Genomic DNA, 49,833 nt, shown 5'->3' on the forward strand with positions numbered 1-49,833 from the left:
CCTTGCATTGATAAATTTTTCGTGTATAATAGACAAATCATTTGAACTGTGTTGCACTTTTTGCAAAGAATGTGAAAAGTTTACTTCAACAATGAACCTTGTTCAACTCAAAGGAAGTACTAAGCAACGCCACAGCCAAAGCATCGTTTTTGGCACTATTGAACAAACACCCCTGCTACCTTGCTTTTGACATACGGTTGGCAGGGATAAGATTATTTTGCTTTTTATAATTCGAAAGTAAATTTTAACGGTTTAACTTTCATTCATTGATGAAAGTTTAAAAGCACTTAATTAGGAGCTTGTTGGCATGGCTAACCAGAGAATCCGTATCCGACTAAAATCGTTCGACCATCGTCTGATTGACCAGTCGGCACAAGAGATTGTCGATACTGCAAAGCGTACAGGTGCACAAGTTTGCGGTCCTGTACCGTTGCCGACTCGTATTGAGCGGTTCAACGTATTGACATCACCACACGTCAACAAAGACGCTCGTGACCAGTACGAAATTCGCACCCATAAGCGTATGATTGACATCGTGCAACCAACAGATAAGACTGTTGATGCATTGATGAAGCTGGATCTAGCAGCTGGTGTTGATGTTCAGATCGCTTTGGGCTAATGAACATAAGTCTGGTTTGAACTATTAAACTATTAATATAAAGAGGTCTAAAATGGCGATTGGTTTAGTCGGTAAAAAATGCGGCATGACCCGAGTCTTCACTGAAGCAGGCGTTTCTATTCCTGTCACAGTGGTTGAGGTTGATGCCAACCGCATCTCGCAAATCAAAACAGTAGACACCGATGGCTATAACGCAATCCAAATCACCACAGGTGAGCGTCGTGACAGCCGTGTGACTGCTGCTCAAAAAGGACACTTCGCAAAAGCTGGCGTTGCTGCTGGTCGTGGTGTTTGGGAATTCCGTGCAGAAGAAAGCGATTTAGAAGGTCGTGAAATCGGCGGTAATATCCTAGCTGATATCTTTGAAGTTGGTCAGTTGGTCGATGTGACTGGTCAAAGCAAGGGTAAAGGTTTCCAAGGTGGTGTGAAGCGTCATAACTTCCGCACTCAAGATGCAACCCACGGTAACTCTGTTTCTCACCGTGTTTTGGGTTCTACAGGTCAAAACCAAACCCCAGGTCGTGTATTTAAAGGCAAAAAAATGCCAGGTCAAATGGGTAATAAACGAGTTACTGTTCAAGGCTTGGAAATCGTTTCTGTTGACGCCGAAAAAGGTGTACTGGTCATCAAAGGTGCTGTTCCAGGTGCTAATGGTGGCGATGTTATCGTACGCCCATCAGTCAAAGCCTAGTAAAGGGGATTAACGTGAATTTAAAAACTGTTACAGGTGCAGCGGTTGAACTATCAGAGATCACTTTTGGTCGTGAGTTTAACGAAGCCTTGGTACACCAAGTCGTAACTGCTTACCTAGCTGGTGCTCGTCAAGGTACTCGTGCTCAAAAAACTCGTGGTGAAGTTTCTGGTGGTGGTAAAAAACCATGGCGTCAAAAAGGTACTGGTCGTGCTCGTGCAGGCTCTATCCGTAGCCCTATTTGGGTTGGTGGTGGTCGTGCATTTGCTGCCAAACCACAAGATTGGTCTCAAAAAGTAAACCGCAAAATGTATCGTGGTGCAATGCAGTGCATTTTGGCGGAATTGGTTCGTCAAGAGCGTTTGGTTTTGGTTGATGACATCGCTGTATCAGCACCAAAAACCAAAGAGCTTATCGCTAAGCTGGCTGAACTGAATGCCCCACGCGCATTGATCGTAACTCATGAAGTTGACGAAAACTTGTACTTGGCTGCACGCAATATCCCATATGTGAATGTATTGGGTACTCGTGAAGTTGATCCAGTAAGCTTGGTTTCTTTTGACAAAGTGATTATGACTGTTGAAGCAGCCAAACAATTTGAGGAGACACTTGCATGAGCAACGCAAGACTATATCAGGTACTAAAAGCACCTGTATTTTCAGAAAAATCTCAGCGTCTGGGCGACACTCTTGGTGTGCAAGTTTTCAAAGTTGATAGCACTGCAACCAAGCGCGAAATCAAACAAGCTGTTGAGCTGATGTTTGAAGGTGTTGAAGTTGTCAAAGTAAACACACTTAATACCAAAGGCAAAACCAAGCGTTTTGGCCGTGTTGTTGGTAAGCGTTCTGACGTGAAAAAAGCGTATGTAACCTTAAAAGCTGGTTCAGACGTACAAATCGGTGCTGGTGAAGAAGCCACTGGCGAAACAGCGACTAACGAATAAGGAATAAAAAATGCCTATCGTAAAAGCAAAACCAACCTCACCAGGTCGCCGCTTTGTTGAAAAAGTTGTGCATCCACACCTTTATAAAGGTCGTCCTTATGCACCACTTGTTGAATCAAAAGCTAAAACTGGTGGCCGTAACAATAATGGCCGTATCACCACCCGCCATATCGGTGGTGGTCATAAGCAGCATTATCGCTTAATTGATTTTAAACGCAATAAAGATGGTATTCCAGCTGTTGTTGAGCGTATTGAATATGATCCTAACCGTACAGCACATATTGCTCTTTTGAAGTATGCAGATGGTGAGCGTCGTTACATTATTGCACCTAAGAAATTAAGTGTTGGCGATCAGGTTCAATCTGGAGAAGGTTCTCCTATCCGTCCAGGCAACTGCTTACCATTGAAAAATATCCCTGTCGGTACAGTAATTCATAATATTGAACTTAAAATTGGCAAAGGCGCTCAAATTGCTCGCTCTGCTGGTGCAGCGGTTCAGTTATTGGGTCGTGATGGTGCTTATGTCATCGTGCGTTTGCGTTCAGGTGAGACTCGCCGTATTCATGCTAATTGCCGTGCGGTTATTGGTGAAGTATCTAACACTGAAAATAACCTAAAATCACTAGGTAAAGCAGGTGCAGCACGCTGGCGTGGTGTTCGTCCTACCGTTCGTGGTACAGCAATGAACCCAATTGACCACCCACACGGTGGTGGTGAGGGTCGCAACTTCGGTAAACACCCAACCAGCCCATGGGGTCAGAAAGCTAAGGGTCTTAAGACTCGTTCTAACAAGCGTACTGACAGTATGATTATCCGTCGCCGTCGTGCCAAGAAATAAAGGAAAAGTTTCATGCCTCGTTCATTGAAAAAAGGTCCATTTATCGATGCGCATTTGTTTGCTAAGGTTGAAAATGCTCTAGAAAGCAACAGCCGCAAACCGATCAAAACTTGGTCACGTCGCTCGATGATTCTACCTCAAATGGTAGGTCTAACCATCTCAGTTCATAATGGTCGCACTCATGTGCCAGTTATTGTAAGTGAACAGATGGTTGGTCATAAACTCGGTGAATTCGCCCCGACCCGTTCTTATCGTGGTCATGGCGTTGATAAGAAATCTAAAAGATAAGGTGCTACCATGGAAGTAACTGCAAAATTACGTGGTGCCGCCATTTCGGCACAGAAAGTAAGATTGGTTGCGGACGAAGTTCGTGGTAAGCCAATTGAGCGCGCTTTGGACATTCTAACATTTAGCAACAAAAAAGGTGCTAAACTGGTTAAAAAATGCCTAGATTCAGCCATTGCTAATGCTGAACACAATAATGGCTTGGACATTGATAAGTTGCGTGTCACTACCATTTATGTTGATGAAGGTATTACCTTAAAGCGTATCATGCCCCGTGCCAAGGGTCGTGCTGATCGTATCAGTAAACGCACTTGTCACATCACTGTTAAAGTAGGGGAATAATCATGGGTCAAAAAGTACATCCAATTGGTATTCGTTTGGGCGTTATCAAAAAGCACAACGCTAACTGGTATGCCAATCCTAAGCAATATTCAGAGTATTTGCTGAATGACTTCCAAGTTCGTAATTTTTTGCGTAAAAAATTGGAAGGTGCAATGGTTAGCCATATTTACATTGAGCGTCCAACTGGTGCTGCAAAAATCACGATTCATAGTGCACGCCCTGGTATTATCATTGGTAAAAAAGGTGAAGATATCGAAAGCCTACAAAAAGAGCTAACCAAACTGATGGGTGTTCCAGCTCAGGTTAATATCCAAGAAATTTCTCAACCTGATTTGGATGCTCGTTTGGTTGCCGAAGGTATTGCCAGCCAGCTTGAACGCCGTGTTATGTTTCGCCGTGCGATGAAGCGTGCTGTTCAAAATAGTATGCGTTCAGGTGCTCAAGGTATTAAAGTTGAGCTTTCTGGTCGTTTAGGTGGCGCTGAGATTGCTCGTACCGAATGGTATCGTGAAGGTCGTGTGCCGCTACACACATTGCGTGCTGATATTGATTATGCATCAGTGCGTGCAGAAACTACTTACGGTACTATCGGTGTTAAAGTTTGGATTTTCCGTAGTGAAGTTTTAGACGGTATGAATAGTGCCTACAACCCAGTTGTTGAAGATAAAACACGCGCACCAAAACGCCGTGGTCGTTCTAATCGCCGCAACACAGACAGAGGTTAAGCTATGTTACAACCAAAACGTACCAAGTTTCGCAAAATGCACAAAGGGCGTAACACAGGTCTTGCCCAGCGTGGTAATACAGTTGCTTTTGGTGAAATTGGTCTAAAATCTATCGGTCGTGGTCGTATGACTGCGCGTCAAATTGAGGCTGCGCGTCGTACAATCACTCGTCGCATTAAGCGTGGCGGTAAAATTTGGATTCGTGTATTCCCAGATAAACCAATTACCGAAAAACCATTAGAAGTTCGTATGGGTAAAGGTAAAGGGCCTGTTGAGTATTGGGTAGCGGAAATCAAACCAGGTAAAATGCTTTATGAAATCCAAGGTGTTAGTGAAGACCTTGCTCGTGAAGCACTGACTTTGGCAGCCGCCAAGCTACCATTTAAGACTACCATTGTTAAACGGACGATAATGTAATGAAAACCAACGAATTACGCGAAAAATCAGTAGATGAGTTGGCTCAATTGCTTGATGAAAAGCAACTTGATGCGTTCCGTCTGCGTATGGCTAAGGCCACAGGTCAGCTTGCCAATACTCATGAAATCAAAAACAATCGTCGTACGATTGCTAAGATTTTGACTTTGATTAATGAAAAACAAAGAGGTGAGGCATGAGCGATAACACCCAAACCCAAGAAGTTGGCGTTGTAACTGGTAAAGTTATCAGCAATAAGATGGATAAATCTATCGTTGTGTTGGTCGAACGCCAAATCCGTCACCCAATGTATGGTAAACAAGTTCGTCGTTCTACCAAAATTAAGGCACATGATGAAAATAATATTTGCCAAGAAGGTGATATCGTACGCATCAAAGAAACTCGTCCATTCTCCAAGACTAAGACTTGGGCTTTGGTGGATGTAGTTGAAACTGCTGTAAAAATTTAAGACATTTGCATTAAAAGTCATTTGAGAGTATAATATATATCTTTTAGATATGTATCCACTTTTAGTGGCAAATGACTTTTATTGCTTTATTATTATTGGAGTAATGCGATGATTCAGACTGAAACAATGCTGGAAGTTGCAGATAACAGTGGTGCAAGACGCGTTCAGTGCATTAAAGTACTGGGTGGCTCACATCGTCGTTATGCATCTGTTGGCGACATCATCAAAGTAACAGTGAAAGAAGCAATTCCGCGTGGCCGTGTTAAAAAAGGCGATGTGATGAATGCAGTGGTTGTGCGTACCAAAAAAGGCGTTCGCCGCCCAGACGGTTCAGTGCTTCGTTTTGACGACAATGCAGCAGTATTGTTGAATAATAACAAAGCACCGATTGCAACGCGTATTTTTGGACCTGTTACTCGTGAACTGCGCAGTGAACAATTCATGAAAATTGTTTCATTGGCACCAGAAGTACTGTAATTGTTTAGAGGCTTATTATGGCAAAGTTACGTAAAGGCGACACCGTGGTTGTGATTGCTGGCAAAGATAAAGGCAAGCAAGGCACAATTTTGGCGGTGAAAGCAGACCGTGTAAAAGTTGAAGGCATTAACATTGTAACCAAACACCAAAAACCTAACCAAATGCTAGGCAAGGAAGGTGGTATCGTTAAGCAAGAAGCTTTTTTACATATTTCAAATGTTGCGATTTATAACGCAAACACCCAAAAAGCAGATCGTATTGCTTATCAAGTGAATGAAGATGGCAAAAAAGAGCGTATCTATCGTTCAACTGGTGAAGTAGTGGCGACTGCATAAAAAACTAAGGGTATATAGTAATGGCAAGATTAAAATCGTTATATAATGACAAGCTAAAACAGCAAATCAAAGAAGAGCTGGGTTTAGAAAATGTCATGCAAGTACCAAAAATCACCAAAATCACTTTAAATATGGGTGTTGGTGGTGCAGCACAAGATAAAAAATTACTTGAAGGTGCTTTGGCAGATATGACCGCAATCGCTGGTCAAAAACCTGTTGTAACCAAAGCACGCAAATCAGTTGCAGGCTTTAAAATCCGTGAAGAGTGGCCAATCGGCTGTAAAGTCACCTTGCGTGGCGAGCAAATGTATGAATTCTTAGATCGCTTGGTTGCCATCGCAATCCCGCGTATCCGTGACTTCCGTGGTTTTTCTGCCAAAGCATTTGATGGTCGTGGTAACTATTCATTGGGCATCAAAGAGCAGATCGTTTTCCCTGAAGTAGACTTTGATAAAATCGATCGTATCCGTGGATTGGACGTGACCATCACGACAACCGCAGCAAATGATGATCAAGGTCGTGCATTGCTAAAAGCATTTGGCTTCCCATTCAGATAAGGTAAAACGTTATGGCTAAAAAAAGCATGATTAATCGCGAATTAAAACGCGAAAAAACTGTTGCTAAGTATGCTGAAAAGCGTGCTCAGCTAAAAGCTATCATTAGCGATACCAATGCTAGCGAAGAAGAGCGCTTAGATGCAATGTTGGCATTGCAAGCGTTACCACGTAACGCATCTCCGGTGCGTTTGCGTAACCGTTGTGGCGTAACTGGTCGTCCCCATGGTTATTTCCGTAAATTTGGTCTTTCACGCAATATGTTGCGTTTACATGTAATGCAAGGCGATGTGCCTGGCGTTCGTAAAGCTAGCTGGTAATAAGGAGTTACGCTATGAGTATGCAAGATCCAGTTGCCGACATGCTAACTCGCATTCGCAACGCACAAGCAAGAAATAAACCATCTGTACAGATGCCTGCTTCTAAACTACGCAAATCCATTGCTGATTTATTGGTAGCTGAAGGCTATTTGACTTCTGCTGAAGTCAGTGAAGCTGAAAATGGTAAAAAGGTATTAGATATTGAATTAAAATACTACCAAGGCAAAGGCGTTATTGAGCAATTGAAGCGTTATAGTCGCCCAGGTTTACGCCAATATCGTGGTAAAGATGAACTTCCAAGCGTTCAAAAAGGTCTTGGCGTTGCCATTATCTCAACCAGTCGTGGCATTATGAGTGATCGTGCGGCACGCGAAGCTGGTATTGGTGGTGAAATCATCGCATTGGTTGCATAATTAATTACATGTAATTACTGATAAAAATCTAGAATATTTAGTTTACAGCTAAGTATAGATATGTTAAACTAGCAGGCTTTAATGCCTGTTAGTTTTTTATGGCTATCATTTATCTGATGGTAGTTTAGTTTTCATTTAAAGGAAATTCCTATGTCTCGTGTGGCTAAAGCCCCAGTAACGCTACCAGAAGGTACCAACGTTACTTTGAACGATCGGCAGGTTGAAGTCAAAGGTAAGAATGGCACTTTATCTTTGAGCCTGCATGAATTGGTCGAGCTAAAACAAGAAGATGGTATTGTTGTACTATCTCCAGTTGTAGACACTAAAGAAGCGTGGATGCACACTGGTACAGTGCGTGCTCTATTGAACAATATGGTTAAAGGCGTTAGTGAAGGTTTTGAGCGTCGTCTGCAACTGATTGGTGTTGGTTATCGTGCACAAGTTGCAGGTAATAAAGTAAACCTAAGTTTAGGTTTTTCTCATCCGATCGAATACACGCTACCTGAAGGTGTTACGGCTGAAAGCCCAAGCCAAACTGAAATTTTGCTTAAATCAAGCGATAAGCAAAAGCTTGGTCAAGCAGCTGCTAAAATTCGTAGCTTCCGCCCACCAGAGCCTTATAAAGGTAAGGGTGTTCGTTATAGCGATGAAGTTGTTCTTCGTAAAGAAGCTAAGAAAAAATAAGGTGAGCCATAATGTTCGATAAAAAATCAGCTCGTCTTCGTCGAGCGAAAAAAACTCGTGCACATATCCGTCATTTGGGTGTTGACCGTTTGACAGTAACCCGCACGCCTCGTCATATTTACGCACAAATCATCTCACCAACGGGTGGTGTGGTTGTTGCTCAAGCATCTACTTTAGATGCAACTTTGCGTTCAGGTGCAACAGGTAATGTGGAAGCAGCTAAAGCTGTTGGTGCTCTTATTGCAGAGCGTGCAAAAGCTGCTGGTATCACTAAAGTTGCATTTGATCGTAGTGGTTTTAAATATCATGGCCGTGTTAAAGCACTAGCTGACGCTGCTCGTGAAAACGGATTGGAGTTCTAATCATGGCAAAAGTTGAACAAACTGACGGTTTGGTAGAAAAATTAGTTGCCGTTGACCGTGTAGCAAAAGTTGTAAAAGGTGGTCGAATTTTTTCTTTCACCGCATTAACTGTTGTTGGTGATGGTAACGGTCGTGTTGGTTTTGGTCGTGGTAAGGCTCGTGAAGTGCCTGCAGCCATCCAAAAAGCCCTAGAAGCTGCTAAGCGTAATATGATTACGGTGGATTTAGCTGGTCATACACTACAGCACCCAATCAATGCTCGTCACGGTGCATCAAAAGTTTATATGCAACCAGCCTCTGAAGGTACTGGTGTTATTGCTGGTGGTGCAATGCGTGCTGTACTCGAAGTTGCAGGTGTACAGAATGTATTGGCAAAATGCTATGGTTCTACCAATGCAGCCAATGTTGTACAAGCAACTTTCAAAGGTTTGCGTGACATGACATCGCCAGAGCAAGTTGCCGCAAAGCGTGGCAAATCTGTCGAAGAAATTTTGGGCTAAGAAATAGGTGAGTTACGATGAAAAAAATGAAAGTTACTCAAGTAAAGTCGAGTGCCCATCGTTTGGCAAGTCATAAAGCTTGTTTGAAAGGTTTGGGACTACGTCGCATTGGTCATACTGTTGAAGTTGAGGATACTCCATCAACTCGTGGTATGGTAAATCGTGTACATTACATGGTTAAAGTGGAGGAAGCGTAATGGGTCTTAAACTGAATGAACTATCACCAGCATTGGGTGCTAAGAAAAAAGCATTCCGTCGTGGTCGTGGTATTGGCTCAGGCTTAGGTAAAACTGGTGGTCGTGGTGTTAAGGGTCAAACTTCGCGTTCTGGCTCAAGCATTCCTGCGGGTTTTGAAGGCGGTCAAATGCCTATCTATCGTCGTTTACCAAAATTTGGTTTTACTTCGAAGATGGCTATGACAACTGCTGAAGTTCGTCTATCTGAGCTTAATAAGATTGATGGCGATACTGTGAGCTTAGATACCCTTAAAGCTGCGAATATTATTCGTGGTGATATGAAGCGTGCACGCATTATTTTATCTGGTGAGGTGGGCCGTGCATTGACTTTTAAAGGTGTAAAAGTTACAAAAGGTGCAAAACAAGCAATCGAAGCTGCCGGTGGTAGTGTCGAGGAGTAATCTATGTCAAGGCAGTCAGTATCTCGTTCTAGCATTCCCTTAAATCCTTTTACTTTCGTAAGAAAGTATGATGAATTATGGACGCGTATGCTTTTTTTATTTGGGGCGCTGATTGTTTATCGACTTGGTTCTCATATTCCAGTTCCAGGCATGAACCCTGTTAGCTTAGCTAATTTTTTCCAGAGTAATAGCAATACCTTTTTGGGTATGTTTAATGTGTTTTCTGGAGGGTCATTAGAGCGTATGTCTATTATGGCACTAGGCATTATGCCTTATATTTCTGCTTCGATTGTTGTGCAGATGATGTCTGCCATCATACCTTCTCTTGAAGCGTTAAAAAAAGAAGGTGAATCTGGACGCAGAACGCTGAATAAATATACGCGCCAAGGAACTTTAGCACTTGCATTTGTTCAGGCAGTTGGTATGTCTACTGGTTTGATTGCTGGTGGCTTGACATTGACAACTGGTTTGAGTTTTTATATTCCGGCAGTGACTTCTTTAGTCGCAGGATCGATGTTTTTAATGTGGCTTGGTGAGCAAATTACTGAGCGAGGTGTGGGCAATGGTATTTCTATGCTTATTTTAGCGAGTATCATAGCCAGTGCGCCAGGCATGATTTCACAGGCTTTCAGTCAAAATTTAAATTTGATTGTTATGCTTTTATTTGTCGTATTGGGTATTACAGTGATAGCGGCCATTGTTTTTATTGAGCGTGCACAGCGCCGTGTACCTGTGAACTATGCTCAAAAACAGCAATTAGGTCGTAAAATTTATGCACAGCAGCAGTCACATTTACCCTTAAAAATCAATATGGCTGGTGTAATTCCAGCAATTTTTGCAAGCTCGCTATTGCTACTTCCAGCCAGCTTAGGTCAATGGACTACAGTTAGTGAAAATCCAACGCTGACCCAAGAGATTATTCAAAATATCACTTTAGTACTTCAGCCTGGACAACCTTTATACTTATTGTTATTTGGTGTGATGATTATATTTTTCTGTTATTTTTATACGGCATTAATGTTTAATCCTAAAGAGGTTGCAGAAAATTTGAAGCGAAGTGGTGCTTATATTCCAGGAATACGACCAGGTCAGCAAACTAAGCGATATTTAGATTTTGTTTTAAATCGCCTAACTTTTATCGGTGCAATGTATATGACAATCATCTGTTTGATGCCGATGATTATACAGTCTGTATTTAATGTACCAATTCCACTAGGTGGGGCATCTTTATTGATTATGGTTGTTGTTTTGATGGACTTTATCGCTCAATTACAAGCACATTTAATGACACATCAATACCATGATCAGACGATTATTAAATCGTCATAATGATACGCTTCTTTAGAAGCATATTAAAATTAAAAATCTGTGGCAGTTGTGACTTCATGTATCGCAAAGATAAAGTACTTGTTATTTACAATGCAGAGCTATGCCACAAACAATGTCAAGGTTAATTTACAAATTAATACTTGATTTATTATAGCGGATAATGTATTATCCGCTTCTTGCTATGCTATCATTTATGAGATAGCAGTTAAACTTAGCAAATACAACTGTATTTGTGCTAATGGAGAGAAATCAATGGCTCGTATTGCCGGTGTAAATATTCCGGACAACAAACATGCTGTGATTTCGCTAACTTACATTTTTGGTATTGGTCGTACAACTGCTAAGCAAATCCTTGCTGCTGTTGGTATCGAAGAAACCACTAAAATTGGTTCGTTAGATGATTCACAACTGGATGCTGTTCGTGCAGAAGTTGCAAACTACACAGTAGAAGGTGATCTTCGTCGTGAAGTTTCAATGAATATCAAACGTTTGGTCGATCTTGGTTGCTATCGCGGTCTTCGTCATCGTCGTGGTCTACCAGTTAATGGTCAGCGTACTAAAACAAATGCGCGTACCCGTAAAGGTCCACGCAAAGCAATTAAAAAGTAACTAACTTAGGAAGCTAAAAGATGGCAAAAGACACTCGTAGCCGCAAAAAAGTGGCTCGTCGTTCGGTATCTGAAGGTATCGCCCATATTCATGCGTCTTTTAATAACACCATTGTAACGATTACTGATCGTCAAGGTAATGCATTGGCTTGGGCCACTTCTGGTGGACAAGGCTTCCGCGGTTCACGCAAATCTACACCATTTGCAGCTCAGGTTGCAGCTGAGGTTGCTGGTAAAACAGCACAAGAAACCTATGGTGTTAAGAATGTTGATGTCTTGGTAAAAGGTCCAGGACCAGGTCGTGAGTCTGCGGTTCGTGCACTGGGTGCATTGGGTTATAAAATTAATAGCATAAGCGATGTAACACCAATTCCACACAACGGTTGCCGCCCACCCAAGAAGCGCCGCGTTTAAGGAGATAGACTTATGGCTCGTTATATTGGTCCAAAATTAAAATTGTCTCGCCGTGAAGGTACTGACCTGCAATTAAAATCAGGTGTAAAGCCTTACGATGTTAAGACAAAAAAAGCAGGTCGTGTACCTGGTCAGCATGGTAATAGCCAAAATAAAACCTCTGAATACGCATCACAACTTCGTGAAAAACAAAAAGTTAAACGCATGTATGGTGTATTAGAGCGTCAGTTTTCTAACTATTATAAAGAAGCAGCACGTGAGCGTGGTGCAACTGGTGAAAACTTGTTGGTTACCCTTGAACGCCGCCTTGATAATGTTGTTTATCGCATGGGCTTTGGTGCAACGCGTGCAGAAGCGCGTCAATTGGTTAGCCATCGTGCTATCATGCTAAAAAAAGCTGGTCGTGATGAGTTTGTACGCGTTAACATTCCTTCAATTCAAGTTCAAGATGGTGATGTGATCGCAGTGCATGAAAAATCAAAAGAGCAACTTCGTATTAAAAACGCAGTTGAGCTTGCGACACAGCGTGGCATCCCAGCATGGTTAGAAGTTGATCACAGTAAACTACAAGGTACTTTCAAATCTGCGCCAGAGCGTAGTGAATTACCAGCTGAAATCAATGAAAACTTGATTGTTGAGCTATATTCTAAATAATCCGAATTAAATCGAGGTGACACTATGACAAATGCAACTGAGTTTCTAACACCGAGTGCGATTAATGTCGATACGGTCAATGAAACGACTGCAAAGGTCACGCTCGAGCCGTTAGAGCGCGGTTTTGGGCATACGCTAGGTAATGCTCTACGCCGTATTCTACTTTCTTCGTTATCAGGTGCTGCAGTAGTAGAAGCTGAGATTGAAGGTGTTGATCATGAATATTCAACACTAGAAGGGTTGCAAGAAGATGTACTCGATCTTCTTTTAAATCTGAAGTCTTTAGCGATTATTCTGCATGACCAGAATGAAGCATATTTGACTTTGGATAAACAGGGTGCAGGAGTTGTAACTGCTGCTGATCTTGAGCTACCACACAATGTTGAAATCGCCAATCCTGATTTGGTACTTGGTACATTGAGTGAGCGTGGTCATCTGAAGATGCGCCTACATGTAGTGACAGGTCGTGGCTATGAGCCTGCCAATCAGCGTCGTGAAGATGCCAATTCTAAAATTATTGGTCGCCTAAAGCTTGATGCAAGCTTTAGCCCAATTATCAGAGTGGCTTATGATGTTGAAAATGCTCGTGTTGAACAGCGTACCGATCTTGATAAACTGATTATCGAGCTTGAGACCAACGGCACGATTGACCCAGAAGAAGCTATTCGCAAAGCTGCAACGATTCTACAACAGCAAATTGCTATTTTTGTGGATCTTGAAGCTGAAGAAGCGCCTGAGCCTATCAAAGAAAAAGAAGAGATTGATCCTGTGCTGTTACGCCCAGTAGATGATCTTGAGTTAACGGTTCGTTCGGCAAATTGCTTGAAAGCTGAAAATATTTATTACATCGGTGATTTGGTACAGCGTTCAGAAACTGAACTATTGAAGACACCAAATCTTGGTAAGAAATCATTGACTGAGATTAAAGATGTGCTTGCATCTAAAAATCTTGAACTTGGTATGCGTTTAGATAACTGGCCGCCAAGTGATTTGCGTGTCGATGATCGTTTTTCTTATCGTAGCCGCTAATTTAAAGGATACTTGACCATGCGACATCGTAAAAGCGGAGTCAAGCTGGGTCGCACCAGCAGCCATCGTAAGGCTATGTTCCAAAACATGACTAATTCATTGTTTGAGCATGAGCTAATTAAAACCACTTTGCCAAAAGCAAAAGAGCTTCGCCGTGTGGCAGAGCCTTTGATTACTTTGGCAAAAGAAGATAGCGTTGCAAACCGCCGTCTTGCTTTCAGCCGTATGCGTAATAAGGATATGGTTGGTAAATTATTCAGTGAGCTTGGCCCTCGTTACCAAACTCGTCCAGGTGGATATTTGCGTATCATCAAGTGCGGTTTTCGTGATGGCGATAATGCACCAATGGCTTATGTTGAATTGGTAGATCGTCCATAATGGATTTTACTGCTTCATTAAAAACCCTGATTATTTATCAGGGTTTTATTTTTAATGCAATATTGTTCTTAATTTCTATCATAATATCAGCTTGCATCTATTAACGAGACAACTGGTGATGGTTGGTCTTGTAATTCACCTGCGTCCAAAAATCCGTCGACCAAATTTTCCATCATAGCTTCAAGCTCATAGGTGCTATCGTATGTTACTTTTTCTCCATTAAGATAAATTGGCATGCTAATAAATGGTGCATTTAGTGCTTCAATTAAGCTCAGTACGATTGGTGTGTGGGCAAGGCTGGCACAAATATTTTTGTCGCTAGAATTTACAAATTTCTTTGGAGCTGATTTGGTTGGGTTTAATAAAAAATGAGTGTTTTTATTGAGAGTATTTTTTAAATTTCGATGGGCAAAATCGCTGATTTTGGCAAAGGTTGATATTTCACTGATATGGCGACATATTAAACAAAATTTAGGCTCGTATTGACCAAAGCGTAATGCTTGGGCAAGTGATTGTTTGGCATCAAGACTGACGGCTAAGCGATATCCGCTTGGGTCTGGATAAATAATTAATTGGTCATTTTTGAGTAAATTGGCAGCTTGTATTAACACACGCTTTTGGGGATTGTCAGGATGAATATAAAATTTTTGCATTTGTTTACCTCATCTTAATTGTTGTGTAGTAGTTTGAATGGCTGAGTGTTAAGATAACCCATAATAAAAGTTGCGCGTCTGTGGGCAGGGTGCTTGGGTTTGATAGATAAAATTTAGCTTGGTTAAAGACATCTTGGGCAAAGGTGCTGTTTGAGATATCAAAATTTGCATTTAGGTTGTCTTGTGAGACATAAAAATATCGACCGCAAGCTAAAGTTAATAAAGCTTCAATGGCTTGTGGCTTGATTTCAACTTGCTCAAATAACCGCTGAGTTTGTTCATTTCTACCATCGGATTCATACCAGTAACCAAAGTCATTGAGCTTGCGACGAGCTTGTCCTGCGATGCACCAGTGGCTAATTTCATGTAATGCACTTTGAAAAAAACCATGTGCAAATTCAATGCGTGCAGGTGCATTATGCTCACTGGGAAAATATTCAGGTTCGCTTTCACCACGCACCAGCACGGTCGGAATTTGGTCAAAATACATATGATTAAATAGCAAATCAAATAAGTGAATTAACCAGTCAGTCAGTATTTGCTCATCTTGTGCCTCATCTTTTGTATTATTTTGGATGAGCTGCCAGCGATGATAAAAATTTTGCCATGGCGGCGGTGAAATTTTCTCCAAGATGATTTGAAGTTTAGCAATGGGTCTTTGATGAAATTGCTGCCATAGTGTCTGAATGTATTTGGCATGCTGGATGGTGCTTGCCTGTTGGCATTTATTCACATCTGGTGAAAGATGATTGAAGTTTATCATAATTGAAGCTTTTAAAGTAAATTGGCTTTGGCTGATTGATTTTGAGATATTATAATGTATTTTGGCAAATTGCCATACTAAGATGCTGAAATTAAAAATTCCTTTTAACCACGATGAACTTATGCCATAATAATGGGCAAATTGCACACATAGCTTTATAATATGATGACAAAAACTGTAAATCACCACCCCAAACAACAAAGCTTGCCCGCCAATATTATGCTTGATAAATGGGCAGATATTGGATTTAAATGGCAGGGCAATTTATCAAGTACCGAGCTTAAACGCTTGAGTGAGCAAACGGTCGCTGATAGTGTGCTAGACTTAACATTTGTACTAACTAAACAAGAAGGCATTGTTTGGCTAAACTATCAAGTATCAGGAGAGGTTTTTGTGACTTGTCAAAGATGCTTGGAGTCTTTAGGTATCGATGTTTCAGGAGAATATCGCTTGGCAGTTTTGTCATCGGATGGTGATATTGGGCGTATTAATGATGCTGAATATATTTTGGTTGATGAGCTTGCAACAAAAACAGCAAAGCTGCCCATTAAGGACTTGCTAGAAGATGAGCTGTTATTAACTTTGCCTTTATCGCCAAAGCATCAAGACTGTGATATGCCAGTTCAAATGCTTAATGAAGAAAAATATGAGGAAGAGCAAGAAAATCCTTTTGCTTCATTAGCTCAGCTTAAAGGAAAATTATCTTAAAAATTGCCCAAATGACTTTAAAAGTTATCACAAAAGTAGCTTTTTATTAAAAAACTTGTAAATTTATGCGATTAGGCTTTGAAATTTACAAGTTTTTTGCGTATAATACAGCGTTTATTGTGCATAGGTCTATGATGGACAGCGATTGATGCTAAATCGCATTGACACAAATTGACAAAGACGCACGAACCGTTTTTCTTTAGGGCAAATTTGCCTGACTGATTATTAGGAGCTATCATGGCAGTTCAACAAAACCGCAAGAGCCGCTCACGCCGTGACATGCGTCGTTCACACGACCATATCGCTATCGCTGAGCTAAGCATCGATTCAACCACTGGCGAAAAACACCTTCGCCATCATGCGACCAAAGATGGTTTTTATCGTGGTCGTCAGCTATTTAAAGTAAGTCAAGATAGCTAAGTGCTATTTTTATAGTCATAAAACCAAGCCAATATGAACGGGCTTGGTTTTTTTGTTATTGTCATGATATTATTGACAAAATGCCATTTAAAACAAAGCACATTCATACTATCTAAAATTTTTTGTGATTTGAGATAGTTTTGGGTAAACAAATGTTTATTTTTATGGTAGAATTGGCAAACTTTCTTGTACCAAATTAAATGGGTGCTTAAGAATTGGCAATATGGTTTATACGGTATTTTTATCGTCAATGTACAAACAGGTGAATTATGACAGAAGCCAACAGCGGTATGACAAAGCGTTTGGCGGTAGTTTTCCCCGGTCAAGGGTCTCAATCTGTCGGTATGATGGATGAGCTTGATAAAGCATTCAAAAGTGTGCGTACGACATTTGATGAAGCAAGTGAAGCTTTGGGCTTTGATTTATGGTCAGTCACACAGGATGAAAACTGTTTGAATAAGACTCAATATACGCAGCCTGCTTTATTAACTTCAAGTATCGCAATTTGGCAAATTATTGAGCCAATCTTATCAGCCCAATCCATTAAGCCGATGTATCTTGCTGGACATTCGCTAGGGGAATATAGTGCTTTGGTCGCAGCAGGTGTACTAAACCTTAAAGATGCAGTGAAGTTGGTGCATGAGCGTGGTAAATTTATGACAGAAGCTGTACAGAGTATTGATACTCAGATGGCAGCGATTTTAGGCTTGGATGATGAACAGGTGGTAAGCTTATGTGAAGAAGTTAGCACAACCACAGGCACAGTTGATGCTGCTAATTTTAACAGCCCAGGGCAGGTGGTCGTCGCAGGCACAGCGGTGGGCGTGTCAGGTGTTTTGTCAGCAGTAGAGGCACTTGGTAAAAAAGCTGTTCCGCTCAAGGTTTCTGTGCCTTCTCACTGTGCTTTGATGAATCCTGCCAGTGATGCTTTGGCAAAACTTTTGGGTGAGACGGATTTTGGTGAAGCAAGTATTCCTGTCATACAAAACCGCCATGCTAAAATTCATACACAGACAACACAAATTAAGACAGCTTTGATTGAACAGTTATCGATGCCTGTATTGTGGTCAAAAACCATGGAAAAATTATCAGAGCGTGGTATTAATTTGATACTTGAATGCGGTCCAGGTAATGTTTTGTCAAATTTGGCCAAGCGTCAAGCAACACCGATAACCGCTTTACCAACAGATAAATTGGCACGCCTAGAAAAATTGGAGAATTTGGTATGAGTCGAAAAATTGTATTAGTCACAGGTGCAAGTCGTGGTATTGGCAAGGCAATTGCTAAGCGTTTTACCGATGAAGGGCATTTTGTTATCGGAACAGCCACCAGCAAAAAAGGCGCAGAGGCGATTGGCGATTATCTGAGTGAATCAGGTGGTATTGGTCGCATCTTAGATGTTTGCAACCATGAAGATATTGATAAGCTATTTGAAGAAATTGACAGTGTTTATGGTGGAATCAATGTGTTGGTCAACAATGCAGGCATTACCAAAGATGGCTTACTCATGCGTATGAAAGATGAAGATTGGGCAAGTGTGATTGATACCAACTTAACCGCTGTTTATCGTATGAGTCGCCGTGCGGTTCGTGGTATGATGAAAGCACGCCAAGGTCGGATTATTAATATTACCTCGGTCGTCGGACAGATGGGGAATGCAGGTCAAGCAAACTATGCTGCCACCAAAGCAGGCGTGGAGGGTTTTAGTCGTGCATTAGCTCGAGAGATTGGTTCGCGTGGCGTAACAGTCAACTGTGTTGCACCAGGATTTGTTGAAACAGACATGACCGAAGCACTAGATGAGCGTTTGGTTAACTCTATGTTAGATGCTGTTCCAATCGGTCGTATGGCTCAGCCTGAAGAAATTGCGGCAGCTGTATCATTTTTAGCCAGTGATGATGCCAGCTATATTACAGGTGCAGTATTGGCAGTTAATGGTGGCATGTACATGTAAATGTGATGATTTTGACAAGGATTGATTCATTGACAAAAGTCTTAATTTGCCACTATCATAATAAAAAGTGAACATATGTATTCATAAATACTTGCACTTTTTCAATAAATACATTATGATATTTATTAAGTTTTATCCAAACCTACGGTAGCATGGTGCTACAGGGTTAATCATTATAAAGGAAATTACCATGAGTGATATCGAAGCTAAAGTAAAAGACGCAGTCGCAGAACAGCTTGGTTTAAGTGTTGACGAAATCAAAAACGAGGCATCTTTTATGGATGACTTGGGTGCTGATTCTTTGGATTTGGTTGAGTTAGTTATGGCATTTGAAAGCAGCTTTGGCATCACCATTCCTGATGAAGATTCAGCGGAACTGACGACGGTTCAAAAAGCCATCGACTATGTTTCTGACAAAGTCGCTTAAATCAACTGGCTTGGTCTGACAGCTTATCTCCTAAGGTCATCTCGTTTTGAGGTGACTTTTTTATGGCAGAAAATATTTGGTAGGCTAATTCTACACATTGTAACGCTTTTACTGTCAAATTTCACTATGCATTATCTTGGCTTTGGCTTAGGATAACTTTAGCACAAATTGTGCTATCTGATTAAATCAAAAATTCATAATTAAGGAGAATGTAATGGGTGTTTTTAGCTTTGCAAAAGATATTGGTGACAAATTATTTCATCGTAATAAAAAACAAGACGCAGCCCAACCAACCGCTGCTCCAGCTGCAACACCTGCAGAAGAGCCAACCGCTCAAGAGATTGCCAATTTACTTCTTGCTCGTATTCAAGCTCAAAATGTCAATATCAGTGGCTTAAAAGTCAATTATAATGGCGATACAGACACAGTCACATTATCGGGTGTTGCCAAAACGCAAGCCGACCGTGAAAGAGCACGCCTTGCGGTGGGTAATGTCCAGTATGTTGAGACGGTGGTTGACAATATTGAGGTGGAATCTGCTGAACCTGAATCACGATTTTATACCGTTAAATCAGGTGATAGCTTATCAAAAATTGCCAAGGAAATGTACGGCAATGCGAATGATTATATGAAAATCTTTGATGCTAACAAGCCCATGCTGTCAGATCCTAATAAGATTTATCCAGGTCAAGTATTGCGTATCCCACAATAATTGATCGTCTGCGTGCTATCATTCAAAGATTTTTAAATAAAGTAATATCTTGATATCATATCGCATCATCATAAAAATCCCAAGTACTAAATCAGTGCTTGGGTTTTTTAGTCATTGGATAACCAATTAATATATATTTTATGCACTAATGAGCATAGACTGAGTTGCGACAATGATTGTCGATAGCGGTTTGAATGTGGTGAATTTTTTGTTGGATCAGATCGGGTGTGAGCTTAGTTTGTTGACCGTTTTCACCAATTTCGTATATGACACCCCCTGATTTCAAGGTGTTAAGGTTGGTTTTAAGATAATGGCAGGCTTGTGTATTTTGATGATTTTTTGGGACGCTAAAATAATGTACTTTGATGGCTGTGGATGGCTTGCCAATGGGTGCTATTTGGCTAAAAACTGGCTCTCCAAATACCCCCACACTTTGAAAAATCATGGTACTGTGAGCATCATTGACGCAGATTCCTAGCCATAAAGCAACTTGGCACACGGTATTTTTAGTTGTTTTTATTAATTGACCAGTCATGACGCACCAACAAATCATCAACTGGCTGTATTGTATCATTCGGTTGGTGCTAAAGACAGTCATTTTATCGAATTTTAGGGCGAGTAAAGTGGAGGGATTGGTAAACATGGCAAAGATATAACTGATTTATTTGATAAATTTTTAAAAAGTACTAAAAACAGGTTGGCAAGATGAAAGTTTTCAGGTAAGATAAGTGGCATTATTTTGATGACGCTCATCGGTCGGTAATTTTGATTGGCGTCATCTGAAGTCGGCGTAGCTATTTATCAGGTGCTGCGTTTGTGCATTTGGTGCCATTAGATTACCGTCTGATGACGCACGACTGTACATTGCAATAGGACTTACCAGTCTGCAAGACGCAAGAAATTTCCCTTTGTTGTTTTGGATTTTTCCAAGTCACTTTGTTGTAAGTTCATCTGCGTATGGCAGCCGATTGCCTGATATGAATCAATCCACGCTCTTCGTCTGAATATTGTCACGATGACAAAAGGATGTAACTTATGACGCAACAAACTACCCAATCCCCAAATATGACGGGGCATACTCAAACCAAAGATGCTGCTGCGCACTTTCGTGAACTCCAAGATATCATCGCACGCGGTGAAATAGCCATGATGTCAGGCGCTGAGATGCTTGTTCAAGCATTGATTGATGAAGGTGTCGAGTATATTTTTGGCTATCCAGGCGGTGCGGTATTACATATTTATGATGCTTTATTTAAGCAAGATAAAATTGAACATATTTTGGTGCGTCATGAACAAGCCGCAGGGCATATGGCCGATGCATACAGTCGTACAACAGGCAGGACGGGCGTTGTTTTGGCGACTTCAGGTCCAGGTGCAACCAACACTGTAACAGCCATTGCAACTGCTTATATGGATTCAATCCCAATGGTTGTGTTGGCAGGTCAGGTACCATCTAGTTTGATTGGTGATGATGCGTTTCAAGAGTGTGATATGGTCGGCGTTTCACGCCCCATCGTTAAGCACAGTTTTCAAGTTCGCCATGCCGAAGACATTCCCACAATCATCAAAAAAGCATTTTATATTGCAGGCTCGGGTCGTCCTGGTCCTGTCGTGGTTGATATTCCAAAAGATATGACCAACCCAAGTGATAAATTTGCTTATATCATGCCAAAGACAGTCAATATCAGATCATATCAGCCTACTAATAAAGGTCATGGCGGACAAATCAAAAAAGCCATCGAAACGCTACTATCAGCCAAACGCCCTGTACTGTATTCAGGCGGTGGGGTGGTGCTTGGTAATGCCAGTAAAGAGCTGCGTCAATTAGCCGATACGCTCAAACTACCTGTTACTAATACCCTAATGGGACTGGGTGCTTATCCAGGCTCAGGCGAACAATTTGTTGGAATGCTTGGTATGCATGGCACATATGAAGCGAACATGACCATGCATCATGCTGATGTGATTTTGGCAGTGGGTGTGCGTTTTGATGACCGTGTGACCAATAATGTCAAAAAATTCTGCCCAAATGCAACGATCATTCATATTGATATCGATCCAGCCAGTATCTCAAAGACGATTATGGCACACATTCCGATTGTTGGCGATGTTAAGCTGGTACTAAATGAAATGCTTGCCTTGCTAGCAGAGATTGATAAGTGTATCGATGAACATGCGCTCAATGATTGGTGGCAACAAATCAATGAATGGCGTAAACGCCATGGTCTTCGCTATGATGCAGATGATATGACTGCCAAAACACATGCCATCAAGCCCCAGCATGTGGTTGAGACGCTTTATAAGCTGACGAATGGTGAAGCAATCATTACCTCCGATGTTGGTCAGCATCAGATGTTTGCTGCATTGTATTATAAGTATGATGAGCCACGCCAATGGTTAAACTCAGGTGGCTTAGGTACAATGGGCGTTGGTTTACCTTATGCTATGGCAGCAAAATTAGCTCACCCAAAAAAGACAGTTGTTTGTATCACTGGCGAAGGCTCAATCCAAATGAACATCCAAGAGCTGTCAACTTGTCTACAGTATAATCTACCAGTTAAAATTTTAAATTTAAATAATGCTCAGCTTGGCATGGTTAAGCAGTGGCAGGATATGCTTTATGAAGGTCGCCATGCTCAATCTTATATGCAATCTTTACCTGATTTTGTTAAATTGGCAGAAAGTTATGGGCATAAAGGTGTAAAAATTACCAATCCTGCTACCATGCAAGAAGAGCTAAAACAAGCCCTAGAAATGGATGGTTTGGTATTTATTGATGTCTATGTGGATAAAGGTGAACATGTTTATCCGATGCAAGTCGCTGGCCAATCAATGCGTGATATGTGGTTATCAAAAGGGGAGCGTACCTAATGCCAAATCAAGTACATAAACATCTGATTTCTGTATTAATGGAAAACGAAGCAGGTTCGCTGTCTCGTGTTGTCGGTTTATTTTCTCAGCGTGGCTATAATATTGATACGCTCAATGTAGCAGCCACGGATGACCCAACGATCTCACGGCTGACTTTGACAACCATTACAACACATGACAAAATCGAACAAATCACCAAGCAGCTGCATAAACTGATCGAGGTGGTTAAAGTCCAAAATCTGTCCGAGCTGTCAGGCGGTCATCATGTTGAACGAGAGTTGATGCTCATTAAGGTGCGTGCAACGGGTTCAAACCGTGAAGAAATCAAGCGTAATGCCGATATATTTCGTGCCCAAATAGTCGATGTCAGCACAAACTTGTATACAATTTTAATTACTGGTGATGCTGGCAAATTGGATGGTTTTATCGATGTGATTGGTCGTGACCGTATCCTAGAAGTGGTACGCTCAGGTGTGATTGGTATCGCTCGTGGTGAGAAAACTTTGGCGATTTAATCCTATCAACCATGTTTTAGGCAGTTTATTAGTTTACAAAAAATGTATTTTATAAAATGAATTGACTGCCATGAACAATACAGTGATTAATTAGCGATCATTAATTAACCATAAACGAATTATTTTAACCCTGCCAATTTTGGCAAATTTTTAAGGAAACTTTATGAGCCTAAATATTTATTATGACAAAGATTGTGATTTATCAATCATCCAAAGCAAAAAAGTCGCCATCATTGGCTACGGTTCTCAAGGTCATGCACACGCATTAAACCTAAAAGATAGCGGTGTGGATGTGACTGTTGGTTTGCGTCAAGGTTCTGCTTCATGGAAAAAGGCTGAAAATTCTGGTCTTAAAGTGGCTGAAACCAGCGAAGCGGTTGCAGGTGCTGATGTGGTGATGATTTTGACGCCAGATGAGTTTCAGCGTGAACTTTATAAAGAGGTGATTGAGCCAAATATCAAACAAGGTGCAACTTTGGCTTTTGCACATGGCTTTGCTATTCATTACAACCAAGTTGAGCCACGCGCTGACTTAGATGTCATCATGGTTGCACCAAAAGCACCAGGTCATACGGTTCGTTCTGAATTTACCAAAGGCGGCGGCATTCCTGATTTGATCGCCATTTGGCGTGATGCATCAGGTGGGGCAAAGCAGCTTGCACTATCTTATGCAGCAGGTGTGGGCGGTGGTCGCTCTGGCATCATCGAAACCACTTTTAAAGATGAAACCGAAACAGATCTATTTGGTGAGCAAGCGGTACTTTGTGGCGGTGCAGTTGAGCTTGTCAAAATGGGCTTTGAGACTTTGGTTGAGGCAGGCTATGCACCTGAGATGGCATATTTTGAGTGCTTGCATGAGCTAAAACTCATCGTTGATTTGATGTATGAAGGTGGCATCGCTGACATGAACTACTCAATCAGTAACAACGCTGAATATGGTGAATATGTGACTGGTCCTGAGGTCATCAATGAGCAATCTCGTGCCGCCATGCGTCATGCGTTAAAGCGTATCCAAGATGGTGAATATGCTAAGATGTTTATCGCTGAAGGTCAAACCAATTATCCATCTATGACCGCTCGCCGTCGTAATAATGCTGCACATCCTATCGAAACAACAGGCGAAAAATTGCGTGCAATGATGCCTTGGATTGGTGGCAATAAGATTATTGATAAACAAAAGAACTGATTAATTTGAATCAATGTCTAAAACAGCTGCCAAATTGGTGGCTGTTTTTTTGAAATTATTCAATGAAACCGTTATAATGAATGCTATTTTGATATTGATAAGTCTTTTATGCCTGATTTTTCTTTAGAAGTTGTATTTATTGCACTAAGTTTGATGATCGCCATCTTTGTGATGATTGAATCAACATTGCTTGAGCGTAACGGTGGCAAGCTGCTGCTTAAAAATAGTATATTTATGTTCATCAGTCTATCAACCTCGGCATGGATGGTGGCAGCGTGTTTGGCTTGGTATTTTTTGGATCTTGTCGGTTTGGGCTTGGTGGTAGCGATGGTGTATCCGCTGTATGGGCTTTTGGGTTTGGCATATTCGGCAATGTTGATGCGTGGCATTGAGGTTGATGATCCTGCCGAAGTGGCATTACCCAAAAAATACTTAAGCTTTTGCAAATCCTTTGGTTTGGTCTATAGCATCTTATGTTTGACTGCCTTACTTGAAAGCATGGGCTTAATTCAAATTTAATTTGATTAAATGATGGATTGAGCTTGGATTGCCGTGATTTTTGATGGCGATTACTTTATTAGTCATCAATGATGAAAAATAATTCCCTTTTTTAATAAAATTTGTTATAATAGTTTTCATGGTATTTATGTACCCAAAGCTGGCTGATACTGGCCACTTTCCCAACTGCAGATAGACGCAGTGGTATCAAGCATTCTTTAGGCAAGACCAGTAAGTTTCTTATTTGGAAGATTGAATGAAGATGGGGCAACCCGCCTGTTATCCCGATCGTTTTTGTATGTTTTATTGCATGAATAGCATAAGTTGCGTTTTTACGCTTTTCATTCATCCAAATTAGGAAAATTGTTATGTCACAAAAAGTTCTTGGCACTGTAAAATGGTTCAACGAATCAAAAGGTTTTGGTTTTATCGCTCAAGATAATGGTGGTCAAGATGTATTTGCACATTATAGTGCCATTACAGGCTCAGGATTTAAAACTTTGGCAGAAGGTCAAAAAGTTGCTTTCATCTTAGGCGAAGGCAAAAAAGGCCCACAAGCTGAAGAAATCGAAAAAGTTTAAGTCATTGATTTGATCAAAATACCACCTTTATATAGTTAAGGTGGTATTTTTATGCTGATCAGTTTTTGCTATCATCATCTGCATTATTGATTTTGGAGGTGTAAGATGGATTTGTTTAGATGCCTTCAAATTAACGATTTTTGAGCCTAAGCAGTGATTCTTCGTCCAACCGCCAGCGACCCTTTTTTTTGTTACCAGTACGGTTGCCCAGCGTACTTACACCAAATAATTTATGCATTGAGTGTGATGAATGGGCATGGCAGATGGCACACGCCAAACCATCGGCGGCATCAGCTTGTGGGATAATATCCAATGATAAAATACGACAGACCATGGCAGTGACTTGCTCTTTATCGGCAGCACCGTAGCCACAGACAGCCTGCTTGATTTGACGAGCGGTGTATTCACTGACTTGTAAATCTTGAGCTGTCAAAGCGGCGATGGCGGCGCCACGAGCTTGTCCAAGCTTTAGGGCAGAGTCAGGATTATTTGCCATAAACACTTGCTCAATGGCAGCTTGTATGGGTTTATTGCTGTATTTTTGATAATGATTAACAATCCGAGAAACTCCAGCAAAAATCTGAGCAATGCGTTCGGTGATGTCGCTACTGTTTGTACGGATGGTGCCAGCATCTAAAAAGGTTAATTGATCATTATTTGTACTGATAATACCATAACCTGTCAAGCGTGAACCAGGGTCAATGCCAATAATAAGTGTCATACAATGATTACCAAAAAATTATCATCAAAATTATTACTAAAAATACTAAACAATAAAAAATACTTGAAAACTTGCCAAATGTCCTAATTTATTGATATTATAGCGTATTTTATTTATATATTTTCATTTATTTATTAGATTTAAAGGAGATGGGCGTGGGTGCATTGGTGGGTATTGCCCTGATTTGGTTTGTCATTGAAATGCTGCTTTGGTATTTGGTGGCACAATTTATCAGTGGTTGGTATGTATTTTTTTGGTTCATCATCGCAGCAATCATTGGAATTATGATGATTAAAAAAGCTGCAAAATCGCTTAATCCAATGGCACAGCAAATGAAAGCCATGCAGCGTGGTGTGATACCCAATCCGAGTAATCAACCTGCTGAGTCAACACTGGTTAAATCCATCGCCATGGGCGTGGCGGGGCTGTTGTTGTTACTTCCAGGTCTTTTAACGGATGTTGCAGCTTTGGTATTATTAGTGCCATTTATCCAAACCAGACTGACCGCCGCCGCCAAAAATTATGCCGTCAAAAATCAAGATAAAATGATGCAGATGATGGCGAGTCAAATGGGTGGTAAAAACCCTTTTGGGGGCATGGGTCAAAACCCTTTTGCTCAAGGTGGTATGAAGTCAAATCCTTTTGGTAAGCATGGCGGCTTTGGAACAACGGTTGATGGGGAAGCTAAAACTGTTGATAAACAAGTCAAGCGTATTCGCTCTGCCAATGATGAATAATTTGATAGCCCTTTTTTTGGGGCTATATGATTTTATAGGGTGCGAATCCGAGTTTGGGCGATGACTTTTTTGCTATGAATTTCAAGATACCAAAGTAGTAGCACTGCCGCCACGCCGAGCGAAACTACCAAGGTAGTCCAAAATCCATAAATCCCCATACCGCCATGAAATGCCATAAAATACCCTGGAATTAAGCCACATCCCCAAAATGCAATGATATGAATCACCATCGGAATGGTGGTGACTTTATAACCACGCAAAGCATAGCTTGCAACACATTGTATGGCATCGCCCAATTGAAAAGCAGCGGCATATAAAATAACACTGCCTGCAATGCCAATCACCGCCATATCATCGGTATACATGCTCACCAAAGGATAGCGAAAAGCCACCAAGAAAATTGCTGTTACGATGGATATGAGTATGGCTGTGGCAATAGAAACGCCTGAAATATAACGAGCACGATTAAACTCTTCACACCCTAAGCTGTAACCGACACGCACGGTGGTCGAAATCCCTAAGCTTTGGGGAATGATGAAAATTAAACTGGTTAAACTGATCGCAATCTGTTGGGCAGCGACATAATCTTCTGTGTTGCCATTTAACCTAGCGACCAAAAACATAATACAAGTAAATATACTAACTTCAATAAAAAATGATAAGCCAATGGGTATGCCAAGCCGAGTAATCTCATGCAGGATTTTAACATTAGGCAGGCTAAACTTATCCATTAGCCCAAAGGCTTGTAGTTGCTTGTCTTTTTGGATTAAGATGAAAAGAATGATTGCATTTAGCCAAAATACAATTGCGGTTGCCAAGCCACAACCTGCACCGCCCAATGCTGGCATACCAAACTTACCATAGACAAAAATCCAATTCAGTGGAATATTAATCAAAAAACATAGCCAGCTGACCCACATGATGATTTTGGGCTTATTTAGGCTAGAAGCATAGGCATGTAAAGCACGATGTATCATTGCCGCAGGCATGGCAAGACCAATAAACCATAAATACTGCTTGGTGATAATAAAAGTGCTTTCATCGATATCCAACCAAAGTCCAAAAGGTGTGATGCTAAGCCACATTAAAATCATGCCAAGCACACCCATAAGTACCCCATACCAAAGACCTTGTCGCCCCATTTCACCAATCTCATGCGACTTTTTGGCACCAAATAGTTGTGCAATCATGGGATTGAGCGAAGTCATCACACCCATTAAGGTGACATAAACAGTAATAAAAACACTGCCGCCTAGAGCCACTGCCGCTAAATTACCTTTGCCCGCACCGCCTGCCATAATGGTATCGATGAAACTTGTACCTACTTGGGCGATTTGGGCAAGCAGCATGGGCGTACTTAAATGAATAAGTGCTGATAATTCTTTTTTATAAGTACGATATTCAAAGCGGGTGATATCTAATAGCATACAAATAGGTCATAAAATAAGTTGGCTTGGGTATAAAACCAAGTGATAAACAGTGAGTGGGCTTAATTGGGAGATATGGTACAAGCAGATGGATAGATACCAATCAATCACACAATCCTATAAAAACGGTCATGTTAATCAACAATCAAAGATAGGTAAATTAAGTTAAGATGGTCTAATATTTATCGTTGAGACGCTGTGCATGAATCTCAAGGCTTTCTTTATCTACTCTTAAAATAAAACCAATCATAATCAAAAGCACAACCATGGATGAGCCACCAAAACTAAAAAATGGCATGGTTAAGCCTTTGGTGGGTGCAAGTCCCATGGTCATACCAGCATTGATGATGACCTGACCAAATATAACCACCGCAAAACCAAAAATGGTATAACTTAAGCGAAGTTGTCGGCATTTTAATGCTCTTAGGCTAATGACCATAATGCTAAGAATAATCAGCATCTCCAAAAATAAAACTGTTGCCACACCCAAAAAGCCAAGTTCCTCTCCTGTGATGGCAAGCAGAAAATCAGTGTGTGCTTCGGGTAGGTGTGATAATTTTTGGACACTATCCCCATAACCAATGCCGCTTAATTGCCCACGACCATAAGCGATCAAACTGCGTGCCAGCTGAAAATCTGAACCTTGAATATCATCAAAAGCATCGGTAAAAGATAAAATTCGTTCACGGCGGTAAGGCTCAAGCCAAGCTGCAATGCCTCCTAAAACGATTGCCATGAATAAAATCCAAGCGTACTGTAGTGCAGGCGCACCACTGACAAAGATGATGACAATCAAAGTGGCAAATAGTACCAAGACAGTACCAAAATCTGGTTGAAATAGCAACAGTCCGCCCACTGGTAAATACCATGCCAATAGACGCACCCCTGTAAAAACATTGCTCCGTAGCTCTGCAGATCGACGCACGACATAATCTGCTGTTACAAACACCATGACAGCTTTGGCAACTTCACCAGCTTGTAGATTAAATATCCCAAGGTCAAGCCATCGCCGCGATCCATTAATCACATCACCAAACATTGCTGTAAGTATGAGTAGCCCCAAAGCGGTTACCCACATCAAAAATACCACATTGATATGCGTTCGTTGATAATAAACTCTCAAAGGAATGCGATAAACAATCATTGCAATCATAGTACCGATGACGACATATGCCAACTGATACCAAAAAAACCTCAGTGATGCCAAATCGCGAGCAGCAGAAAATGGAATGGATGCTGATGCAATCATCAAAAGGCTGATACAGATGATCAAGCTCAAACTGGTAAGCAATACCGTTCGTGGATTGAGCTTATCAAAAAAACCAAGAAATTTATCGGAGAATTGGGACATGAGTGCTGCTGTGAGTTGGTTTTGTATAAACTGTTTATTATAACGGATTTTTGAATTAAAAATGTGGAAATTTCAAGTGATTTGGTCGGGTTAATCTGTTGGGCAATCTGCTTGACAAAAGCGGTGCTTACAATTTATGTACCTAATCAAGCAGGGCGTTTGCATGGATGGGCTAAATGGGTGCATGGGCTAAAGCGTGAACCATGTTAACAAACTTATCACCTCGCTCATTATAATTTTTAAATTGATCCATGCTAGCACAAGCAGGCGACAAAAGCACAGCCCTAGCGGTGCTTTGACTGGCTGCCAATACTGCCCGATCAAGTGTACCAACCTGATATATTTTAGATGCCAAATGTGCATCACCTTTGAGTAAATCTTGCTCAATTATCGGGGCATCTTGACCGATTAAATACACACTATCCACCCACTGCATAACATATGCTGACAGCTCACTAAAATCTTGACCTTTACCAAGCCCACCCAAAATCAATGCCAGTGATGATATGCCATAAACCGTGCCAAGCCCATCAATTGCTGCAATGGTTGAGCCGATGTTTGTACCTTTTGAATCATTAAAATATGCCTTGCCATCAATATCATCAATATATTCACAGCGATGCGGTAGCCCTTTGAAAGTCTTAAGGGTATCAAGCATGGCATCCATGGGAAGATTGGCAGCTGTGCCTAAGGCAAGTGCAGATAAGGCATTGAGTAGGTTATGCTTGCCTTTGATTTTTAATTGATGGATTGGTAAAAGTTTGTTTTTTTGATGATATAATGCCATACCATCACCATCATCAAATAAATAAAAATCTGCCGTTTGGTGGCTAAGTAAGCTATTTGTTGTGATAATGGTGTGATTTGGGGCAACGCTTGTCAGTGTGGTCAAGCATTGCTTGGCTAAATTGGCATCGTCTTGGCAGATGATGGCGGTTTGGCAATTTTCAAAAATACGCAATTTTTGTGCCAAATAATCCACCATGCCATCGTGCCGATCAAGATGATCAGCGGAGAGATTTAAAATTGTTGCCCCTTGAGCTGCCAAATTTGAGATATGCTCAAGCTGAAAACTTGACAGCTCAAGCACCACCAAATCCATATTTTGGATCGTTAATAATTCAAGTGCAGGCGTGCCAATATTACCGCCGACACCAACAATCATGCCTGCATGTTTTGCCATCTCGCCTACTAATGTCGTAACAGTGCTTTTGGCATTTGAGCCTGTGATGGCGATGATTGGTGTGTTTGTTGCTTGAGTTAGATCTCGTGCTTTGAGTGTATCAATGAACAATTGAACATCGCTGATCACAGGAATGCCTTGAGCTTTGGCGGCGACAATACTCGGCGTTCTTGGGTTAATGCCGGGGCTGATGATGATCTGATCGGCTGAGCTTAAGAGTTCACTGTCCAAGCTGCCAAAATGACAATGAACGCCTGTGGGCAGTTTATCTGCCAAGGTAGGATTGGGATTACCATCGATGATGCTAACTTTGTGACCGTGATTGACCAAAAAATTCACAGCTGACAGTCCAGAGCTGCCCAAACCGACGACGGCATATTTTTTTGACATAATATTTTCTCACAATAATAATCACGACCTATGAGCTATTTTAACAGGTATTGGCACTAAGTGGTAGCAGGTTCGTGTGCTATATTAGCTGATATCAAAGCGGTGAATTGTTACAAAATGATGTTGTGAATTATTGCCTTGCCTTATATAATAATTTTATTATGATTAATATACACTGCCAACCGCCAAGGAATATTTATGAAACTGATTTCTGCAATTATCAAGCCGTTTAAACTCGATGATGTGCGAGAAGCACTCTCAGAAATTGGCGTCAATGGTATCACCGTCACTGAAGTCAAAGGCTTTGGTCGCCAAAAAGGTCATACCGAGATGTATCGTGGGGCGGAATATGTGGTTGATTTTTTACCAAAAATTAAAATTGAGATAGCATGTCGTGATGAGATGGTTGATTCAATTATTGAGTCAATCATTAAAGTTGCAAATACAGGTAAAATTGGTGATGGTAAGATTTTTGTTAGTCCGCTTGAGCGTGTCATTCGCATTCGAACTGGCGAATTTGATGAAAGTGCCTTATAAGGCAAAGTCTGTATTGGAGCCGATGACCAATCGCTGATTTAGCTTATCGCTGATTTAGTTTAAAGCCAAAAAAAGCACTTGATTGACATTCAGTGCTTTTTTATTGGTTTTTGCTACCAAATGGCGTGATTATTGTCTTACACCTGTTTGGGTGCCAGCGATGCTTTTAATGGTGATAGTGTTACCATTCACAGTAATATTAACAGTGCCTTTGATGGGCAGAGTAGGATGAGCACCTTTGCCTTTATATTTACCCTCACCTTGGCTTGAGATATTTGTCAATACGATGGTACCTTCACGCTTTTTGGCTTTATCGGTTAAGCCTTGTGTCATCACACCTTGATAGCCGTTGCCAGCTTGACTGATGGTAATGATGGCTTTTTCTTCACCTTTTTCGCTCATCTTCCACTTACCAACAATGGCATCATTGGCAAATGCTGAGACTGACAATAAAACGCCTGCACCTAAGGTGAATAATTTGGTAGATAGCTTCATATAAGCTCCTTTTATGTATTGATCCGTATTGGAAATACTTTGGTATGATAGATCGGCTTTGGTGATATAAATGTGAATTGTTCACTCATTTTTATTATAGCGAAGCTTAAGACCATTTGTAAATACTTAGTATGAAATTTTTATCATGATTTGGCAAGGTGATCGTTTTGTTGTGAGCATTGGGGCGACACTTTCAATGTTAAGCAAAAGCAATGTTAAGCAAAAGGATTATCAATCTGCTCAGATGGTAACATATCATGAGCCTTTATTTCATCTAAAGGTTCATTTTTAAGTGCCGCTACCAACCGATTAGCAAAATCTTGTAAAGCCATCGCTTGAGTTAGACCGTCTTGACATTTAGTGATAGAAAGTTCACCGAAGATTTGCACAACATCAAAATGATTCTCGATGGTCAGATCTCCAATGGTCAGCGCTTGCTCATCATTTTCAAAAGGATGTATCATGGTATATTCCTCAATGATTTTTGTTTTATCAAGTACGGTTTAGTGTTTCAAAGACATAACGCATGGCACTGATGACCAAATCAAACCAGCTGCTTGGCTGATGATCAAGCACCTTTTGTTCTGGGTTTTTATTGCTGCTAGGTCTGGGCAAATCGTAGGCAGTTTGGCGAATCTGAGTAGGTAGTGATGGCATGGCATTGATACCCGTCAGGCGAGCCAGCTCATCTAGGCTGATGATTTGATAATTTTCACTACTGTCATTTGAGGAAAAATAGACACCAGCAGCCGATAATTTTGGAATATATACCGCCTTAAAAAAATGACTGGGTACAAGCACTCGTCCGCCAATACGCTCAGAAGTCTTACCCAAAAAAGCAACGCCCGTCACGACATAAACCTCCCCATACTCGATTGCCAGTTGACGAGTCTGTGTTTCGATATGACGCCACAGATGACGGTTATGTTCACCGTTTTGAGGTGCGATATTGGCTAGGCTAAAGCTATCATATTGGGATCCTGTGGTGGCCATATCACCATTTGGGGCGATATGACCACGATCATAGCCTGAGCGTCGATAGTCAGACAGCTCAGCACGCTCATCAGCAGGTAGTCTGGACTCTGCGTGAAAGCTGTCAACACGCGCCAAGGTTCGGGCTTGGCTGATGCGTGCTTGGGTCAGATGAGATGCTGACCATAGCGGTGTGCGAGCGATGCCTGAATGTAAAGTGGCAAATCCTTCAAAGCATAAAGCACGCGCCATGGTAGACAGCCGTTTACCTTGCTTGCCGATCAGTGTTGGTGCTTGCCGATTGGCAAACTGATTTTGACAGTCGCTAAAGCTATCATCAAATGAACGCACACCAACAATCTCACCATCAGCTTGTTGGTTGGGGTCTTGATATAAACGGTCATTGTCTGTGCTTTTGACGATTGTTTGCTTGATGGCTGTGGTGATGTGAGTTGTCAGCTGTTCTGCTGAATTGATGGCACTGTCGTTGGCATGGGCAGTACTGGTTGCACTCATCATAATAACGAGCAACCAAGCTGATATTTGCTTTGGGTGTTTAAAATGAATCATAGCTTTGGGGCATCATAACTGTGAGCGGATATTGTCATTGTAATTCATTGATAAGGTTTTTATAATGTCCCTTTGGATTTTAGCAGTTTTTTGAGATGACAACAACCAAAATGACAGATGTTTGTACGATAGCTCAGATGAGTGAGCAGGGCGTTTATCCGTCTGATGAGCAGCGGCACAGTTTTGCCAAGCGGTTACTGACATGGTTTGAGTTACATGGTCGCCATGGACTGCCTTGGCAATACCATCATCAGCCGTCAGCAGATATTTATGCTGTGTGGGTATCTGAGATTATGCTACAGCAAACACAAGTTGTGACAGTGCTGAAATTTTTTGAGCCGTTTTTGGCACGATTTGCAACCGTACAAGAGCTTGCTGTAGCAGATTGGCAAGAAGTAGCGTCTTTTTGGGCAGGGCTTGGGTATTATGCTCGGGCAAGAAATTTACACGCAGGCGCACAGCAAGTGGCTGATTTTATTGATACTCATGGCAGGTTTCCTGAAACGGTCAATGAGTGGCAAGCAGTCAAAGGGGTGGGGCGATCGACAGCTGGCGCAATCGTTGCGATGGGCGTTAAGAAGTTTGGCGTCATCTGCGATGGCAATGTCAAGCGTGTACTTGCTCGCCATCGCGCGGTTTTTGGTGATGTGACAAAAAGCGCAACTGACAAAAGGCTTTGGGAAATTGCCACCGCACTAACCCCGAAAGAGTATAGTGGACACTATGCCCAAGCGATGATGGATTTGGGTGCAACAATTTGTACACGAACTCAGCCAAAATGCCATCTTTGCCCTGTGACAGACGATTGTATTGCTTATGTGTTGGGCGTTCAAAGTCAGTTACCTGTCAAGAAAAAAGCACCGCCCAAACCTCATTGGCACAGTATTGCATTATCCCTGACACATTGCGGGCTGACTTTATGGTTGCACCGACAAAACGGCGGCGGTATTTGGGATGGGCTTTGGAGTTTACCGATTTTTATGTTGCCTTTGGATGATAATCAAAAGCTTGATAACAAAACCTTAAGTCATGCCATTTTCAAGGCGTGGCAAAGTGATGAAAAGGTGCATGATTTACTACACAGCCAGCTCATTGAAATTCTGCCCATGCCCACCCAAACCTCAACAGTCTATTTACGCCATACGCTCACGCATGTTCATTGGCACCTTTATGGAATGTCACTGTGTCTTAATCATAGTCAATTTAACCAAATTAATCAAACGCTTACTGCTTTGGGCATTGACTATTTATGGAAGGATACGCCCTATAATTTACCGTTACCTGCTGCCATGCATAAGCTTTTGACGCTTAGCAATAGCTCTGCCTAAGCGGCTGATTTTGAGCTGTAGCAATTAAGCATCAAAATTTTCTTGTTTGGAGCCAATCTGTGATTTGAAGCAGTAGGTTGTTATCACCCCAATATTTAACCTGTGATCTGGCTTCCTCAAACAGTTGATTGGCGTACTCTTGAGCACCTTTTACGCCAAGCAATTTGACATAAGTAGATTTTTCAAGTTTTTCATCACTGCCAGCTGGCTTGCCTAAAGTTATCGTATCGGCGGTGATATCCAGCACATCATCTTGCACCTGAAAAGCCAATCCGATTGCACGAGCATAATGCTTAAGATAACCTAAAGTATCAGTCTGCACATCTGCACAAATCGCACCCATCATCACTGCCGCTTCGATGAGTGCGCCTGTTTTATCACGATGGATGGCTTCTAGCTTGTCTTGAGAGAGCATTTGATTTTCCCCTTTGATGTCAAGCATTTGCCCTGATACCATACGCCGTGCTCGGCAACTTAAGAGTTTGGCTAATTTATATGCAATGGCATCATCGGCTGAATTTTTGTCGTAACACTCAAATAATACTTCAAAAGCGATGGACTGAAGTGCATCGCCTGCAAGTAGGGCGACATCTTCACCATACACAATATGACAAGTCGGTTGCCCACGGCGCAGCGCATCATCATCCATACAAGGCAAATCATCATGAATCAAAGAATAGCTGTGAATCAGCTCAACTGCCATCATGGCACGAAATAACATTTGTATTTTTTTGGTCAAATCATCTGTTTGATGACCTGTTTTAATGAGCGTTAAAAAAGTTGATAATACCAAAAGTGGGCGTACACGCTTGCCACCGTTACTCATCGCATAGCGGCAAGCTTTGTTTAATGGTTCAGGCAGGCTTGAGTGCGTTAGGATAATGTCTAATAGGTTTGGTAGGTTTTTGCTTTGCCACTGCCTTACCTGATCAAGATGATTGGCATTTTGAATAAAGGCGGTGATGTGATGCGTACTTAAATCAAAGATGAAATGATTGGACATGGTATTTAGATATTTTATGATAAATGGGTCATTGATAAATGCTTTATCATACCTTAAATTGTTAAATTTTGGCATGATTTTGATGGAAAAGTTGAATGAAAAATCTTAAAATTGGATAAAAATGCTTTATTTTTAAGAAAAATCCGTTATTTTCATGAAAAATACTTGACCGTTGCCACTTTTTTTGGTTTAATACGCCCACTTTGGCGTGATAGCTCAGTCGGTAGAGCAACGGATTGAAAATCCGTGTGTCGGCAGTTCGATCCTGCCTCTCGCCACCATCATTAAAAAAGCCTTTCGATGACTCGAAAGGCTTTTTTAATGCGATAAGACAGTTTAGGGATTGTGGGTTGAGTGGCTATTGATAAAATCAGTGATTTGATTGGCTAAAATTTCCCAAAGTTTTTCTTGAGCGGCAAGACTGCCCCAAGCGTTATGCGGTGTAAACAGTACGCGTGGATGATCAGCGATACCAAGCAGAGGATCATTTTTGGCAAATGGTTCAGACTCAAATACATCAGAGGCATAACCTAAGATGTGATCATTGATGAGTGCATCAACAATGTCCGCTCCGCATACTACGCCACCACGAGCGACATTGATAATTAGTGGTTTTTGGTGCATTTTGGTGAGCGTGTCGGTATTGATTAGGTGCTTGGTGGCGTCAGTTAATGGGCAATGTAAACTGATGACATTGCTACTGTTTAGCACAGTTTCAAACTCGGTATATTCTGAACTACGCGGGGTTTTGCCTTGATGTTCGGCGTATAAAACATGCATGCCAAAAGCTTTTGCCAATTCACCCACACGCCGTCCAATATTGCCTGCACCGATGATGCCTAAGGTTTGCCCATACAAATCAAACAGCGGCTCATTTAATAAACAAAATCGCCCATCTGCCTGCCAAGTGCCATCGGTTGCACGCTGATGATAGTATTTGGCACCACGCATAATCGCAAGCATCATCATCAAGGTGTGTTCAGGCACGCTATTGACCGAATAGCCTGCGACATTTTTAAGTGTTATGCCCAAGTCTTGGCAGGCTTGTTTATCCACATTATCCATACCAGTGGCAGTCAGCTGAATCAGCCTGAGCTTTGGCAGGGCTTTTAAAATATCGCGTGTGATGACAACTTTATTAGTAATCACAATCTGAGCATCGCAGCAACGCTGAATGATAATCTCATCATCTTGTGGGGTTTGTGAATATGCTTGATAGTCCGTCACGCCTTTGGGCGTGGGTAGGCACGCTTGCTTAGAAAATGTGCCAGCATCCAAAAAAACAGCTTTCATGTGTCATCTCCGTTGATTGATTTTATTCATGTGTTGATTTTTAATCATATCATGCGTAATTATATCGTGCGTAATTATATCATACGTCATGCTTTTTAAATCTTGAAAATATTGCCCTAAAGAGCCATAAAGAAAGTTAATGTAAATTCTACTTATTTTTAGTAAAATAGCAAGTTTGCCAAAAGCAAGCAATTTTGAAAACAACACATTAACTGAGTATTTTATGAGTGATAATTTTGCCATTGGTCAGCGTTATTTATCCGACAGCGAATCAAGCTTAGGGCTTGGTGTGGTGATTGATGTTGATGACCGCTGTGTCCATATCTTATTTCCCCAAAGCGAAGAAACACGCGTCTATGCCAAGGCATCTGCACTGCTGTCACGAGTGGTGTTTTCGGTGGGTGATGATATTACCGACCAAGAGGGTAATTTGTATCAAGTGGCACGCTGTGAAGAGATTTCAGGGGTAATGCGTTATCATTTGGCATGTGGCAAAAGCTTGATGGAGACACGGCTTGCGGCAAATATTACTTTATCAAAACCACTTGAGCGTCTGCTGGCAGGGCGTATTGAAGGAGCGGATTGGTATGAGCTACGCCAAGATGCCTTGCGTATTCAGGCGATGCTTGCGCGTCATCCACTGCGTGGGCTAATTGGAGCCAGAGTTGATATCATTGCCCATCAGTTGTATATCGCCTATGAAGTCGGAAAGCGACTTGCGCCCCGTGTGCTACTGGCAGATGAGGTAGGGCTTGGTAAGACTATTGAGGCAGGTCTGATTATGCATCAGCAAATCTTGACAGGTAAGGTTAATCGTGTGCTTGTACTTGTGCCTGACAGTTTACAATATCAATGGATGATTGAGCTTAAGCGTCGCTTTAACTTAGATTTTGCGTTGTTTGATTTGGTGCGTACCGCTGCCATCAAAGAACATAATCCCGATCAAAATGTCTTTTTGACCGAGCAATTTATTATTGCAGGCATTGATTTATTGCTCGACCATCATGATTTGTATGAGCAAGCATATGCAGCTGGGTTTGATTTACTTGTGGTCGATGAGGCGCATCACCTGCATTGGGACGCCGAACAAGGCGGTAATGATAAGTATGACTTGGTTGCCGATTTTGCTGCCAGTATTGCAGGCGTGTTGCTATTGACCGCAACACCTGAGCAGTTGGGCGTAGAGAGTCATTTTGCACGCTTGCGTCTGCTTGATCCGCACCGTTTTGATGATTTGGATGATTTTATTGCCACCCAAGATACTTTTGCAGATGTGGCGATGGTGGCATCCTTGTTGATTGATGGACAAGAACTCACCGCCAAACAAATTTGTGCAGTCGCAAATCTGTTGGGCTTTGAGGAGATAGAGCTGGCTGATATTAATGCCAATGAGCGTTTGCGTACACATATTATCAATGAGCTATTAGATCGCCATGGCACAGGGCGTATTTTATTTCGTAATACTCGTGATAGCGTTCAAGGGTTTTTTGGGCGAACCAGTATCCCTTATCCGCTGCCTCTGCCAACGGCATGGCAAAATACACACTACACCCAGGGCAAATTGCGTGAACAGCTGTGGGGTGAGGAGCAATATCCAGATGGTGCATGGCTTGAGCATGACCCTAAAGTGGCTTGGCTGATTGAGCTACTACGCCATAAGCTTAAGCATAAAAAAGTGTTGCTCATCGCTCGTAGCGGTGCTACCATCGAAAGCTTAGAGGCGGCACTTCGGTTACATGCAGGCATCAAGACGGCAATTTTTACAGAACAGATGAGCTTACTTGAGCGTGACCAAGCAGCGGCATATTTTGCTGATGATGCTGGTGCACAGATTTTATTATGTTCTGAGATTGGCTCGGAGGGGCGTAATTTTCAATTTGCCCAAGACTTGGTATTATTTGATTTACCTGCCAATCCTGATACGCTTGAGCAGCGCATTGGTCGCCTTGATCGTATCGGTCAGATTGCACAGATTAAGCTTCATGTGCCTTTTGTGATGGGTACTGCCCAAGAGCGTTTGTATAATTGGTATGATGGTGCATTAAATATCTTTAATCAAATCAGCCCAACGGCTCAATCTGTCCAAGATGCTTTTATTGCAGAGCTAAAGCCATTGCTTGAAGGTGCTGACACTCCCCAAAATCGTGAAAATTTAGCCACACTCATCGCACAAGCTTCCATCTATCGCCAAGCGTTAGAAGAGGCACTACAAGCAGGCCGTGATAGATTGCTTGAGTATAATTCATGCCGCCCAAATGTTGCCGCACGCATTGAGATTGCCATGCGTGAGCTTGATGATAACAAATTGCTGCCGCTGTTTTTGGATCGTTATTTGACGGCTGTGGGTATAGATTATAGTGTACAGCGTGACGGCTCATGGATTATCCATCCGATTGATGCATCTGAGGTTGATGTGGAGGGCATTGAAAGCCTGCCTTTGGATGAAGATGGCATGACCTTGACCTTTAGTCGTCAGCAGGCGCTTGCTCGTGAGGATATACATTATATGACCTATGAGCATCCACTGATCCAAGCCATCCTTGAGATGATTTTGACGGGTACTTTTGGTAATACACAAGTTGGCCTGTTAAAATCAGCGGCACTGCCCAAGGGGATGCTGATGATTGAAAATCAGTTTCGTATTGAGGTGATTGCTGCTAAGTCATTGAATTTATCAGCTTATTTACCTAAACAAAGTTTGCGTATATTTTTGAGTGAACGAGGCGATGATCTTAGCCAAGTTGCCACCAGTGAAAAAATTCTACCACTCATCGATCGCTTGGATAAGGGTCGTGCTCGTCAAGTTGCCAAGGCGCGCGCAGGGGTCATAGATGCCAGAACCCAAGACGCCAAACGCATTGCAGGTATGCAGCTTGATCAAATTAGCACACAAGCCAAAACAGCTTTTGGGGATTATATGAACAAAGAAATTGGGCGTCTGGTTCGCTTGCAGGCGGTGAATCCCAATGTTCGTGATGATGAAATTTTGGCACTTGAGCAACGAAAATCCCAAGGTTTGCAGGCACTTGATAGCCTATCATTAGTACCCGACAGCATTCGAGTTTTGGTAACGGTCGCACCTGAATGATTTAATAATATTCATATTCACAGCCTAGAAATCATGTATTACTGGTAGTTTTTGGGCTTATTTTTCATTATTTAGTATTCATTTTATGTCATTTGCCAAAGTTTTTACACGCTCAGTTGTTGGTTTACAAGCGCCACAAGTATTTGTTGAAGTTCATCTTTCTCAAGGGTTGCCTGCTCTGACGATTGTCGGGCTGCCTGAAGCTTCGGTACGAGAAAGCAAAGATCGGGTACGCTCAGCACTGATTAACTCAGGATACGAATTTCCCAATCGCCGTTTGACAATCAATCTTGCACCTGCCGACTTGCCAAAAGATGGGGCAAGACTGGATTTACCAATCGCAATGGGTATTTTGGCAGCCAGTGGTCAGATTGATGATAAGGTTTTAGCACAGTTTGAATTTGTGGGAGAGCTTGCACTTAATGGAGAGCTTAGACCTGTTTCTGGTGCACTTGCCATCGCTCGTGCAATTAAATCCAGTCCCTGTGATGGTAAGCCTCGTACGCTGATTATGCCAAGCATTAATGCTGATGAAGCGGTCAAAGTGGGCGATATGACGGTGCTGGCTGCTGAGAATTTAGAGACGGTTTGTCGTCATTTGGATGTGGTGAGCGGCATCAGCCAAAATCAAGAACATCTCTTATCGCCCGTAACTTTGCCAAGTCAGCCTCAAGTGATGCAGTATGCGTATGATTTGGCAGATGTCAAAGGGCAGCATCATGCACGCCGAGCACTTGAGATTGCAGCGGCTGGCGGTCATTCGCTATTATTTACAGGATCTCCAGGGTCGGGGAAGACTTTGATGGCATCGCGTCTGCCCAGTATTTTGCCACCATTGACCGATGCAGAGACTTTAGAGGTGGCAAGTATCTATTCAATTGCAGGTGTCAATTATGCGTTTGGCGAGCGGCCGTTTCGTGCCGTGCATCATACCATCTCTGCGACTGCTTTGGTTGGTGGCGGCTCAAAACCCAAACCTGGTGAGATTAGTTTGGCTCATAAAGGAGCGATTTTCCTTGATGAGATTCCAGAATTTGATCGTAAAACACTTGAAACATTACGCCAACCCATTGAGTCAAAACAGATTACCATTTCTCGTGCAAATGCTCAAGTGTCATTTCCTGCTGATTTTCAGCTGATTGCCGCCATGAATCCTTGCCCTTGTGGGTATTATGGCGATACCACAAACCGTTGCCGCTGTCGACCTGAGCAAATTAAAAAATATCAAGACAAGCTGTCAGGGCCGTTATTAGACCGCATTGATTTACATATTACTGTGCCTGCTTTACCCATTGAGGATTTACAAAATGCACCAAAGGGCGAGTCATCAGATGATGTTCGCCAAAGAGTTGTGGCAGCACGCAATATGGCGATTGCTCGTCAAGGTAAAGCCAATTATGAGCTGACGGTCAATGAACTTGATCAATTTGCCATATTGGGTCAAAAAGAACAGCAAATGCTCAAAATGGCTCAATCAAAGCTTAATTTGTCTGCTCGCAGTTACCACCGTATTTTACGCGTAGCACGCACCATTGCAGATTTGGCCGCCAGTGAGCACATCAAAACAGCACATGTGGCAGAAGCTTTAAGCTATCGATAATTGAATTCAAATAATCACGCTGACATGCTGCCTGAAAAATCTCCCAAGTTATAAAGCTTTGGGAGATTTTATCATATTAAATAATTGAAATATGAGGATTTTATAATCTTGCAGCCAGCTCAAAACCCTCTTTAATAGCTCGCTTAGCGTCCAATTGAGCGGAGGATTTGGCACCACCAATCACCTGATAGTCTGCTTTGGGTGTATCGCCAAGCTTTGGCATCAAATCATTGACAGATTCTTGACCGATACACAGTACGACCGTATCAACACGCAGAAGCTGAGATTTGCCATCAATGGTGATCCATAAGCCTTCGTTGGTAACTTTATCATAACTGGCGCCTGCAATTTGAATGACGCCAGCTTGTTTGATGGCGGCTTTATGTACCCATCCTGTGGTCTTATTTAATGTTTTACCAAGCTTGCCTTCACTACGCTGCAACAGATAAACTTGACGCACAGGCGTGGTATAATTGGGTTCAACCAATGCCCCTTTGGTCTGATAACATGCCTGCTGGTCCACACCCCAATGTGTAAAGAAGGTATCGACATCCATTGCTTTGGGCTTGTAAGTTGCATCATTGACTGCATCAGATACACTGCTGCCATGTGTTAAAAATTCAGCCACATCAAAACCAATGCCACCTGCACCCAAGACTGCCACACGCTCACCTGCGATTTTTTTACCAGTCAAAAGATCGCTATAACTGATGACTTGTGGCAAGTTTGCACCTTCCAGAGAGGGCAACATGCGTGGAACTACGCCAGTAGCAATAATCACATGGTCTGCTCTTGACTGATTTAATATGGCTTTATCCACCTTGGTATTTAGGTGTACGGTGATATTAAGGTGTTTGATTTGCTCACGAAAATATCGAATTGTCTCAAAAAATTCTTCTTTGCCGGGAATGACTTTTGCCATATTAAACTGACCACCGATGTGCGTATGCTGCTCATAAATTGTCACTTGATGTCCACGACTGGCAGCGGTTACGGCAGCTGATAGACCGGCAACCCCTGCACCAACAATAATGATTTTCTTGGGCTTTTTGGTGGGTTTGACGCTGATTTCACTTTCAAAGCACGCCAAAGGATTAACCAAACAAGAGGCGCGCTGATTGGCAAAGGTGTGATCCAAACATGCTTGATTGCAGCCAATGCAGGTATTAATCAGATGATCTTGGTTGCTTGCAGCTTTATTCACCCAATCGCTGTCCGCCAAAAAAGGACGCGCCATTTGCACCAAATCTGCTTGACCACTTGACAAAATTTCTTCGGCAGTTTGCGGCATATTAATGCGATTAGCGGCAATCACTGGAATGTTAATGGCGTGTTTGACGGCGGCAGTATAGCGTGTAAATGCTGCTCTAGGTACGCTTGTGACAATGGTGGGAATGCGTGCTTCATGCCAGCCAATGCCAGTATTAATGATACTCACACCTGCTAACTCTAGGGCTTTGGCAAGCGTGATGACATCTTGCATGGTTGCACCATCTTCGACCAGCTCAATCATCGATAAACGAAAAGTGATGATAAAATCCATACCTGCCGCTTTACGCACCGCACGCACTACCTCGATAGCAAATCTCATGCGATTTTCTAGGCTGCCACCATAACTGTCTGTGCGTTTATTGGTACGAGCTGATAAAAACTGATTGATTAAATACCCTTCAGAACCCATAATCTCAACACCATCATAGCCTGCTTTTTTGGCAAGTTTGGCGGTATGAGCATAATCATCGATGGTTGATTGGATATTGTTTTGGCTCATTTGGCGAGGTTTAAATGGCGAAATGGGCGATTTTATTGGACTGGGTGCGACAACAAAAGGATGATATCCATAGCGTCCTGAGTGTAAAATTTGTAATAAAATCTTAGCACCATGCTTATGCACCGCTCGGGTTATGCGTGCGTGATGTACGATATCACCCAAGCGGTTGAGTGTACCGCCTGCAGGTATTAGCCATCCTGTGCGGTTGGGTGCAATCCCACCGGTGATGATGAGTCCCACACCGCCTTTAGCTCGAGCTTCAAAATAAGTAGCCAGTTTGCCATAATGATAAAATCTATCTTCAAGACCTGTGTGCATTGAACCCATCACAACACGATTTTTGAGCGTAGTAAAGCCTAAATCCAGTGGCTCAAATAAGTGTGGATAGTTGCTATTTGGGATTGGTGCTTGGGGATTGGTGCTTAGTGCTTTGGTCGGGATAATCTTGGTAAGACGCTGTTTTAAAAATGGTAATGGCATGGCTAATCCCTGTCCTGTGGCTTGTCATGACGCTGACGGATGGGCAGCGAGACTTGCTAAATTTACAAAAAGTGATTTGTAATGATGGATGATATGCCCTAAATTTTAGCATATTTTTAAGACAATCAAGCAGGGTTTTTTTGGCATTTGACTCATGGGTCATCTAGGCTCAATTGATGATATGCTATAAATCGTGAAATCATTTGCCAAATTACCCAAATCGGAGTAAGCTAATACCAAATTTATTGAGTGTAAGGAAAATATGATGAGTAAGCTGATCACAATCTCTGGTCAAATTACAGTTGATGATGTCAAATCTTTGGCAAATCAAGGATATAAAACACTGGTCAATAATCGTCCAGATGGCGAAGAACCAAACCAACCATCATCTGATGATATTGCCAAAGTCGCAGGCGAGTATGGCATTGAATATCGGCATATTCCATTTGCAGGCGGCATGCTTGAGATGCATCATGTCCAAGAATTTGCAGATTTTTACAACCAAAGTCAGCGTCCGCTTCATATTTTTTGTCGTAGTGGCAATCGCTCAAGCATCATTTTACAGGCAGCTCGTGACCATGATTTGTTAGATGAAGAATAAGCGGTTCAATTAAATTTTAATGATTAATGTGCTTAATTAATTATGGGCTTAATTAATTTATAAGCTTAATAATAACGCTTACTTAAATCGCTTGGTAGAAATGTGATGAGTACCAAAAAAGCACCGACCTTTAAAACTGATCAAAGGTAGCTTTTAAAAGGCTTTTGGGGTAAAATGGTTGATAAATTTATGATATTTTAAGAAAAGTATGATGACAAAACATATCCCAATTTTAGATGATGTTGCCATTGATAAAATGAAAACGGCGGGCAAGCTTGCCGCTGATGTCTTGGTGATGTTGGATGAACATGTAAAAACAGGTGTCAGTACAGGCGTGCTAGATGATATTGCACACCAGTATATTCTTGATCACGGTGCGATTCCTGCACCACTGAATTATAACGGCTTTCCTAAATCAATTTGTACTTCGATTAATCATGTGGTTTGTCATGGTATTCCTGACCATGAACGGCTGCTCAAAGAAGGCGATATTATTAATATTGATATTACAGTCATTAAAGATGGCTACTATGGCGATACCTCTAAGATGTGGATTGTCGGTCAAGGTTCAGTGATGGCACAGCGTCTTTGCCAAGTGGCTCAAAAAGCGTTATATGCTGGTATGAAAGTGGTTAAAAATGGTGCTCATTTGGGTGATATTGGTGCTGCCATTCAAGCGGTGGTTGAGCCTGAGCGTTTTAGCATTGTGCGTGAATTTTGTGGGCATGGTATTGGTCAGACCTTCCATGCTGAGCCCCAAGTTTTGCATTATGGCAAGGCGGGTACAGGTATTGAACTTAAAACAGGCATGGCATTTACCATTGAGCCGATGATTAATCAGGGCGTGTGGCAGACCAAAATTATGAAAGATGGCTGGACGGCCATCACCAAAGACCGTAAGCTATCTGCTCAATGGGAACATACATTGATTGTCACAGATAATGGTTGTCTTGTAACAACAGCACGCCCTGATGAGGATTTAAGCTTTTTAAGCAGTTGATTACAATCATTTATGGTCTATTCATCTTTGTTAAGGCAGCTTAGGGCTGCCTTGATTTTTCTTGTGAGTGATGATGGGTTTGTGCTAGGATAATGCGTATCTGATATGCTGGATTTATCATGCCAAATTCTACCGCCCAAAATTTTAAACACTTAGCCAAAACCTGCCATCTAACTATTGCGTTGCCGCCAACCATTCAAGATACATTCATAAGCAGCGAGCCGATTCAAGCCTATCTTAAGAAATTAAATCAAGCCATTGATGATCAAGTCGTCGCTTATGGCATGCATGCGGTTCATCATATTGCCAATCTGCTCAAAGTGCGTACACTTGCCATTGATATTATCTTAAGGCAGTTGTTTGATTTTTATCAATTTCCCAAAGATTTTGCGTTATTTGCGGTGGGCGGCTATGGTCGCAGCGAGCTTTTGCCAGCTTCAGATGTGGATATTTTATTGATTGGTGATGAGATTGGCAAAGCCACCAAGCCGATTGAGTCTTTTGTGGCGATGCTTTGGGATATTGGTATCACACCTGCTTTTTCGGTGCGAAGTGTCGATGAGCTGCGTGCTGCCGTCCGTGACCAAACCATTGCTTCTGCCATGCTTGAGGCAAGAGTTTTGGCAGGTAATGAAGATTTGTCTTGGCAACCAATTCAGGCGGTTAAAGAGGTCTGGGATATAGGGTCTTTTTATGATGCCAAAATGGCAGAATCAAAAGCACGCTATTTGGCACATAATGCGACAGAATATAATCTTGAACCAAACATCAAAAACGCACCTGGTGGACTTAGAGATATCCACATGATTGGATGGCTTGGGCGATTTTATTTTGGTAGCTCAGATATCAAATTGCTTGCAACCACTGATTTTATCAACGAAAACGAATGCACCATCTTGCAGGCAGGTCAGCGATATCTATGGTGCATTCGCCATCATTTGCATACACTGGCGGGTCGTGGCGAGGATCGATTATTATTTGATTATCAAAAAGCCATCGCTGAGCGGTTTGGCTATTATACACGCACTTTAGATACCACCCATCAAGATATCACACAAGCTCTAGAGACAATGATGCGTGTGTATTATCAGCATGCCATGAAAATTGCAGCTTTTTCAGAGGTATTGTGCAAATATTTTTATGAAAATTATTTGTCAGCCACTGCACGCCTGATTGATATTGATGAGACATTTTATTTGATACAGTCTGGTTCTGACCATCAATCTAGACCTGCTAAAATTGCTATCCGTCGCCCAGATGCTTTTTTGGTAGATCCAGCCAATTTATTAAAAATTTTTTTGGTCATGGGTCAAAAGGGCATTCGTCAGATCGCAGCAAGTACACTTCGGGCAATTTATGCTTCAAGCGATTTGATTGATGAAGAATACCGCAAAAATCCTGTACATCGCCAATTATTTTTAGCCAATTTACAAGAGTTAAATTATCTGTTTCATCGCTTGCGTCTGATGAAGCGTTTTGGGGTCTTGGGTAATTATTTACCTGCCTTCGGTAAAATTATGGGGCTGATGCAGTATGATTTGTTTCATCGCTACACAGTGGATGCACATACCCTATTATTGGTGCGTATCCTGCATCGCTTTGGTGATGACAGTCTTGATAATCAAGATAAATACGGGCTGGTAGCTGAGATTTATCAAAGAATTGCCCGTAAGGACATTTTGGTCATTGCAGCGATTTTCCATGATATCGCCAAAGGTCGAGGGGGTGATCATTCTAAGCTTGGGGCGGCTGATGCTTATGAATTTTGTTTGGCACATGGTATGAGTGAGGCGGATAGTAAGCTTGTGCGGTGGTTGGTATTAGAGCATTTGACGATGTCACTGACCGCCCAAAAACAAGACATCAGCGATCCTGAGGTGATTGCTCAATTTGCCGAATTTACCAGTTCCATCACTCGGCTAAATCATTTGTATGTCTTGACTGTGGCAGATATGAATGCGACCAATAGCCAACTTTGGAATACTTGGCGAGCGACACTACTTAAGCAGCTGTACACCAGCGTCCACCAAGTACACAGTTTGGGCGTCCATGTTGTTGATAAAGATCGTGTGATTGATGATAGAAAAAATAAAGCACAAGACTTATTGCCAATGGTGGATAATCACCGACTAAAAGCCCTGTGGGATGGTTTTGGGGAAGAGTATTTTTTAAAGCAAAAGCATAGGGATATCGCTTGGCAATCCGCCGAAATCTTGGCGGCAGAACATCGGCTAAAACAAGGCAAGCCAATCATCGCCATCCGAGAGCATAGCGATGTGTCCTTACGAGGGATGCAGCTGTTGATTTGTGCACCTGATCAGGATAATTTATTTGCCACGACGGTTTGTATTTTGGATCAGTTGGGTCTATCGGTACTTGATGCGACAATTTTATCAGCCGATATTGACGGCACAAGTACAGCGGTGGACTCTTATGTCATTATTGATCGATTGTTGCCAACGGATAGTAGTATACCGTTATTGTTAAGCCCTGAACGCACCAGTCAGATGATATTAGGGCTTGAACATGGTCTAAAAACTGGTGGTGTGCCAGTACCTTCGAGAGTTTTTGAAGTGGATGGTAAGCTTAAACATTTTATCGTACCAACTCAAGTCTACTTTTCAGAAGCGACATCATTGGCACACCAAGGGCATCATAAAATGCACCTGATCACCAAAGACCGACCATCATTACTTGCCAAAGTCGGTGCAGTATTTAGCGAGCTAAATATTCAAGTACATGGCGCACGCATTACCACTTTGGGCGAGCGAGCAGAGGATATCTTTTATTTAAGTGGGTTGCATGGTGTATCTTTGAATGATGATGCTTTGGCTAAATTAAAATCTGCGATCATTCAGGCATTGAGTTAATATCTTTAATACCTCATTTAATCGATGATTATTTATTAGGATAATTACATTTAATATTATCTTAAAATAACTTAATTTACTTGATCTTTGTAAGCAATTGGTACCAATATCGGTTTTAAAGAATAAAAATATATACCAACTATTGATAATTTGATAATTTTTATGCCAAAATACCACTTAGCAATTTGCGTCAATATTGAGATTATCGTCATGAATATCAAACCCATCATAACCACATTATCGATGATTACTTTGATGATCACGATGCCTACACTAGCAAATACCATCAGTACACACGGCTTTGATGACGATGATTTGCCAGCTTGTGCTGCCACGCCGCTGCCAGAGGATGCTAAATTTGCTATCATCGGTTCTGATTGCGGTTATGCTGAAGGGCTGGCACCAATCATCAAAGACGATCACTATGGTTATGTCAATACCGTAGGCGAGCTTGTTATTCCTGCAGTTTATCAGGCGGCTTATCCGTTTAGTGATGGCTTGGCGTTGTATCGTGAAAATGATCACTATGGCTATCTTGATACATCTGGTCAGAGTGTTATCGCTCCACAATATACCAAAGCTTGGGAATTTTCGGAAGGGCGTGCCAAAATTGAGCAAAATGGTAAATATGGATTTATTGATACGACTGGTAAAATTGTCATACACCCAAACTATGAAGTGATTGGCGATTGGTTTGAAGAAGGTTTGGTTCTTTTTAAGCAAAAAGATAAATATGGCTTTTTGGATAAATCGGGTAATATTGCCATCCGCCCACAGTTTGATTCTGCCAAAGGATTTTCAGAAGGCTTAGCGGCAGTAACGATGAAAACAGACAAGGTGGATGAACATGGTAGATCACCACATAAATACGGTTTTATTGATAGAACAGGTAAAGTGGTGATTGATATTAAATACGATTTGGCGTATGATTTTTTATCAGGTGCAACTTATGTCGTAGATGGTGATAACGCTTATTATATTGATAAATCAGGCAATCCTACCGCCATGCCAAATTATTTTGAATGATAATTTATTGGTTTTGGGATGCTTGCCTTTGATCATATGTTATGAAACATTGATAAAAATTGGGGCATTGTTAAATTAAAAT

Annotated in this window: 60 protein-coding genes and 1 tRNA gene; 48 read left to right on the forward strand and 13 right to left on the reverse strand. The window is 41.8% G+C overall.

The features are described 5' to 3' along the window. Nucleotides 1-307 precede the first annotated feature (307 nt). The 27 genes from rpsJ to rplQ all read left to right on the forward strand — a co-directional run bounded on the left by rpsJ (nt 308) and on the right by rplQ (nt 14,020). Complete coding sequence (rpsJ, locus tag A4U55_RS05760) at nt 308-619, forward strand: 30S ribosomal protein S10 (RefSeq protein WP_003656991.1); 312 nt, start codon at nt 308-310, stop codon at nt 617-619. A 52-nt stretch (nt 620-671) separates the two neighbouring features. Then, the gene (gene rplC / locus A4U55_RS05765) at nt 672-1,310 is read left to right on the forward strand and encodes a 50S ribosomal protein L3 (protein ID WP_003656990.1); all 639 of its coding nucleotides are present in this window, start codon (nt 672-674) and stop codon (nt 1,308-1,310) included. Nucleotides 1,311-1,324: 14 nt separating this feature from the next. Further along, nucleotides 1,325-1,927 carry a 50S ribosomal protein L4 gene (gene rplD / locus A4U55_RS05770; RefSeq protein WP_003656988.1) on the forward strand — a complete coding sequence of 201 codons (603 nt, stop codon included), beginning with the start codon at nt 1,325-1,327 and terminating at the stop codon, nt 1,925-1,927. Continuing rightward, nucleotides 1,924-2,253, forward strand: a complete 330-nt coding sequence (gene rplW, locus A4U55_RS05775) for a 50S ribosomal protein L23 (RefSeq protein ID WP_003656987.1) — start codon at nt 1,924-1,926, stop codon at nt 2,251-2,253. Before rplD ends, rplW begins: the two co-directional genes overlap by 4 nt. 10 nt (nt 2,254-2,263) lie before the next feature. Beyond that, nucleotides 2,264-3,091 (forward strand): 50S ribosomal protein L2, encoded by an 828-nt coding sequence (gene rplB, locus A4U55_RS05780; RefSeq protein ID WP_003656985.1) that lies wholly within the window; start codon nt 2,264-2,266, stop codon nt 3,089-3,091. Between the two features lie 12 nt (nt 3,092-3,103). Next, nucleotides 3,104-3,379: a 30S ribosomal protein S19 gene (gene rpsS / locus A4U55_RS05785; protein WP_003656984.1), complete on the forward strand. Its 276-nt coding sequence runs from the start codon at nt 3,104-3,106 to the stop codon at nt 3,377-3,379. Nucleotides 3,380-3,388: 9 nt separating this feature from the next. Further along, nucleotides 3,389-3,718 carry a 50S ribosomal protein L22 gene (gene rplV / locus A4U55_RS05790; protein WP_003656983.1) on the forward strand — a complete coding sequence of 110 codons (330 nt, stop codon included), beginning with the start codon at nt 3,389-3,391 and terminating at the stop codon, nt 3,716-3,718. Nucleotides 3,719-3,720: 2 nt separating this feature from the next. Further along, nucleotides 3,721-4,443, forward strand: coding sequence for a 30S ribosomal protein S3 (rpsC, locus tag A4U55_RS05795; protein WP_003656981.1), 723 nt, complete (start codon nt 3,721-3,723; stop codon nt 4,441-4,443). Nucleotides 4,444-4,446: 3 nt separating this feature from the next. Further along, nucleotides 4,447-4,860: a 50S ribosomal protein L16 gene (gene rplP / locus A4U55_RS05800; protein ID WP_003656980.1), complete on the forward strand. Its 414-nt coding sequence runs from the start codon at nt 4,447-4,449 to the stop codon at nt 4,858-4,860. Then, a complete protein-coding gene (gene rpmC, locus A4U55_RS05805) occupies nt 4,860-5,057 on the forward strand; it encodes a 50S ribosomal protein L29 (RefSeq protein WP_003656979.1) in 198 nt (65 codons plus the stop codon). Before rplP ends, rpmC begins: the two co-directional genes overlap by 1 nt. Continuing rightward, nucleotides 5,054-5,326, forward strand: coding sequence for a 30S ribosomal protein S17 (gene rpsQ / locus A4U55_RS05810; protein WP_003656978.1), 273 nt, complete (start codon nt 5,054-5,056; stop codon nt 5,324-5,326). The genes rpmC and rpsQ overlap by 4 nt, the downstream gene beginning before the upstream one ends. A gap of 108 nt (nt 5,327-5,434) precedes the next feature. Continuing rightward, nucleotides 5,435-5,803 carry a 50S ribosomal protein L14 gene (gene rplN, locus A4U55_RS05815; protein ID WP_003656976.1) on the forward strand — a complete coding sequence of 123 codons (369 nt, stop codon included), beginning with the start codon at nt 5,435-5,437 and terminating at the stop codon, nt 5,801-5,803. Between the two features lie 17 nt (nt 5,804-5,820). Further along, nucleotides 5,821-6,138, forward strand: a complete 318-nt coding sequence (gene rplX / locus A4U55_RS05820) for a 50S ribosomal protein L24 (protein WP_003658625.1) — start codon at nt 5,821-5,823, stop codon at nt 6,136-6,138. A gap of 20 nt (nt 6,139-6,158) precedes the next feature. Continuing rightward, nucleotides 6,159-6,695: a 50S ribosomal protein L5 gene (rplE, locus tag A4U55_RS05825; protein WP_003656974.1), complete on the forward strand. Its 537-nt coding sequence runs from the start codon at nt 6,159-6,161 to the stop codon at nt 6,693-6,695. 11 nt (nt 6,696-6,706) lie between these two features. Continuing rightward, nucleotides 6,707-7,012: a 30S ribosomal protein S14 gene (gene rpsN / locus A4U55_RS05830; RefSeq protein ID WP_003656973.1), complete on the forward strand. Its 306-nt coding sequence runs from the start codon at nt 6,707-6,709 to the stop codon at nt 7,010-7,012. 14 nt (nt 7,013-7,026) lie between these two features. Then, complete coding sequence (gene rpsH, locus A4U55_RS05835; protein ID WP_003656972.1) at nt 7,027-7,425, forward strand: 30S ribosomal protein S8; 399 nt, start codon at nt 7,027-7,029, stop codon at nt 7,423-7,425. A gap of 150 nt (nt 7,426-7,575) precedes the next feature. After that, a complete protein-coding gene (gene rplF / locus A4U55_RS05840) occupies nt 7,576-8,109 on the forward strand; it encodes a 50S ribosomal protein L6 (protein ID WP_003656971.1) in 534 nt (177 codons plus the stop codon). 11 nt (nt 8,110-8,120) lie between these two features. Further along, the gene (rplR, locus tag A4U55_RS05845; protein ID WP_003656970.1) at nt 8,121-8,471 is read left to right on the forward strand and encodes a 50S ribosomal protein L18; all 351 of its coding nucleotides are present in this window, start codon (nt 8,121-8,123) and stop codon (nt 8,469-8,471) included. A 2-nt stretch (nt 8,472-8,473) separates the two neighbouring features. Further along, nucleotides 8,474-8,971, forward strand: a complete 498-nt coding sequence (gene rpsE / locus A4U55_RS05850) for a 30S ribosomal protein S5 (protein WP_003656969.1) — start codon at nt 8,474-8,476, stop codon at nt 8,969-8,971. Nucleotides 8,972-8,988: 17 nt separating this feature from the next. Beyond that, nucleotides 8,989-9,168 carry a 50S ribosomal protein L30 gene (rpmD, locus tag A4U55_RS05855; protein ID WP_003656968.1) on the forward strand — a complete coding sequence of 60 codons (180 nt, stop codon included), beginning with the start codon at nt 8,989-8,991 and terminating at the stop codon, nt 9,166-9,168. Next, entirely contained in the window at nt 9,168-9,608 is a 441-nt protein-coding gene (gene rplO / locus A4U55_RS05860) for a 50S ribosomal protein L15 (RefSeq protein WP_003658622.1), read from the forward strand. The genes rpmD and rplO overlap by 1 nt, the downstream gene beginning before the upstream one ends. Before the next feature lie 3 nt (nt 9,609-9,611). After that, nucleotides 9,612-10,937 (forward strand): preprotein translocase subunit SecY, encoded by a 1,326-nt coding sequence (gene secY / locus A4U55_RS05865; RefSeq protein WP_036334861.1) that lies wholly within the window; start codon nt 9,612-9,614, stop codon nt 10,935-10,937. A gap of 252 nt (nt 10,938-11,189) precedes the next feature. Beyond that, a complete protein-coding gene (gene rpsM, locus A4U55_RS05870; RefSeq protein ID WP_003656965.1) occupies nt 11,190-11,546 on the forward strand; it encodes a 30S ribosomal protein S13 in 357 nt (118 codons plus the stop codon). A 20-nt stretch (nt 11,547-11,566) separates the two neighbouring features. Continuing rightward, nucleotides 11,567-11,959 carry a 30S ribosomal protein S11 gene (gene rpsK, locus A4U55_RS05875; RefSeq protein ID WP_003656963.1) on the forward strand — a complete coding sequence of 131 codons (393 nt, stop codon included), beginning with the start codon at nt 11,567-11,569 and terminating at the stop codon, nt 11,957-11,959. A gap of 12 nt (nt 11,960-11,971) precedes the next feature. Then, on the forward strand, nt 11,972-12,613 hold the full coding sequence (gene rpsD, locus A4U55_RS05880) for a 30S ribosomal protein S4 (RefSeq protein ID WP_003656961.1): 642 nt from the start codon (nt 11,972-11,974) through the stop codon (nt 12,611-12,613). Between the two features lie 24 nt (nt 12,614-12,637). Beyond that, nucleotides 12,638-13,642 carry a DNA-directed RNA polymerase subunit alpha gene (locus A4U55_RS05885; protein WP_003663169.1) on the forward strand — a complete coding sequence of 335 codons (1,005 nt, stop codon included), beginning with the start codon at nt 12,638-12,640 and terminating at the stop codon, nt 13,640-13,642. Nucleotides 13,643-13,660: 18 nt separating this feature from the next. Continuing rightward, nucleotides 13,661-14,020: a 50S ribosomal protein L17 gene (gene rplQ, locus A4U55_RS05890; RefSeq protein ID WP_003658620.1), complete on the forward strand. Its 360-nt coding sequence runs from the start codon at nt 13,661-13,663 to the stop codon at nt 14,018-14,020. Nucleotides 14,021-14,106: 86 nt separating this feature from the next. Here rplQ and A4U55_RS05895 read toward each other — a convergent pair whose 3' ends face one another. Next, nucleotides 14,107-14,673, reverse strand: a complete 567-nt coding sequence (locus tag A4U55_RS05895) for a Sua5/YciO/YrdC/YwlC family protein (RefSeq protein WP_003663170.1) — start codon at nt 14,671-14,673, stop codon at nt 14,107-14,109. 4 nt (nt 14,674-14,677) lie between these two features. After that, a complete protein-coding gene (locus A4U55_RS05900; protein ID WP_003663173.1) occupies nt 14,678-15,436 on the reverse strand; it encodes an elongation factor P hydroxylase in 759 nt (252 codons plus the stop codon). 165 nt (nt 15,437-15,601) lie between these two features. Here A4U55_RS05900 and A4U55_RS05905 point away from each other — a divergent pair, with 165 nt between their 5' ends. The 6 genes from A4U55_RS05905 to lysM all read left to right on the forward strand — a co-directional run bounded on the left by A4U55_RS05905 (nt 15,602) and on the right by lysM (nt 19,657). Continuing rightward, nucleotides 15,602-16,144: a YceD family protein gene (locus A4U55_RS05905; RefSeq protein ID WP_227513433.1), complete on the forward strand. Its 543-nt coding sequence runs from the start codon at nt 15,602-15,604 to the stop codon at nt 16,142-16,144. Nucleotides 16,145-16,381: 237 nt separating this feature from the next. After that, nucleotides 16,382-16,564: a 50S ribosomal protein L32 gene (rpmF, locus tag A4U55_RS05910; protein ID WP_003656952.1), complete on the forward strand. Its 183-nt coding sequence runs from the start codon at nt 16,382-16,384 to the stop codon at nt 16,562-16,564. A gap of 269 nt (nt 16,565-16,833) precedes the next feature. After that, nucleotides 16,834-17,793, forward strand: a complete 960-nt coding sequence (gene fabD / locus A4U55_RS05915) for an ACP S-malonyltransferase (protein ID WP_003656950.1) — start codon at nt 16,834-16,836, stop codon at nt 17,791-17,793. Further along, on the forward strand, nt 17,790-18,518 hold the full coding sequence (gene fabG / locus A4U55_RS05920; RefSeq protein ID WP_003656948.1) for a 3-oxoacyl-ACP reductase FabG: 729 nt from the start codon (nt 17,790-17,792) through the stop codon (nt 18,516-18,518). The genes fabD and fabG overlap by 4 nt, the downstream gene beginning before the upstream one ends. Before the next feature lie 190 nt (nt 18,519-18,708). Then, nucleotides 18,709-18,945, forward strand: coding sequence for an acyl carrier protein (gene acpP / locus A4U55_RS05925; protein ID WP_003656945.1), 237 nt, complete (start codon nt 18,709-18,711; stop codon nt 18,943-18,945). 214 nt (nt 18,946-19,159) lie between these two features. After that, nucleotides 19,160-19,657: a peptidoglycan-binding protein LysM gene (lysM, locus tag A4U55_RS05930; RefSeq protein ID WP_003656943.1), complete on the forward strand. Its 498-nt coding sequence runs from the start codon at nt 19,160-19,162 to the stop codon at nt 19,655-19,657. Between the two features lie 145 nt (nt 19,658-19,802). Here lysM and A4U55_RS05935 read toward each other — a convergent pair whose 3' ends face one another. Further along, nucleotides 19,803-20,192: a hypothetical protein gene (locus A4U55_RS05935; RefSeq protein ID WP_063454118.1), complete on the reverse strand. Its 390-nt coding sequence runs from the start codon at nt 20,190-20,192 to the stop codon at nt 19,803-19,805. 611 nt (nt 20,193-20,803) lie between these two features. On the opposite strand from A4U55_RS05935, the gene A4U55_RS05940 reads away from it, so the two are divergent. The 5 genes from A4U55_RS05940 to A4U55_RS05960 all read left to right on the forward strand — a co-directional run bounded on the left by A4U55_RS05940 (nt 20,804) and on the right by A4U55_RS05960 (nt 25,308). After that, nucleotides 20,804-22,528: an acetolactate synthase 3 large subunit gene (locus A4U55_RS05940; RefSeq protein ID WP_194161781.1), complete on the forward strand. Its 1,725-nt coding sequence runs from the start codon at nt 20,804-20,806 to the stop codon at nt 22,526-22,528. Then, the gene (gene ilvN / locus A4U55_RS05945; RefSeq protein WP_003656937.1) at nt 22,528-23,043 is read left to right on the forward strand and encodes an acetolactate synthase small subunit; all 516 of its coding nucleotides are present in this window, start codon (nt 22,528-22,530) and stop codon (nt 23,041-23,043) included. Before A4U55_RS05940 ends, ilvN begins: the two co-directional genes overlap by 1 nt. A gap of 163 nt (nt 23,044-23,206) precedes the next feature. Beyond that, a complete protein-coding gene (gene ilvC, locus A4U55_RS05950; RefSeq protein ID WP_003656936.1) occupies nt 23,207-24,229 on the forward strand; it encodes a ketol-acid reductoisomerase in 1,023 nt (340 codons plus the stop codon). A 108-nt stretch (nt 24,230-24,337) separates the two neighbouring features. Continuing rightward, nucleotides 24,338-24,748, forward strand: a complete 411-nt coding sequence (locus A4U55_RS05955) for a hypothetical protein (protein WP_003656934.1) — start codon at nt 24,338-24,340, stop codon at nt 24,746-24,748. A gap of 347 nt (nt 24,749-25,095) precedes the next feature. Beyond that, entirely contained in the window at nt 25,096-25,308 is a 213-nt protein-coding gene (locus tag A4U55_RS05960; RefSeq protein ID WP_003656932.1) for a cold-shock protein, read from the forward strand. A 130-nt stretch (nt 25,309-25,438) separates the two neighbouring features. On the opposite strand, the gene ruvC is transcribed toward A4U55_RS05960, so the two are convergent. Further along, nucleotides 25,439-26,029, reverse strand: coding sequence for a crossover junction endodeoxyribonuclease RuvC (ruvC, locus tag A4U55_RS05965; RefSeq protein ID WP_003656930.1), 591 nt, complete (start codon nt 26,027-26,029; stop codon nt 25,439-25,441). A 155-nt stretch (nt 26,030-26,184) separates the two neighbouring features. Between ruvC and A4U55_RS05970 the strand changes: the two genes are divergently transcribed. Then, complete coding sequence (locus tag A4U55_RS05970) at nt 26,185-26,766, forward strand: FxsA family protein (RefSeq protein ID WP_003658612.1); 582 nt, start codon at nt 26,185-26,187, stop codon at nt 26,764-26,766. 32 nt (nt 26,767-26,798) lie between these two features. Here A4U55_RS05970 and A4U55_RS05975 read toward each other — a convergent pair whose 3' ends face one another. From A4U55_RS05975 to murD, 3 genes are all read right to left on the reverse strand, one after another. After that, the gene (locus tag A4U55_RS05975) at nt 26,799-28,193 is read right to left on the reverse strand and encodes an MATE family efflux transporter (RefSeq protein ID WP_003656929.1); all 1,395 of its coding nucleotides are present in this window, start codon (nt 28,191-28,193) and stop codon (nt 26,799-26,801) included. Between the two features lie 175 nt (nt 28,194-28,368). Next, a complete protein-coding gene (locus tag A4U55_RS05980) occupies nt 28,369-29,544 on the reverse strand; it encodes an FtsW/RodA/SpoVE family cell cycle protein (RefSeq protein ID WP_003656928.1) in 1,176 nt (391 codons plus the stop codon). A gap of 172 nt (nt 29,545-29,716) precedes the next feature. Beyond that, nucleotides 29,717-31,117 carry a UDP-N-acetylmuramoyl-L-alanine--D-glutamate ligase gene (gene murD / locus A4U55_RS05985; protein WP_003663176.1) on the reverse strand — a complete coding sequence of 467 codons (1,401 nt, stop codon included), beginning with the start codon at nt 31,115-31,117 and terminating at the stop codon, nt 29,717-29,719. 198 nt (nt 31,118-31,315) lie between these two features. On the opposite strand from murD, the gene glnK reads away from it, so the two are divergent. Continuing rightward, nucleotides 31,316-31,654, forward strand: coding sequence for a P-II family nitrogen regulator (gene glnK / locus A4U55_RS05990; protein WP_003656923.1), 339 nt, complete (start codon nt 31,316-31,318; stop codon nt 31,652-31,654). A 129-nt stretch (nt 31,655-31,783) separates the two neighbouring features. On the opposite strand, the gene A4U55_RS05995 is transcribed toward glnK, so the two are convergent. The 3 genes from A4U55_RS05995 to A4U55_RS06005 form a co-directional block, all read right to left on the reverse strand. Then, nucleotides 31,784-32,149, reverse strand: a complete 366-nt coding sequence (locus A4U55_RS05995; protein WP_003656921.1) for a DUF2147 domain-containing protein — start codon at nt 32,147-32,149, stop codon at nt 31,784-31,786. Nucleotides 32,150-32,364: 215 nt separating this feature from the next. Continuing rightward, a complete protein-coding gene (locus A4U55_RS06000; protein WP_003658608.1) occupies nt 32,365-32,613 on the reverse strand; it encodes a hypothetical protein in 249 nt (82 codons plus the stop codon). Between the two features lie 28 nt (nt 32,614-32,641). Then, the gene (locus A4U55_RS06005; RefSeq protein WP_003663178.1) at nt 32,642-33,691 is read right to left on the reverse strand and encodes a DNA/RNA non-specific endonuclease; all 1,050 of its coding nucleotides are present in this window, start codon (nt 33,689-33,691) and stop codon (nt 32,642-32,644) included. 95 nt (nt 33,692-33,786) lie between these two features. Between A4U55_RS06005 and mutY the strand changes: the two genes are divergently transcribed. Further along, the gene (gene mutY, locus A4U55_RS06010) at nt 33,787-35,019 is read left to right on the forward strand and encodes an A/G-specific adenine glycosylase (protein ID WP_063454119.1); all 1,233 of its coding nucleotides are present in this window, start codon (nt 33,787-33,789) and stop codon (nt 35,017-35,019) included. Nucleotides 35,020-35,050: 31 nt separating this feature from the next. Here the strand turns inward: mutY and A4U55_RS06015 are convergent, their stop codons facing one another. Next, nucleotides 35,051-36,097, reverse strand: coding sequence for a polyprenyl synthetase family protein (locus A4U55_RS06015; RefSeq protein ID WP_003658604.1), 1,047 nt, complete (start codon nt 36,095-36,097; stop codon nt 35,051-35,053). Nucleotides 36,098-36,227: 130 nt separating this feature from the next. Between A4U55_RS06015 and A4U55_RS06020 the strand changes: the two genes are divergently transcribed. Continuing rightward, nucleotides 36,228-36,303: transfer RNA gene (locus tag A4U55_RS06020), tRNA-Phe, on the forward strand. 55 nt (nt 36,304-36,358) lie between these two features. Here the strand turns inward: A4U55_RS06020 and A4U55_RS06025 are convergent. Then, nucleotides 36,359-37,315, reverse strand: coding sequence for a D-2-hydroxyacid dehydrogenase (locus A4U55_RS06025; protein ID WP_003658602.1), 957 nt, complete (start codon nt 37,313-37,315; stop codon nt 36,359-36,361). 223 nt (nt 37,316-37,538) lie between these two features. Between A4U55_RS06025 and rapA the strand changes: the two genes are divergently transcribed. Both rapA and A4U55_RS06040 read left to right on the forward strand, forming a co-directional pair. After that, a complete protein-coding gene (gene rapA / locus A4U55_RS06035) occupies nt 37,539-40,403 on the forward strand; it encodes an RNA polymerase-associated protein RapA (RefSeq protein ID WP_003670563.1) in 2,865 nt (954 codons plus the stop codon). An 85-nt stretch (nt 40,404-40,488) separates the two neighbouring features. Beyond that, nucleotides 40,489-42,003 carry a YifB family Mg chelatase-like AAA ATPase gene (locus A4U55_RS06040; RefSeq protein ID WP_003657715.1) on the forward strand — a complete coding sequence of 505 codons (1,515 nt, stop codon included), beginning with the start codon at nt 40,489-40,491 and terminating at the stop codon, nt 42,001-42,003. 100 nt (nt 42,004-42,103) lie between these two features. Here the strand turns inward: A4U55_RS06040 and A4U55_RS06045 are convergent, their stop codons facing one another. Further along, nucleotides 42,104-44,254 carry an NADPH-dependent 2,4-dienoyl-CoA reductase gene (locus tag A4U55_RS06045; RefSeq protein ID WP_003658598.1) on the reverse strand — a complete coding sequence of 717 codons (2,151 nt, stop codon included), beginning with the start codon at nt 44,252-44,254 and terminating at the stop codon, nt 42,104-42,106. Between the two features lie 265 nt (nt 44,255-44,519). Between A4U55_RS06045 and A4U55_RS06050 the strand changes: the two genes are divergently transcribed. The 4 genes from A4U55_RS06050 to A4U55_RS06065 all read left to right on the forward strand — a co-directional run bounded on the left by A4U55_RS06050 (nt 44,520) and on the right by A4U55_RS06065 (nt 49,751). Then, nucleotides 44,520-44,855: a TIGR01244 family sulfur transferase gene (locus A4U55_RS06050; RefSeq protein WP_003657718.1), complete on the forward strand. Its 336-nt coding sequence runs from the start codon at nt 44,520-44,522 to the stop codon at nt 44,853-44,855. A gap of 211 nt (nt 44,856-45,066) precedes the next feature. Next, nucleotides 45,067-45,855, forward strand: a complete 789-nt coding sequence (map, locus tag A4U55_RS06055) for a type I methionyl aminopeptidase (protein ID WP_003657719.1) — start codon at nt 45,067-45,069, stop codon at nt 45,853-45,855. A gap of 119 nt (nt 45,856-45,974) precedes the next feature. Beyond that, nucleotides 45,975-48,725: a [protein-PII] uridylyltransferase gene (gene glnD / locus A4U55_RS06060; RefSeq protein ID WP_063454120.1), complete on the forward strand. Its 2,751-nt coding sequence runs from the start codon at nt 45,975-45,977 to the stop codon at nt 48,723-48,725. 162 nt (nt 48,726-48,887) lie between these two features. Continuing rightward, a complete protein-coding gene (locus A4U55_RS06065; protein ID WP_003657721.1) occupies nt 48,888-49,751 on the forward strand; it encodes a WG repeat-containing protein in 864 nt (287 codons plus the stop codon). Nucleotides 49,752-49,833: the final 82 nt, after the last annotated feature.

Source organism: Moraxella catarrhalis (genome assembly GCF_001632285.1).
GTDB lineage: Bacteria > Pseudomonadota > Gammaproteobacteria > Pseudomonadales > Moraxellaceae > Moraxella > Moraxella catarrhalis.

Coding starts and splice junctions, on each gene's coding strand:
- rpsJ (WP_003656991.1), top strand. CDS start 308: ATGGCTAACCAGAGAATCCGTATCCGACTAAAATCGTTCGACCATCGT.
- rplC (WP_003656990.1), top strand. CDS start 672: ATGGCGATTGGTTTAGTCGGTAAAAAATGCGGCATGACCCGAGTCTTC.
- rplW (WP_003656987.1), top strand. CDS start 1,924: ATGAGCAACGCAAGACTATATCAGGTACTAAAAGCACCTGTATTTTCA.
- rplB (WP_003656985.1), top strand. CDS start 2,264: ATGCCTATCGTAAAAGCAAAACCAACCTCACCAGGTCGCCGCTTTGTT.
- rpsS (WP_003656984.1), top strand. CDS start 3,104: ATGCCTCGTTCATTGAAAAAAGGTCCATTTATCGATGCGCATTTGTTT.
- rplV (WP_003656983.1), top strand. CDS start 3,389: ATGGAAGTAACTGCAAAATTACGTGGTGCCGCCATTTCGGCACAGAAA.
- rpsC (WP_003656981.1), top strand. CDS start 3,721: ATGGGTCAAAAAGTACATCCAATTGGTATTCGTTTGGGCGTTATCAAA.
- rplP (WP_003656980.1), top strand. CDS start 4,447: ATGTTACAACCAAAACGTACCAAGTTTCGCAAAATGCACAAAGGGCGT.
- rpmC (WP_003656979.1), top strand. CDS start 4,860: ATGAAAACCAACGAATTACGCGAAAAATCAGTAGATGAGTTGGCTCAA.
- rpsQ (WP_003656978.1), top strand. CDS start 5,054: ATGAGCGATAACACCCAAACCCAAGAAGTTGGCGTTGTAACTGGTAAA.
- rplN (WP_003656976.1), top strand. CDS start 5,435: ATGATTCAGACTGAAACAATGCTGGAAGTTGCAGATAACAGTGGTGCA.
- rplX (WP_003658625.1), top strand. CDS start 5,821: ATGGCAAAGTTACGTAAAGGCGACACCGTGGTTGTGATTGCTGGCAAA.
- rplE (WP_003656974.1), top strand. CDS start 6,159: ATGGCAAGATTAAAATCGTTATATAATGACAAGCTAAAACAGCAAATC.
- rpsN (WP_003656973.1), top strand. CDS start 6,707: ATGGCTAAAAAAAGCATGATTAATCGCGAATTAAAACGCGAAAAAACT.
- rpsH (WP_003656972.1), top strand. CDS start 7,027: ATGAGTATGCAAGATCCAGTTGCCGACATGCTAACTCGCATTCGCAAC.
- rplF (WP_003656971.1), top strand. CDS start 7,576: ATGTCTCGTGTGGCTAAAGCCCCAGTAACGCTACCAGAAGGTACCAAC.
- rplR (WP_003656970.1), top strand. CDS start 8,121: ATGTTCGATAAAAAATCAGCTCGTCTTCGTCGAGCGAAAAAAACTCGT.
- rpsE (WP_003656969.1), top strand. CDS start 8,474: ATGGCAAAAGTTGAACAAACTGACGGTTTGGTAGAAAAATTAGTTGCC.
- rpmD (WP_003656968.1), top strand. CDS start 8,989: ATGAAAAAAATGAAAGTTACTCAAGTAAAGTCGAGTGCCCATCGTTTG.
- rplO (WP_003658622.1), top strand. CDS start 9,168: ATGGGTCTTAAACTGAATGAACTATCACCAGCATTGGGTGCTAAGAAA.
- secY (WP_036334861.1), top strand. CDS start 9,612: ATGTCAAGGCAGTCAGTATCTCGTTCTAGCATTCCCTTAAATCCTTTT.
- rpsM (WP_003656965.1), top strand. CDS start 11,190: ATGGCTCGTATTGCCGGTGTAAATATTCCGGACAACAAACATGCTGTG.
- rpsK (WP_003656963.1), top strand. CDS start 11,567: ATGGCAAAAGACACTCGTAGCCGCAAAAAAGTGGCTCGTCGTTCGGTA.
- rpsD (WP_003656961.1), top strand. CDS start 11,972: ATGGCTCGTTATATTGGTCCAAAATTAAAATTGTCTCGCCGTGAAGGT.
- A4U55_RS05885 (WP_003663169.1), top strand. CDS start 12,638: ATGACAAATGCAACTGAGTTTCTAACACCGAGTGCGATTAATGTCGAT.
- rplQ (WP_003658620.1), top strand. CDS start 13,661: ATGCGACATCGTAAAAGCGGAGTCAAGCTGGGTCGCACCAGCAGCCAT.
- A4U55_RS05895 (WP_003663170.1), bottom strand. CDS start 14,673: ATGCAAAAATTTTATATTCATCCTGACAATCCCCAAAAGCGTGTGTTA.
- A4U55_RS05900 (WP_003663173.1), bottom strand. CDS start 15,436: ATGATAAACTTCAATCATCTTTCACCAGATGTGAATAAATGCCAACAG.
- A4U55_RS05905 (WP_227513433.1), top strand. CDS start 15,602: ATGACAAAAACTGTAAATCACCACCCCAAACAACAAAGCTTGCCCGCC.
- rpmF (WP_003656952.1), top strand. CDS start 16,382: ATGGCAGTTCAACAAAACCGCAAGAGCCGCTCACGCCGTGACATGCGT.
- fabD (WP_003656950.1), top strand. CDS start 16,834: ATGACAGAAGCCAACAGCGGTATGACAAAGCGTTTGGCGGTAGTTTTC.
- fabG (WP_003656948.1), top strand. CDS start 17,790: ATGAGTCGAAAAATTGTATTAGTCACAGGTGCAAGTCGTGGTATTGGC.
- acpP (WP_003656945.1), top strand. CDS start 18,709: ATGAGTGATATCGAAGCTAAAGTAAAAGACGCAGTCGCAGAACAGCTT.
- lysM (WP_003656943.1), top strand. CDS start 19,160: ATGGGTGTTTTTAGCTTTGCAAAAGATATTGGTGACAAATTATTTCAT.
- A4U55_RS05935 (WP_063454118.1), bottom strand. CDS start 20,192: ATGACTGGTCAATTAATAAAAACAACTAAAAATACCGTGTGCCAAGTT.
- A4U55_RS05940 (WP_194161781.1), top strand. CDS start 20,804: ATGATGTCAGGCGCTGAGATGCTTGTTCAAGCATTGATTGATGAAGGT.
- ilvN (WP_003656937.1), top strand. CDS start 22,528: ATGCCAAATCAAGTACATAAACATCTGATTTCTGTATTAATGGAAAAC.
- ilvC (WP_003656936.1), top strand. CDS start 23,207: ATGAGCCTAAATATTTATTATGACAAAGATTGTGATTTATCAATCATC.
- A4U55_RS05955 (WP_003656934.1), top strand. CDS start 24,338: ATGCCTGATTTTTCTTTAGAAGTTGTATTTATTGCACTAAGTTTGATG.
- A4U55_RS05960 (WP_003656932.1), top strand. CDS start 25,096: ATGTCACAAAAAGTTCTTGGCACTGTAAAATGGTTCAACGAATCAAAA.
- ruvC (WP_003656930.1), bottom strand. CDS start 26,029: ATGACACTTATTATTGGCATTGACCCTGGTTCACGCTTGACAGGTTAT.
- A4U55_RS05975 (WP_003656929.1), bottom strand. CDS start 28,193: ATGCTATTAGATATCACCCGCTTTGAATATCGTACTTATAAAAAAGAA.
- A4U55_RS05980 (WP_003656928.1), bottom strand. CDS start 29,544: ATGTCCCAATTCTCCGATAAATTTCTTGGTTTTTTTGATAAGCTCAAT.
- murD (WP_003663176.1), bottom strand. CDS start 31,117: ATGTCAAAAAAATATGCCGTCGTCGGTTTGGGCAGCTCTGGACTGTCA.
- glnK (WP_003656923.1), top strand. CDS start 31,316: ATGAAACTGATTTCTGCAATTATCAAGCCGTTTAAACTCGATGATGTG.
- A4U55_RS05995 (WP_003656921.1), bottom strand. CDS start 32,149: ATGAAGCTATCTACCAAATTATTCACCTTAGGTGCAGGCGTTTTATTG.
- A4U55_RS06000 (WP_003658608.1), bottom strand. CDS start 32,613: ATGATACATCCTTTTGAAAATGATGAGCAAGCGCTGACCATTGGAGAT.
- A4U55_RS06005 (WP_003663178.1), bottom strand. CDS start 33,691: ATGATTCATTTTAAACACCCAAAGCAAATATCAGCTTGGTTGCTCGTT.
- mutY (WP_063454119.1), top strand. CDS start 33,787: ATGACAACAACCAAAATGACAGATGTTTGTACGATAGCTCAGATGAGT.
- A4U55_RS06015 (WP_003658604.1), bottom strand. CDS start 36,097: ATGCCAAAATTTAACAATTTAAGGTATGATAAAGCATTTATCAATGAC.
- A4U55_RS06025 (WP_003658602.1), bottom strand. CDS start 37,315: ATGAAAGCTGTTTTTTTGGATGCTGGCACATTTTCTAAGCAAGCGTGC.
- rapA (WP_003670563.1), top strand. CDS start 37,539: ATGAGTGATAATTTTGCCATTGGTCAGCGTTATTTATCCGACAGCGAA.
- A4U55_RS06040 (WP_003657715.1), top strand. CDS start 40,489: ATGTCATTTGCCAAAGTTTTTACACGCTCAGTTGTTGGTTTACAAGCG.
- A4U55_RS06045 (WP_003658598.1), bottom strand. CDS start 44,254: ATGCCATTACCATTTTTAAAACAGCGTCTTACCAAGATTATCCCGACC.
- A4U55_RS06050 (WP_003657718.1), top strand. CDS start 44,520: ATGAGTAAGCTGATCACAATCTCTGGTCAAATTACAGTTGATGATGTC.
- map (WP_003657719.1), top strand. CDS start 45,067: ATGACAAAACATATCCCAATTTTAGATGATGTTGCCATTGATAAAATG.
- glnD (WP_063454120.1), top strand. CDS start 45,975: ATGCCAAATTCTACCGCCCAAAATTTTAAACACTTAGCCAAAACCTGC.
- A4U55_RS06065 (WP_003657721.1), top strand. CDS start 48,888: ATGCCAAAATACCACTTAGCAATTTGCGTCAATATTGAGATTATCGTC.